Source organism: Flavobacterium sp. NRK F7 (assembly GCF_024054195.1).
Lineage (GTDB): Bacteria > Bacteroidota > Bacteroidia > Flavobacteriales > Flavobacteriaceae > Flavobacterium.
Genome location: NZ_JAMXLB010000001.1, coordinates 2,526,785 through 2,584,455, shown reverse-complemented (window position 1 = coordinate 2,584,455; position 57,671 = coordinate 2,526,785). Strand labels below are relative to the sequence as shown.

Below are 57,671 nucleotides of genomic sequence, written 5' to 3'. Positions count from 1 at the left end.
GCCAATAAAGACTTGCATATTGCTATTATAGAACGTAGTGCATCATTAGAAAACCCTTTTAAAATAGGAGAAACATTGCCGCCTCAAGCCTCAAAACAATTTCAAAATTTAGGGATTTGGGAGGCTTTCTTAGCTTGTAATTTTTCTTCTTCCTATGGAACGTCATCGGTTTGGGGTTCTCATACGGTTTATACCAATGAATATATTTTCTCTCCTTATGGTTATGGGTGGAATTTAGACCGAAATGCTTTCGATCAGTTTATGATAGCGCAAGCCAAAGAAAAAGGAGTTGAAATGTATTGGAATACGAGTTGTATCCATTCGCATTGGCAAAACGAACAATGGATATTGACGTGTGAACACTACCATGATAAACTACTTCTAAACGCTTCTTTTGTGGTAGATGCTACTGGTAAAAAAGCTGCTTTTTCTGCGCTACAAGGCACGGAAAAAATAAAAAAGGATAAACAGGTGGGTGTGTATCGCTTTTATGATTTAAAACAAGCGAATAGAGCCGAAATAAAAGAAGGTATTGTGGTAGAAACAGATGCGAATGGTTGGTGGTATAGTGCCACTTTACCCAACCAGAAATTAGTTTTGGGGTACCTAACCGATTCCGATATTGCTTCCCATTTGAAAATGAAAGACGATTCTCATTTTGAAGAACGACTACAACAAACGGCTATAACTGCGACAAGAGTAGCATTATTATCGGATACAACTGCTCCTTTTTTAGTGGCGGCTCATACCCAATATGTAAAATCATCAGTAGGAGAAGGTTGGTTAGCAGTAGGTGATGCCGCTTCCAGTTATGACCCTATTTCTTCTTTGGGAATATATAAAGCCTTAGTAATGAGTCAATGGGCGAGTTTTGCTATCCAAGATTTCTTAAAAAAAGACCGTATTGGTTTGCGAAAATATCAAAATCTAGTAGCCTATGATTTTGAATTATATGAAAAGAAAAGAAATGAATTTTACCAACAAGAAAAGCGCTTTTCCAATACTCTTTTTTGGAAAAGAAGACATGAAAAATAATTTTTAACTAAAACCAACTAGCATGAAACAACAAAAATTAGTAGCTAAGATTGCTCTCTTAGGTATGGTAAGTTTTTTCTTCTCCTGTGATAAAAAAGGAGATCATTATGAAAAAATAGAGCAACCATTTGAATTATCTGCCTCCATTCCAGTAGATGTAAATCCAGAATTGCAAGATAAACTAAAAAAAGAAGGTAATATTTACCAATTGAACGAAGCCTTTAATGAATTCAGTTGGAAAGCCATGGTCGCCATTTTTTGGCCTAGAGACAAAGAAGGTAAACCAATGCCAAATTTCACAGATGATGGAGAATCTACTTGGTTAGGTTGGAAAGAAGCGGCTCAAGTGTATCGAAAAGACGGAGGTGTACCAGCACCTTGGGAAAGTCCGAGAGTAAAAGCAGGTTATAATTTAAGTCCGACCATGTTAGAAGAAAATACAGTACGCGTCTTTTTATCTTCTGAAACACCAACAAAAAGAATACACTCTAAAAACGTTGCTGATGAAACCGATCAAGCCTTTGCGGGGCAGCTGTTTGATCAAAATGGGAATGTAGTGTATTATGAAGTTTTAATGAACAAAGAAGAATTTGATTATTTGGTTACTAATAAATTATACAATATCAATGGTCAAATTGATTTTTCAAAAAATGGGGCGATTGCTAATTTTCCAGCGGGTGATTATGCAACAACAAAGCTTGGAGCGGTTGAAATTAAGTTTGCTTGGAAAATATTAACTGACAGCGATCATAAAGAGCGCTACTATAGAAATTTTGGTTATGTTATTGATGAAAATGGCATCTTAGCGAAGAAAGAATTAGGAATGATAGGGTTTCACATCAGTCAAAAAACACCAACAGGCAAACAATGGGTTTGGTCTACTTTTGAACACATCGATAATTTAGATCAAAATGTGGTTGAAAAAGAAGGTAAAAGATCAGTTATTCATCCCTCTTTGACCAATCCAGAGTGTGAAATTTGCCCAGTGAATGTAGATGTTACTAGTGGAGGTACTACTTATACGCATCATACAGGTAATCATGGTGATTATTGGACAATTTCTGGAGATACTACCGATAGGTATTTTGCCAATAGTGATATAATGAAAACGCAAGCCAAAAGAATGGTTGATATTCCAATGCGTGTGCAACAAATCAATCAGAGAGTTCAAAAGTATTTTAAATCAATTAATAGTGTGTTTCAGTATTACCAACTTATCGATACACAATATCCTTTAAATCAAAATGTACCTCCTAGTTCACATACGGAAGACGGGTATAGATTGCCAGCATCAGTAACGAATAAACCAGGTGGCGAACCTAATATTGCCTTACTAACAAACATTACAATGGAAACCTTTTTTCAAGGCGGAAATCAGTCTGCTTCTAATTTAATGGAAGCCAATCCAGCTAGTGACATTACTATATTTGGAACTGAAAGTTGTATGGGTTGCCATTCCAGTGCAGGAATTTACAATAAAATTGAAAATGGAAAATTTAAGACAGGTGATCAATTATCAGGAGATTTTAGTTGGTTGTTGTCGCAAAGAGCACATTGGGATGAAAAAATACCAAGACCTTTAATACCAAGTAAATAATAACTTTAAATAAAAAAGTGAGCTTTTAAGCTCACTTTTTTATTTATTATTGCCCTTTTATAGACAATTGATGCAAAAATTTAATTACTTCAACCGAAGAATCGGAAGAAGCACCGTTTACAAATACTCCTTTTTTGCCATCTTTTGATTGAATTCCATACACCCAAGATTCATCATCAGGATTGGTATTTCCTTCGTAACGATAGACGTGATGAATTTCGAAATGATCTGGATTTCGTTCAATTTCTTGTTCATTGATATTGTAATCATAGTCGTATCCTTTTTCTTTCAATAATTCTAATGCTTCTGATACGGAAGCGTAATGATATCTTTCTGACATAGCGTTTGTTTTTTTTATAGTTTTCATAAAGTTATCAATTTTAAGCCCAATAACTTTTAAAGTAATGTTAAAGTAGGAAAGATTTTATTATTTTCAGAATTAAAATTATTGTAAGTTTGCACCGCAGACCGCCTTATCGTTCCTAATTTTAGGAGAGGAAAGTCCGGACACCAAAGAGTAGCATAATGGGTAACGCCCATCCACCGAGAGGTGAGGACAAGTGCAACAGAAAGTATGTACAGATAATGCTGTAGTGAAACCAGGTAAACTCTATGCGGTGAAATGCCAAGTATATCAACAACTCTAACTTCGGTTAGATAAGAGCTACTCGTTCGATGTTGAAGGGTAGGCAGCTTGAGCTAAACAGTAATGTTTAGTCTAGATAAATGATAAGGCTCCTTAGGGAGACAGAATCCGGCTTATAGGTCTGCTTTTTTCTAAACTTTACGACTTCTTAAAAATGTTATTTATACGTTAAATAACCGATTTTCATGGATTTAAAATATTTTTTTTAATTAAATTTATAGAACACTTATATAGAAAGCGTTTCTTTTTAGATAAGTGGTAAGTAAACTATAAAAAAATAAATCTTATGAAAACTGAAAATTTAAAAATTGACGTTATCAAGCGCATTCTCTCCATTGATGATGAAGCAATTCTGGAAAGTATTGCTTTATTTATAGAAGAAAAATTAGATAATAGTTATGACAAATTCTATTATGATGATGAAGATGAAACACAAAAAGGAATTGAAACTATTTTAAAAATGGTAAAAGAGTTTAAGTAATTAAAAATCTTCTTCGCTTTCTTCTTTTTCAATTTCCTCTTCGTCAAAATCAAATTCAAAAAAAGAAAAAACGGTACCACCGTAATTTTTAGAAAAAGAAAAATTAATTAGATGATCTAATTTGGTATGTTTAGAATGTTCAATTATAAGCATGCCTTCTTCATCTAATATTTTATTTTCAAATATTTGTAAAGCAATTTTTTCAAAATCTTCTTGTGATAAATCGTATGGAGGATCTGCAAAAATAATGTCATAACTTATATTACATCTTTCCAAATACTTGAAAGTATCCGATTTAATTGCTGAAATATCCAAGTCTAATTCAGCTGCAGTTTTTTTAATAAAAGCAACACAACCCATATCTGCATCTACAGCAACTACCGCATTACTACCTCTTGATGCAAATTCATAACCAATATTACCAGTACCAGCAAATAATTCTAGAATTTTTAAACCACTAAAGTTAAAATAATTATTCAAGATATTAAATAAAGCTTCTTTAGCCATATCTGTAGTAGGCCTAACTGGTAATTTTTTAGGAGCTTGGATTCTTTTTCCTTTATGTTTTCCTGAAATTATTCTCATGAATTAAAAAGTATGAAATTAGTACGAATTTCGCTTGCAGTTTGATCATAAATGCTGGTCCATTTAGTAGTGTCGAATAAACTACAGTTTCTTATAAATTTATAAGCCATTTTAAAATAATCATCTGTTTGTTCAATTGATCCTAATAGAAAGATTGGGGTAGCTTCAGGACTTATTTGTAATTGTTCGTAAGTAAAAAGAATATAATAGATAAAATCTTCTGGTGTAATATATTCAAAAGAATTAAAAAGCAATAATTGTTGGTTTTTAACCACTACAATTTCAAAATGTCCTTTTTGTATATGAACAAATACTTCTTTCTCTTGATTTCCAATAGAATGATCTAAAATTTTCTTTACTAATATCGAATTTACGTTTTTATAGTCAAAAGAATGGTATTGGTCTAATAAGAAATTGTTAATATTTACATACGGAACATATACATTCGAAATATCGTAGTTTTCAATTTTATCAAATGTAAAAAAGTCTGTATCAAAGACTTTTACATTATATTGTAAATAGCTTCCCATGAAATTAGTATCAAATAATACATCTGGAACCAATGTATTTAAACTATTATCGTGTAAGACCACAATTTCATCATAAGCGTTGGAAAGTATGGTATAATCCGTAAAAACTTTCCATAATTGTTCTTCGATTACATTACTTTTAATGTAATCCACATTCTGATAAGTGATTACCTTTTTTGTGATTAAATCAAAGACACAAAAAGAAAGTCCACTCAGAGAGACCTGAATGGACAACTTTTTATAATTTTTGGTTGTAATATCGTTAGTCGTTATTACCATATCTTTTTGGCCAGTTTCCAGATAGTGTTACATCCACTAAAGAACCTAGGATAATTTTATCTCCGTTAATTTCGTTAATATCTTCAACTTTATTTTCTTGAGCTAACAAATCTTGATCTAAGTCAGCTAATAATGCATTTTTATCGATAGTAGCTTCTAAAACAGGAAGTTTTGTTTCGTTTCTGTATACAAAACCAGTTTTCATTTCAACAGGAACTTCAATCTCATTAAATTTAACCGAATTTAAACGTTTGTAACGGTCATTTCCGCTAAATAAAGAATCTTTAACAGAAACAGTTCCGATTTTGTTGATAATTACAGTATCTTTAAAGAAACCACCTTCACCTCTTTCATTAACTGTTAAGTTAAAGGCTTTGTTTTTCTTACGGTCAATAATAGTGGTATCTTTTCTAGTGATGATATCAAATGTACCATTATCAATAAAAGCTACTAATTTATCAAATGAATCAGCATATTCACCATTTACTTTTTTGTACCCTAATTGTGCTTTTTTAAGATCAATTAAAGTTTGAACAGCAACTTTATAACGCTCGTTTTTTGCTTCATCAAAACGAATAGGCTTCATTACAGATTCATAAATAAGGTACGCTAAGAAAAAAGTAGCAACCCAAAGTAGTATAGAAACTACTGGACGAGCACCACTTGGCAGAAATTTATCAATCAACTTAACTAAGCCTAGTGCTACAAGGCATGTCAGAATTACGGAAATGATTAGTAACATTTATATTTAATTTTTTAGTTATATGGTACGCAAATCTACAATTTTTTTTTCTTCTCAAAAGAATTTCTTAAAAAAATCATCAGTATATTTGAAAAATTCTACAAGCCAATATTAAGAAATGATGAAATCTTCCCTGTTTTACAAAACGTTACGCGATAATTTTCCTTTTGAACCCACTCTAAAACAAGATATTTTTTTTCAAAAAATTGCTGATTTTGTTTTAAATGATAAAAATAATGAAATTTTTATATTAAAAGGTTATGCAGGAACTGGTAAAACAACCTTAATTTCTACTTTAGTTAATTATTTAAAAGAAGCCAATAAAAAATATGTTTTATTAGCACCAACAGGAAGAGCAGCTAAAGTAATTAGTAATTACTCCCAAAAGCCAGCTTTTACCATTCATAAGCGGATTTATTTTCCTAAAAAGAGTCAGTCAGGTGGCGTATCTTTTACGTTGCAACAAAATAAGTTTAAAAATACCATTTTTATAGTTGATGAATCTTCCATGATTTCAGATACTTCTCAAGAATCTAAATTGTATGAAAACGGGTCCTTATTAGATGATTTGATTTTTTATGTAGATCAAGGCACCAATTGTAAACTTGTATTTATTGGAGATACAGCGCAATTACCGCCTGTAAATTTAGAAGTTAGCCCCGCTTTAAATAGTGATACACTGAGCATTCATTTTGATAAAGAAATTCATCAAATAGAATTGGATGAAGTAATGCGACAAGCTGAGAAATCTGGTATTTTATTTAATGCTACTGCTTTAAGAGAAGAATTAAAATCGCATTTTATAGATGCTTTTAAATTTCAACTTAAAAGTTTTAAAGATATTATTCGTTTGCAAGACGGTTACGAAATTGAAGATGCTATTTATCAATCTTTTGAGAAAAACGGTTCGGAAGAAACCGCTTTTATCGTGCGATCTAACAAAAGAGCCAATCAATACAACCAACAAATTAGAGCAAAAATTTTAAATAGAGAAGGTGAGTTATCAACAGGTGACTTATTAATGGTGGTGAAAAACAATTATTTTTGGCTAAAAGAGAATTCAGATGCAGGTTTTATAGCCAATGGTGATATTATAGAAGTACTTAAAATTAATTCTATACAAGAATTGTATGGTTTTAAGTTTGCCAAAGTAACCATACGAATGATTGATTATCCGAACCAACCTTCTTTTGAAACCGTGTTACTATTGGACACCATTACTAGTGAATCACCCTCATTAACCTATGAAGAGTCTAATTTACTTTATCAAGAAGTAATGAAAGATTATGAAGAAGAAAGGCAACAGTATCGAAAATTTTTAAAAGTGAAAAACAATCCTCATTTTAATGCGCTTCAGGTTAAATTTTCGTATGCGATGACCTGTCATAAATCGCAAGGTGGGCAATGGAATACAGTTTTTGTAGAACAACCGTATTTGCCAAATGGAGTTGATAGAGATTATTTAAGATGGTTGTACACCGCGATTACAAGAGCCAAAGAAAAATTATATTTAATTGGTTTTAAAGAGGAAAGTTTTGAAAATTAACTCCAAATTAAATATTTGGTTATCCAAATTAAACTGTATTTTTGACCTACACATACATATTATATAGTATATGAAAATAATAGCTGTTATCCCTGCCCGTTACGCATCCACTCGTTTTCCTGCTAAATTAATGCAAGATTTAGGTGGAAAAACGGTCATTCTTAGAACGTATGAAGCCGCGTTGGCTACTGGATTGTTTGATGATGTGTTTGTAGTAACAGATTCAGAATTAATTCATAATGAGATAGTTATAAATAATGGAAAGGCCATTATGAGTGTTAAAGAACACGAAAGCGGAAGCGATAGAATTGCAGAAGCGGTTGAAAATATGGAGGTAGATATCGTAATTAATGTGCAAGGAGACGAACCTTTTATAGATGCTGAACCACTAAAAAAAGTGATCGAAGTATTTAAAAATGACACAAATAAGACGGTAGATTTAGCTTCTTTAATGTTTGAAATACATCAAAAAGAAGACATTGAAAATCCAAATAATGTAAAAGTAATTACCGATCAAAATGGATTTGCCTTGTATTTTTCTCGTTCGGTAATTCCCTATCCAAGGGAAATGAATGTTGGGGTTCGCTATATGAAACACATTGGGATTTACGCATTTAGAAAAGAAGCGTTACTCGATTTTTATCGTTTGCCAATGTTATCTTTAGAAGCTTCTGAAAAATTAGAGCAATTACGTTACCTAGAATATGGAAAACGAATCAAAATGGTAGAAACTGCACATGCTAGCATTGGAATAGATACAGCTGAAGATTTGGAAAAGGCGAGAATTATAGTAGCGGATAAAAAATGAAGAAAGAATTTTCATTAATTGGATTGGGTATCGCTAGTTGGCTTGGAATTATAAGTATAGCCTATACAATTCGAATCATCTTAGTAGATTTTTTTATTATTACGAATATAAAATTTCCATACATTCATTTGTCCTACGAACTTTTTTATAATTTTATATTTCTTATAGGTTTTTATTTATTTTTAAATATTCTGAAAACTAGGAAAGATTTAAATTATATTCTATTGGCAAGGAATTGGATCATAGTTTTTATTGTAATACAAATAATTCAATTTTTTTATACCTATTATATTTTTGATTTTATTATTGAAAATTATCATGATAATTGGAACAGTTTTTATGATTATGAAGCGGGTCAATTTGTTAAAAATTTAGCCTCTACAATAGGTGAAACACTGAGATATTTAGGTGTTGGACTTTTGATTTATAGATTTATAAAAGACTAAATTCTTTTTTCAATAATAATTAACTGATTATAGTATTCTACATTGGAAAAGGTTTTACAGTAGTATTTTTCATTATCAAATTGACGAATAAAAACATTATTTCTATCAATTTGTTTTTCGTTTAAAATCATGGTATTAAATAAAATAAATCCATTTTTTTGAAGTAATTGTTTACAATGTTCAACAAATTCTTTTTTAAACAAAAATAAAGGCATCGTTGTATCTTCAAAAATATCGATAATGATTAAATCGTATTTTCTTTCTGTTTTTTTTACAAATTCTTTGGCATCAGAGATTATAGTTTTATAATTTTTTATTTGGTTCAAACCAAAATATTGATGGGCAATTTCAATGCTATTTTCGTCAATTTCAATACCTGTAATATTTCCTTCAAATTTAATTTCGTCTACTAAAGTTCGAATTACACTTCCTCCAGCCACACCTAAAACAAGTATTTCTTGCATTGGTTTTATGGTGTCAAAACCAATAGCTATCAAGCCTTTACGAAGTACTTTTTGTAAACTTCCATAAGAATAATTGGTGTTTTTAGAATCTAAAACCAATTTTCCATTATTCCATGATACTTCTAAGGACTTACTAATTTTAGAGGGTTTTTCATAAATTTTGATAGGGATAATATAACTCAATAAGCGTTTAATCATATAAAAAGTTTCTAATTGTAAATATAATTTTAATTTTACATCAAATTAGCATCTATGAAGCAAAAAATATATCGATTTATTTTCACAACCCTTTTTGGGTGGCATGTAGAAGGTACCATTTCATCTGAAATAAAAAAATGTATTGTTATTGCTGTGCCACATACAAGTTGGTGGGATTTTATTATTGGTGTATTTGCCAGAGGAATCATTCATAAAGAAATTCATTTTTTAGCTAAAAAAGAACTTTTTGTTTTTCCCTTTCATTATTTTTTCAAATGGATGGGAGGTGCTCCTTTGAATAGAACCAAAAAAGAAAATAAAGTTGATGCAATAGCAAAGCTTTTTTCTGAAAAAGATATTTTTCGTTTGGCAATTGCTCCAGAAGGCACCCGTAAAAAAGTGGACGAGTGGAGAACTGGATTTTATTATATGGCTTTAAAAGCCAATGTGCCTATCATTCCTGGTGTTTTTGATTATGGAAATAAAAAAGTTATTTTCCATTCACCATTTTATCCTACTGGAGACATTACTCATGATTTAACTGTTTTACATTCCTATTATAAAGGCGTTAAAGGTAAATTTCCAGAAAAAAGTTTCGATCCAAAAGAAATTTAAAACCAAAACTGTTTTTTTTTCGTAAATCTTTTTTAAGTATCAACTTTAAAAGAATTTTTTTATGAAAAAAACAATCTTTCTTTCCGCCTTTGCGTCTTTATCGATACTTTCATGTAATGATGATGACAGCATGACAACTATGTCAGATTCAGAATTTAAGCTAGTAACTTCTAGCAACACTTCTGGGAAAATTTCTTTTACGGATTTATTACTGCTTAACCCAACCACTGTATCTCTTTCGGTTATCGGAACCGACAATGATGGAATTTATTATGATAGTAGTTCAGACGAAGTCATCTTAGCTTCTAGAACGAATAATCGAATTGAAAGGTATACGAACTTAAAAAACGCTGTTGAAGCAAAAACAGATAATTTAATGTTAGCGAATTTTAATTTAAATGCCGATTTTACAAATCCAAGAGAAATTGCAGTTTCTGAAGATAAAGTAATTGTAACTCAAGATCAAGCAGCCAGTAATGGTGATACAAATAAATTGTTAGTTTATCAAAAAACAGCAACTGGATTTACATTACTGAATGAATATACATTAGATTTTAAAGTTTGGGGAATTCATATTAACGGAAACGACTTATATGCTATTGCTGATTTAACAAGTGACTTAGTTGTGTTTAACAACTTTTTTTCGATGCCTTCTGGAAATATAACTGCTTCTAAAAGAGTTACTATAGAAGGATTGACACGAACACATGGAATAACCTACTCACCGGAAGATGATGTGATGATTTTGACGGATGTTGCTAGTGCTGCAGATGCTACGGACGGAGGCTTAGTCATTATTACTAATTTTACCAATGTATTTGGAACTACTTCCAATATGGGAACAATTGCTATGTCAAATCAAATTAGAATTTATGGTTCAAGTACTACTTTAGGTAATCCTGTCGATGTTGCTTATGATTATGTTTCTAACCGAATTTATGTAGCCGAACGAGCAAATGCAGGTGGCACCGTTTTAACTTTTGATTTCCCAACTGCTTCTGGAAATGTTGCACCTATTTCTACTCGTGCGGAAGCGGGTGTAGCAGCAATTTATTTATTTAGAAAATAAAATATGTGAAAATAGTTTTTTTGAATTAGTAGATTTTAGTTTGTATTTAAAGCGTTATTTCACCGAAATAACGCTTTTTATTTTTTATGATATTTTTTAAAAGTACCATTCTTATAAAAAATAACGATATAATCAACATCTTCGTCAAGGGTATTCAAATTTTCGATAGTTGATTTTTTTTCAAAATTATTTTCAATTACGGCATTATTTTCAGGGTAATCCATTTGAGTAAATAAATTACTTTCAGCAATAGATTCTTTTTTTACTTCTAAAAAAGAATTTGACAAAGTAGGAGTATCTGTTTTTTCTTCATATTTTTTTTCAGATTTAGGAAAATTTCCTTTTCCATTTAGAATCCAATATAAATCTACCTCAGGAAAAATTTCAATTACTTTTAAGATAAAATCTAAGCTTGGTTTGTTTCTACCAGATAGAAGATGAGAAATACTAGATCGTTGCACGTCGATACGATCTGCAAAAGCAGAAGCAGATAACCCATAATAATCAAGTATAATTTGGAGTCTTTTTATAAAATCATCAATGTTTACCATTGTAAATTAGATTAAGTAATTCAAGTGTTTACAAATGTAATAAAAAGAAAAATAATGAACAAATTAATGTTGGTTACAAATGTAAATCATTAAAAAAAGAATAAATTTTTACATTAAGTAAATAGCATTAAATAACTGATAATTAAATATATAATTGTTATTTGTTAAAATAGTTTAATTATGTAAACTGATTAGGTGTTATGAGGGTAAAATAAAGAAGCTAGTATGTTTACATAAGTATACAAAAACAAATTTTTTGATGTTTACAAATGTAAATGATATCTTGTTTACATTTGTAACTCAATAAAAAGTCATGGATAGTTTACAATTAGCAACAACCTTTTTAGAATCCGAATTACAAGGTAGATACATAACAAATGAACATATTGTTTCCTTACTAAACCATTTAAATAATCGATTTAAAATTTCTGTTGAAGGCAAATCAGTTTTAGATAGACCTATTTATAGTGTTCGATTTGGGGTTGGCAAAATAAAAATTTTAGCTTGGTCTCAGATGCATGGAAATGAATCAACAACTACAAAAGCATTATTTGATTTTTTTAATTATTTGTCATCAAATGAATCGATGGCTAACAATTGGTATACTGGCTTTACATTTTTAAGTATTCCTATATTAAATCCAGATGGAGCTGCTATCTATACTCGAGCAAATGCAAATGAAGTTGATTTAAATCGTGATTCTTTTAATATTACGCAGCCAGAAAGTAAGCTGTTGCGTCAATTATATGAAGAATTTGAACCAGATTATTGCTTTAATTTACATGATCAACGCACTATTTTTGGAACAGATGGGTTTAATTTACCAGCTTCAGTGTCTTTTTTGGCTCCCGCTTTTGATGAAAGTAGGACTTTTAATGAAACGAGATATAAGGCTGTAGCAGTAATAGAGGCAATGAATAGGAATTTACGTGCGATTATTCCAAATCAAATTGGTCGCTTTGATGATTCCTTTAATATTAATTGTATTGGAGATTATTTAACCTATCGAAATACACCAACAATTCTTTTTGAAGCGGGGCATTTTAAGGAAGATTACCAAAGAGAACAAGTTAGAAAATTTATTTTTTGTGCGCTTTGGAGTGGTTTTCAAGCTATTAACGAAAACGTTATAGTTTCTAATAATTTGGAGGATTACTTAAATATTTCTCAAAATTCTAAGTGTTTTTACGATTTTCTTTATAAAAATGTTAGAATTATTGATAATTCTCAAGAAAAATTAATTAACTTTGCTGCTCAATTTACTGAGATATTAAGAGAGGATAAGATTCATTTTGAAGCCTATATTGTTCAAATTGAAAATTTGGAAGGTTATGTAGGTCATTATGAGTTTGATGCAGAAGGAGCATTATTTAATGCGAGTTATGGAAACGAGCCAAAGATAGGTGAAAAAGCAAATTTTTCAATTGGTGACCGTATTAAATTTATTAATGGTATACAATATCAACAGCTATAAATCGTTTAAGTACAATAAATTTATATAATTCTCTTATGAGTAAGTTTCGTTTAGATGAAGTTGATCATCAAATTTTAGACATGTTGATTGACAATACAAGGGTTCCTTTTACAGATATTGCTAAAAAATTATTAATATCTGCTGGAACAGTGCACGTTAGGGTAAAAAAAATGGAAGATGCAGGAATTATTCAAGGTTCTTCATTGACTTTAGATTATGAAAAGTTAGGATATTCTTTTATTGCTTATGTAGGAGTGTTTTTACACAATACTTCACAGACTAAGTTTGTTTTAGAAAGAATTAATCAAATTCCTTATGTAACCGTTGCACATGTTACGACTGGTAAATTTAATATTTTTTGTAAAATTAGAGCAAGAGATACAAAACATGCTAAAGAGGTAATCTTTATGATTGATGATATTGAAGGTGTATACAGAACAGAGACTATGATTTCTTTAGAAGAAAGCATTAATGATAAAAAACGATTAATGCATACTATTTTTAAAGAACTTTAATATTAATTTGAATCCCGATTTATTCGGGATTTTTTTTATTCTTTTTTTATGATACACTTTAATGAAAATGAATTTGCTCCCTTTTATGCAAATTACATCACTAAATCTTTACAACATACGAATGTTGTTACAGGGTTGCAACAATTAAGAGATGAAAATATTACTTTTTTTAAAACCATTCCAGCAGATAAATTAGAATACCAATATGAAATAGGGAAGTGGACACCTAAAGATATACTTTTGCATTTAATTGATGCTGAACGTATCTTTACCTATAGAGCTTTACGTATTTCTAGAAACGATAGGACTCCTTTATCTGGTTTTGACGAAAATGAATATGTACCTTTTGCAAATGCCAATAATCGAACTATGGAGAGTTTGGTAGAAGAATATGTAGCGGTTAGAAATGCAACTATAACTTTATTTGATAATTTGACAGAAGAACAAATGTTACGTGTTGGTATTGCTTCAAATAGTACTGTTTCTGTTCGTGCTATTGGAAGCATCATTATTGGACATGAGTTGCATCATAAAAGTGTACTTCAAGAACGGTATCTATAAAAAAATAAGGCATGTAATTTACATGCCTTATTTTTTTATTAATCTTCGTCTGAATCGTCGTCTTCATCGTCAGCCTTGTCTTCCACATCATCAGTATCTGTATCATCGTCATCGTCATCATCATCATCTAAGTCGATACCTTTGATAGGATCTAATACAGGTACATCTATAGTATCATCAATATCATCATCCTCATCGAAGTTTTCAATTCGATCAGCTAGTTTTGTACTTACTTTTACAAGATAGATAGTATCTTCAGTACGTACTTCTACAGCTTCAATTGCTTCGTTTTTAGCGTTCTTAAAACGGATAATGTCTGACTCGTCATATCCTTCAGGAAATTTTTCAACTAATAAAGTTAAAATTTCGTTTGTCAATTTTGCGTAATCAACAATAACTCTTTTCATTGGGTTGTTTTTATTCATAGATATTTTTCAAAAGTAATATCCTAAATCAAATTATCAAACAATTTTTATAAAAAAAAAATAAAAAAAATTACTGGCCTAAAATATAGGCAAAAATTAAAGGCGCAACTATCGTAGCATCAGACTCTACAATGAATTTAGGTGTTGTGATGTCTAATTTTCCCCAAGTAATTTTTTCATTTGGAACTGCTCCAGAATACGAACCATAACTGGTAGTTGAATCTGAAATTTGGCAAAAATAACTCCAAAAAGGAATATCGTGCATCTCCATATCTTGATATAACATTGGGACTACACAAATTGGGAAATCTCCAGCAATTCCACCTCCAATTTGAAAGAAACCAACTCCTTTTCCACCTGAATTTTTAGGATACCAATCGGCTAACCACATCATGTATTCAATTCCACTTTTAGTAGTAGATGCTTTGAATTCACCTTTAATGCAATAAGAAGCGAAAATATTACCCATCGTACTGTCTTCCCATCCAGGAACTACAATTGGTAAATTTTTCTCAGCAGCAGCAACCATCCATGAGTCTTTTGGGTCGATTTCGTAATATTGCTCTAAAACTCCAGAATTGATCATTTGATACATGAATTCGTGAGGAAAATATCTTTCTCCTGCTTTATCTGCTTTATTCCAAATGTCATATAGATGTGATTGTAGTCTTCTGAAGGCTTCTTCTTCTGGGATACACGTATCTGTTACACGGTTGTAGTGGTTTTCTAATAAATCCCACTCTTCTTGAGGTGATAAATCTCTATAATTAGGTACTCTTTTATAGGAATTGTGAGCAACCAAATTCATAATGTCTTCTTCTAAGTTAGCGCCTGTACAAGAAATAATATGAATTTTATCTTGACGAATCATTTCTGCCAATGATTTACCTAACTCAGCGGTACTCATAGCACCCGCTAAAGTTACCATCATTTTCCCGTCTGCTAATAAATGTTCTTCATATCCTTTTGCAGCATCTACTAAGGCAGCAGCATTAAAATGAAGATAATTTTTCTCTATAAATTGACTAATTGGTCCTTTGCTCATTTTTCTTTTATTTATTTTTTATTATAACCTAAAATATTTAATACTTCTTCAGCATTTTGCTGTTCTGAGAACACTTCGGTTGCTATAATGCCGTTTTTGTCTCGATCAATTAATATGTGTTTGGGTTGTGGAATTAAACAGTGGTGTAATCCTCCAAAACCACCAATTGTTTCTTGGTAAGCACCTGTGTTAAAAAAACCAATGTATAAAGGTTTTTCTTTATTGTATTTTGGTAAATATACCGCATTCATATGTTGTTCCGAGTTGTAATAATCATCACTATCACAAGTCATTCCTCCTAATAAAACTCTTTCATAGGTGTCATTCCATCTATTTACGGCTAACATTACAAAGCGTTTATTGATAGCCCAAGTATCTGGTAATGTAGTAATGAAAGAGGAATCAATCATATTCCAATATTCTCTATCGTTTTGTTGCTTTTGATACAATACCTCGTAAATAGCTCCACCAGATTCACCTACAGTAAAGGAACCAAATTCTGTAAAAATATTAGGTACATCAATTTCCGCCTCATCACATGCAATTTTGATTTGATTTAAGATTTCATCAATCATATATTGATAGTCATATTCAAAAGCTAAGGAGTTTTTAATTGGGAAACCACCACCAATATTTAGACTATCCAAAGTAGGGCATTCTTTTTTAAGTGCGATGTAAACTTTCATACACTTTAAAAGTTCGTTCCAATAATAAGCCGTATCTCTAATTCCAGTATTGATAAAAAAGTGAAGCATTTTAAGCTCTAATTTTTTATTTTCCTGAATTTGTTTTCTGTAAAAAGGTAAAATATTTTTATATCCAATACCTAAACGAGAAGTATAAAACTCAAATTTTGGTTCTTCTTCAGCAGCAATACGAATACCAATCTTGATCTTACTTTTAATTTGTTCTTGTAAAAGATCTAATTCTTCATAATTGTCAATAATTGGAATGGTGTTTTTATGCCCTGTATTGATTAATCGTGCAATATTTTCAATGTATTGGTCTCTTTTAAAACCATTACAAATAACAAAAGTATTTTTGTTGATTTTACCTTCTTCAATTAATCTTTCAACGATATTAATATCGAAAGCCGATGAAGTTTCAATGTGAATATTATTTTTTAAAGCCTCATTTAATACAAATTCAAAATGAGAACTTTTGGTACAATAACAATAGTAGTATTTTGCATCATAATCATGCTTTTCCATAGCATTACGGAACCATGTTTTCGCTCTTTTGATGTTTTTTGATATTTTGGGTAAATACGTAAATTTTAATGGCGTACCATATTCTTCTACTAATTTCATTAAATCAATTCCGTGAAATTGAAGGGTATCTTTATTTAAAGTGAATTCTTCTTGAGGAAAATAAAAAGTTTGGTTAATTAAATCGTAATATTTAGTATTCATTTGAAAAATAAGATTTTAAAGTTTAAAAAAAAGAATTATTTCAGTTTGTTTCTTTTTTTATACTCTAATATTTGAAAATTGAATTAATAATTTCTCTCTAAAGGTTTTAGAGAAAATAAAAGCGTCAATAAAAGAAAAAGTAGCCCATAAAAAACATAAACTGATAGACAAATCAGTTATTGTATTTGCGCTACTGCATTTTGAAAAACGAGAAAATGGGTGTTCTTTCATTCCCACAAAGGTAAAAAAATATTATTATCAAATAATAATGATACAGGTAAAAATAATTAAGATTTATAATCTTCAAAAGCCTTGTAAATCAGTTCGTTTTCACAAGTTTCGTTAATTTTACAGTGACCTATTTTATCTAATAAGGCAAATTGTACCGTACCAAATTCATTTTTTTTGTCATAAATAAGCAAATCAATGCAATTTTTTATGTCGTTTTGATCAAAATTGACTTTGTCATAAATATCACTCAATATATATTTGATTTCATGATGTTCCTCTGAAGTAAGAAGTCCTTTTTCTTTAGAAATAAAACTTTCCAAAATCATTCCAATTGCAATAGCTTCCCCATGAAGTAAACTTTTTTTGCTTTCGTTTTCCAAAAAATAACTTTCAATAGCATGACCTAGAGTATGTCCAAAATTTAGCGCTTTCCGAATACCATTTTCAGTTAAATCTTGAGAAACGATTTGGTTTTTTATTTGAATAGATTGATAAATTAAATGGTCTAAATCGTCTGTGCTTAAGTTGGATAAGTTTTTTAAATTATCCCAATAGATTTTATCGAATATTAACCCATGTTTTAACATTTCTGCAAATCCAGAACGCATTTGTTCGCCAGGTAATGTTTCTAAAAAATGCGTATCAATGATAACTGCTTTAGGTTCTCTAATAATTCCTATTTGATTTTTCAAGTTGCCTAAATCCACACCATTTTTACCGCCAATTGATGCATCCACCATGGATAATAAAGTTGTAGGAATATTTATAAAGTCGATTCCTCTTTTAAAGGTACATGCAATAAAACCGCCTAAATCGGTAATTACACCACCTCCTAAATTTAAGATGATACTTTTACGATCACCACCCAATTCGGTTAATGAATGCCAAATTTGCAAGCAGGTTTCAATATTTTTATGTTCTTCACCAGCTTCTAGTTCAATAATTTCAATTTCCATTTCGGTAGCCAATTGCGCTAAGAAATTTGGTAAGCAATAATTTGAGGTGTTTTCATCAACTAGGATGAATAATTTAGAATATTTTTGTGGGAGTAAAATACTATTAAGGTATTCGTATCCTTTTTCATTAAATAAAACCTGATAATTATTGGCTTGAATGGTTTGCATGGTAATTAATTTCAATTTATTGCAAAATAAGGCAAATTTTATTTAAAATTACAATGGTGTAAAGTATATTTGCATCACTAAAATGAAGCCTAAGAATGGAAAAAATATTCAACAATACTCAAGTCGCTTTTTCACTGAAAAGTGATACTGAATTAGAAAGAGCCTATTTTTTATTTAAATTAATTGAAAGTCAACCACTTGTAAGAATTGGTACTGCTGTAACTAATTTTGCTTTAAAGGCCCATTTACCAGTGGAAGGATTGATTAGGAGTACTGTTTTTGATCATTTTTGTGGTGGTATAAATGAAAAAGATTGTCTTTCGGTAGTTGATAAGATGTTTACCAAAGGAGTTTCGTCTGTATTAGACTATTCTGTAGAAGGTAAAGAAGAAGAAAATCAGTTTGATGCTGCTTTAGAAATGACATTAAAAACGATTGAATTTGCTAAAGAACGTTTAGCAATTCCTTTTGCTGTTTTTAAACCGACAGGTTTAGGTCGTTTTGCACTATATCAGAAAATAGGTGAGGGCAAATCGTTTACTCCAGAAGAACAAGCAGAATGGAATAGAGTTGTAGCGCGTTTTGATACGGTTTGTAAAATGGCTCATGATAAAGATGTAGCTGTTTTAATTGATGGCGAAGAGAGTTGGATGCAAGATGCAGCAGATGATTTGGTTACTGAAATGATGCGCAAATACAATAAAGAGAAAGCGATTGTTTTCAATACCTTGCAATTGTACCGTTGGGATCGAATGGAATATTTGCGAAAATTAAACGCCATCGCCAAAGCGGAAGGGTTTTATGTAGGTATGAAATTAGTTCGTGGAGCATACATGGAAAAAGAAAATGCTAGAGCAGAGGAAAAAGGCTATACATCACCTATTTGTCATAGCAAACAAGCTACAGATGAAAATTATGATACAGCAGTAGCTTATATGTTAGATCATATTGATCATATGGCTATTTTTGCAGGAACACATAATGAGAATAGTTCGTACCGTTTAATGGAATTAATGGCAGAACGTAATATTGCTAAAAATGATCCAAGAATCTTTTTTGGTCAATTATATGGAATGAGTGATAATATCAGTTATAATTTGGCAGCCAATGGTTATAATGTGGCTAAATATTTACCATTTGGCCCTGTTCGTGATGTAATGCCATATTTAATACGAAGAGCAGAAGAAAATACTTCAGTTGCAGGACAAACGAGTAGAGAACTTGATTTGATAAAAAAAGAAAGAGCCAGAAGAAAATTATAAAATGAATCCCTTGAAAAAGGGATTTTTTATATTGTAAAATTATCGTTCATGAATTGTTTTTTGTATTTTTAGTTTACTAATAAACAACAGTTATGACAAGCACTACTTCAAAAGAACCCTTTATAATCGCAATTCCTGTATATGACGGCGTAGATTATATGGATATCGCTGCTCCAAGAGAAATATTTGGTTGGTTAGCAAAAGATCCTAGTTTTGAAAGAGAGGTTAAAATTTACTATGTATGTGGAAATCAACCCACTTTTACAACCATTAACGGAGTAAAAATAGCAGTTGAAGCCACTTTTGATGACGCCTTTGTACAAAAACCACATTTAATTTGGGTTCCTGGCGGAGATGCTGATGTATTAGCAGCTATCATTGCAGACAAAGAATCGTCATTTACAGCTTATGTAACCCAAGCAGGTTCTCAAGCAGAATGGGTATGTTCCGTTTGTGAAGGAGCCGTATTGCTTGCGAATACAGGTTTGTTAAACGGACATACGATTACAACACATTGGGCATTTGTGAATTGTTTTGGAAAATATCCCGAAGTAACAGTCGCTGAAGGACATCCTAGATATGTGAAATCGGGAAATAGAGTTACGGGTGGAGGAATTTCATCAGGATTAGATGAAGCATTGTATTTAGTGGAACTCATTGCAGGAAAAGAAAGTGCTATTTCGGTGCAAAGAACGTTGCAATATTATCCTAAACCACCAGTGCATAGTATGATACCTGAAGCAGGGAGTTGCCCTGTGTTTAATTTGGTGACTAACAAATAGATTTTAGCAATTCAATAAACAAGCACGAATTTTATTCGTGCTTGTTATTATGATTGAAATGATTATATACTTGTAATAACATCTCCTAATGCTCTTCTCGATTTGGGTTTTATTTGGGGTTGATTGGCATCTTCATTATCTCTATAACCAATAGCTACAGCCACTAAAGCATGATGGTGATTCGATTTTAAAATAGTATCATATTTTTCGGGTTCAATACCTTCCATAGGAGTAGAGTCGATATTCATTGCTGCACAAGCACTTAAGAAAACACCTAAAGCTAAATATACTTGTTTGTCAAACCACGCTTTTATTTCTGCTTCTGGTAAAGGTTTTATAAATTGGTTGTAATACCCTACAGCACCTTCTGGTAATGTCGCTTGAATCTGTTTTTCAAATTCTACAATACTATCAATTCGGCTAAAAACAACTAGCGTATCACAATTGATTACTTTGGTATCATTAAAAAAAGATGCTTTGGCTAATTCGTTTTTAGTTTTTTCGTCACTTACAAATGTAAATTTCCAAGGTTGACTGTTTATAGAAGACGGACTCAGTCTTACAATTTCTTTTAATTGTTCTAAAGTTTCTTTTTCAATTTTTTTAGAAGCATCGTATTTTTTTGTAGTGTAACGCTCTTGTATAGCTGTAATAAAACTCATATTTTTGTGATTTGATTTATACTATATTTTTTATAGTTACAAAAGTAAGTATAGTATTTTTGTTGTGCAATAACGGTCGAAAAGGATAGTTTAAATTTAATAAAAAATTAAAATATGTATACGGTAAAAGGTAAAGAATATCCTTGTTGTACGAGTGTTACGATGGGGATTATTGGAGGAAAGTGGAAATCGGTGATTTTATTTTATTTGATTAAAGAACCGTTGCGTTACAATGAGTTGCGAAAAAAAATGAAAGATGTTACCGAACGCACGTTGAGTTTGCAGTTAAAAGATTTAGAAGCAGATGGTGTGATTCAAAGGCATGTATATACTACAAAACCCCCTTTAAAAGTGGAATATTCCTTAACCGATTTTGGTAAAACACTTATTCCACTTTTGCAAGAAATGGCTAAGTGGGGTGATTATGTAGTAAAAAATGAATTGGAAACCACCATATAATTATTTTTTAGAACTCATTATGAAGGTTATTTTTCCGCCATTCATAATTTCATCGTGGGTAATGAAATAACGATTTAATGTTTTTCCATTCAAGATAATTCTTTTTACATATGGGTTAGTTTCTGACTGATTTTGTGTCGCAACTTCAAATGTGTTTCCATTTTCTAAATGAATAATAGCGTTTGTAATTAAGGGACTACCAATAGCATATTCTAAAGAACCTGGAGCCACTGGATAAAAACCCATGGCACTGAAAATATACCAAGCACTCATTTGACCGCAATCGTCATTTCCTCCTAAACCATCGGGTGTGGGTTTGTATTGCATTTTTAGTATTTGACGTACTCTTTCTTGTGTTTTCCAGGGTTGGTCTGCCCAATTATATAAATAAACAACATGATGCGCGGGTTCGTTACCATGGACATAACCACCTATAATTCCATCTCTAGTAATGTCTTCAGTTTCTGCAAAGAAATCATCTGATAAATGCATGTTAAAAAGGGTGTCTAATTTTTTACCGAATTGTTTTTTACCTCCCATTATAGTAACCAAAGCATTTGGGTTATGAGGTACAAAAAAACTGTAATTCCAACTATTACCTTCAATAAATCCTTGTCCATGCGTGCTATATGCATCAAAATCTTTTTTGAATTCGCCATTGGCTAATTTAGGTTCCATGAAACCTGAAACTAGATTAAAATTATTTCTCCAATTTTCTGAACGTTGTATAAATTCGTTGTAAATATCAGTTTTATTTAATTTTTTTGCTAATTGTGCAATAGCCCAGTCATCATAAGCATATTCCAAAGTATTGGAAACTGATATACCACTTTTTTCTGCTGGAATATATCCTTTGTCAATATAGTAACCTATACCTTCATAATTACGCTTTCTTGCTGTAGTAACACATGCATTTAAAGCAACTTCAGCATCACCCGTATACGTTCCTTTTAAGATAGCATCTGCAATTACGGATACACTGTGATAGCCACTCATACACCAATTATCATTAGCATGATGACTCCAAATAGGTAACATGTGTAGACTACTTTGGTCATAATGAGCTAACATAGAAGCCACCATATCTGCATTCCTTTTAGTTTGAAGTACATTAAATAAAGGATGTAAGGTTCTATAGGTATCCCAAAGTGAAAAAGTCGTATAATTGGTAAAACCATTCGCTTGATGTACATCTTGGTCTAAACCTTTATATTCGCCATTTCTGTCCTCATAAACAGTAGGTGTAATAAAAGTATGGTACATAGCAGTATAAAAGTTAGTCTTATCATCAGGAGTTGCATCAATCTGGATTTTATTTAATTCTTGATTCCAACTATCCTGAGTTTGTTTTTTGATTTTTTCAAAATCCCAATGCGGAATTTCTTCTATTAAATTTTGAAGTACATTCTTTTGACTTACTGGTGATAAAGCAAATTTTATTTTAATTTTTTCATTAGCTTCTGTATTAAAATCAAAAAACATTCTTATTTTTTTTCCTGCTATTTCTGGGAAATTATTTTCTTGATCAAATTTTCTCCAAAAACCGCGATATACTTGCTTTTCATCAAAGTTTTTCTGACCATAATTCTTAAAAGGCTTGGAGAAACTCATGGCAAAATAGATTGTTCTTGTTCTAGCCCAACCATTGGTTTGTTTATAACCCGTTATCAAAGTATCATTTACAACTCTAACGTAGGTCCAAACATTTTTTTCGTCATAATTATAAATTCCAGCCATTAAATCTAGAATGATATGTGCTTGATCCGTTTTTGGAAAGGTATATTGGTGCATACCTACACGAGTAGAAGCCGTTAGTTCAGCCGTTATATTGTAATTATCTAGTTTTACTTTGTAATATCCTGCTTCAGCAATTTCATTTTCATGAGAAAAAGTTGATCTAAACCCTTTTAAAGGTGCTGCAGCTGTTCCTGGGTTTAATTGTAAATTTCCAGTGGTTGGCATGATTAAGAAATCACCTAAATCGGAATGGCCTGTTCCACTGAAATGGGTATGGCTAAAACCAACTATAGTTTTGTCATCATATTGATAACCAGCGCAATATTTATATACATCAGGATTGTATTTTCCATTTACTGCATAAGGAATAGTGTCCGTATCTGGGCTCAATTGAACCATTCCAAAAGGAGCGGTAGCACCAGGATAAACATGGCCCATGCGTTGGGTTCCAATAATTGGTTTTACAAAAGGAAGTAAATTTTTTGAAGTTTGTTGACCAAAGAAAAGAAGTGTAAAAAAGCAGCTTATGGCAGAAAATAATGTTTTCATGATTTAATTATTAGTAGATAGTGAAAAAGGAAAAGTATCGGTTGTTGTTCCTCTTTTTGTATTGGGTGTATTGTTCATAATAAAATTAAAAGTACCGCCTTTTAAGATATCTTCATGCCCAATCCAATTGTTTTTATATTCTTTACCGTTTAATTTAACTTTGTCGACATATTTGTTTTCTGAATTAGAATTAGGAGCTTCAATCGTAAATGTTTTACCATTTTCAAGATGTAACGTTACTTTTTTAAATAAAGGAGAACCCAAAATGTATTGATTGGTAGCAGGACAAACAGGGTAGAATCCTAAAGCAGAAAAAACATACCAAGCAGAGGTTTGACCATTATCTTCGTCACCACAATAACCATCTGGAGTAGGTTTGTACATGCGTTCCATAACTTCTCTTACCCAATATTGGGTCTTCCAAGGTTTGCCAGCATAATTATATAAGTAAATCATGTGTTGAATGGGTTGGTTTCCATGTGCATATTGTCCCATATTTGCAATCTGCATTTCACGGATTTCATGAATTATCCCTCCGTAATAGCTGTCATCAAAAACAGGAGCCATTTTAAAAACAGAATCTAACATAGTGGTAAATTCTTCATGCCCGCCCATTAGTTGGGCTAATCCTTCAATATCATGAAAAACACTCCAAGTGTAGTGCCAACTATTACCTTCGGTAAAAGCATCACCCCATTTTAAAGGATTAAAAGGTTTTTGAAATTTTCCATCTTTATTTTTCCCACGCATTAATTTTGTTTCAGGATCAAAGAGGTGTTTGTAATTCATACTTCTATTTTCATATAACTCAATTTCTTTTTGCGGGCGATTTAATAATTTGGCCAATCGACTAATCGCAAAATCATCGTATGCATATTCTAATGTTCTTGCCGCACTTTCATTAATATCAACATTATAAGGAACATAACCCAATTCATTATAATACTGAACTCCTTTTCTTCCTGTAGCTTGTGGTCCTTCATTGTTAGCGCCATGCAGTAGTGCTTCATACAGTTTTTCAATATCATAACCGCGCAATCCTTTTACATAGGCATCTGCTACCACAGAAGCGGAATTATTACCAATCATAATATCACTATAGGATGGGCTGCTCCATTCGGGCAACCAGCCACCCTCTTTGTAATCGTTTAGTAATCCTTCTTGCATTTCTTTATTAATGGAAGGATACATTAAATTTAAAAAAGGATATAATGCTCGAAAGGTATCCCAAAAACCAGTTCCAGCAAAGCGATATCCTGGCATGGTTTTACCTGAATAAGGACTATAGTGAACGATATTTCCATTGGTATCAATTTCATACATTTTCATAGGGAAAAAGAGGGTGCGATACAGAGTAGAGTAGAAGGTTCTTATTTGATCAGTTGTGCCTCCTTCAATTTGTATTTTTTCTAAAATTGTATTCCATGTATTCTTGGCTTTTTGTGTAACAGTATCAAAATTATCGGAACCAATTTCTTTTAAATTTTGTTCTGCTTGTTCAAAACTGATAAAAGAAGAAGCAACTTTAGCTTGAATAACTGTGTTTTTGTTTTTTGTTATAAAATGAACAAGACTGCTTATATGAGAACCAGAAAGTTCGTTTATCTTGATTTTAGTTTTATCGTTCCAAAGAGAAGTAGTTGTAAAAGGAGTATCAAAAACAATAACAAAGTAATTTTTGAAATTATTTAATTTTCCTCTTGCATATCTAGAACTGTAACCTATAATTTTGTTTTCAGATGGAATTATTTTAATGTACGAACCTCTATCATAGGCATCAATAGCTACAAAGGCACTGTCTGTTTTAGGAAAAGTAAATCGGAAGGAAGCAGCTCTTTCAGTAGGTGTAATTTCTGTAGTTACATCATAATCTGCTAAATAAACGCTATAATAATAAGGTTTCGCAATTTCAGATTTATGACTGAACCAGCTGGCTCTTTCTTCTTCATCAATGGTACCTTTTCCAGTCATGGGCATTAAAGAAAAAGGACCGTAATCGTTCATCCATGGTGAAGGCTGGTGTGTTTGTTTGAATCCTCTGATTTTATTAGCGTCATAGGTGTATTGCCAACCGTTGCCATTGTTGCCAGTTTGTGGTGTCCAAGCATGCATTCCCCATGGTAATGCAATGGAAGGATAAGTATTTCCATTACTTAATTCATAACTACTATCTGTTCCCATTAATGGATTAATCCATTCTACTAAATCTGTTGGTTTTGCTATTTGTTGAGCATAAGAAAATAAAGTAATAAAAAATACTACTTTAACTAATTTAGTTACCATTGAAGAAAATTATTATTTATATTCTTCAAATATACTTAATTATCATCTTTAGTAAAAAATGTAGTTCAACAAGTTGAGTAGTTGTATAGTTAAAATAGACTATATTTTAACTTTATTTGAATTTTATTCATTTCTGATAAAATGAAATTGAGAATTTTGAGGCGTAGCTCTTTGGTGTTCATCAATATCCATTTCAATAAAGATTAATTCCTTCTTATTTAGAGAAGTAATACGAGCCGTTCTGTTGTTGGTTTTTAATTCGATGTATTTTCCTTGTTTGTTATACATCCATTTTCCTGGATTTTCAGGATTACTAACTAAAAAATAAGAATAATCATTGTTAAATTGAACCTTAAAATCTAAATCAATTTGAATGGGTTTGCCTTTAATAGAAGCAAAACTTAAACTCCAAGTATGGCATAAGGTTTTTAGAACTTCTTCTTCACTTAAATTGATGTTTTGTGCTTGAGTAGAATAAAATGGACTAATAAGCAATAAAATGAGTAGGTAGTTTTTTATCATTTATTTCGGTGTTAAGTTAAGTAATAGTTTCAGATTTGAGAAAAAGCGTGTTTTAAATATACGCATTTTTTGATTTAAAAGGAAATTTTTTAAAAAATACTAAATTTTAAATATATAATTTATTAAAAAAGGGTATCTATGATTAGATAACCCTTTTGTCTTTTTTTTAAATAAGCAATATAAAATCTAATGTTTATGTTTTTATGAATTTTTTTACTTCAATTTTTTTATCAGATATGATTTTCAAAATATACGTGCCATTTGATAAATTAGAAATATCGATTTTTTTATCACTTATTTGTATGGAATTTAGTTTTTTTCCTGTTAAATCATAAAATTCTAAATGGCTATTGATTTCTAAGTTTTCAATGATTATAAAATCAGTAGCTGGATTAGGTATTAGATTTACAGATTGATTATTTCCGAATTGATCATTTCCAAGTGTTGTGGTAGTAATTGTTAGCGCATCAACTCCAATCATGTCACCATTAGGAGCATTGGCACCAGCATTGGTTACATAATAACGAAATGCAATTTTACAATTGGTCGGTCCAGTAAGTCCACTAACAGTATAATTATAATTGGTCCATACATTTGGATAACCGTTACTAATTAAATCTGGATTAATGGTTAATGCTAATGTAGTAAAATCGCCAATAGAACTACTTGAAGTATTTGGTAATACTGATAAATCCCCGTTGTTACTAATTCTTAGTTCTAATCGATCCGCATAAGTACCATGATCCGATCTGGAATAAAAACTAATTATATCTCCATTTTTTAAATTAATTGTGGGAGTAATCAGCCAATTACTAATGGTGCCTATACTTCCAGTAGATTGATAATTTACTACTGCAAAAGAACGAGTTGCCCCATTATAGGGTGGAAAATGTGTTGTAGTTCCCCAAGAACTAGTGCCAACGGGCTCACTAGAATTTTGAATCATCCAACCATTTCCACCTAAAGCTCCGAAATTATCAAAATTTTCATTAAAAATAATTTGTGAATTAACTTTTATAATCATAAAAATTAATAGAAAAGTAAATTTGTTTTTCATGTTTTTAAAATATTTAATTGTTTTATGAATTTTTCATAAAATATCACAATCAAAATATGTGCCGTTTTGTAAGTGAAAATTTAACTTTTATGTTAAAATTAAACGAGCCAAAAAAACAAGTTTCCATAAACAAAAAAATCCTACATTTCTGTAGGATTTAAAATTTGTGGGCGATGAGGGGTTCGAACCCCCGACCCCCTCGGTGTAAACGAGGTGCTCTGAACCAGCTGAGCTAATCGCCCCAATAAATTGCAATCAATATTCCTATGTTAACTCACGTTACTTTATTTAATAAAGGTGTTCGCTGAACTTGTTTGCGAGTGCAAATATACAAGGTTTATTTATATCTGCAAGTGTTTTTAATAAAAAAATTATTTTTTTTCAATCTTTTCCAAAACCACTTTTGAGGGGTAATTAATCATAGTAATGTTAATTTCTTCATTTTGAGTAGTTTTGCCTTCTATAATATAAATTTTTCCATTATTGTAGGGTAGATTGCTTTTAGAAAAATCTACATCTCCATATTTTAAAGTGGCTTTTATATCTTCTAAAGTAATCCAATCTTCTGCTAAAATTGATTTTGTTTCAGGTGAAAAATCGAGTGGTTTGTTTCTTAATTCTTTTAATACTCTACAATTGGGTAAATAGCAAAATTCAACACCTTTGGCTTCAGCTTTTGCACCTAAGAATTTGATTACAAAAAAAAGACCTAATAATAATCCAAATAAGTAATAAGCTAATCTGTATTTAAGCTTCATATAATTTATTTTTTTTGCAAATATACTATTTTGGTTAGCATTAGCGATAGGAGTGACATCCTTTTATTTTATCCTTAGAGAAAATAAAAGATATAACGAATAGCGCGACCGAAGGGAATGCCCTAAAAAACAATTAGATTAATATCGCGATGTTCTAAATTGAACCAATCTGCAATGGATTTGTTTGTTAGTAAACCATGATAAAAGTAAATACCGTTTTTTAAGCCTCTATTACAGCGAATGGCACTTTCAATACCACCATCATCAGCAATTTGAAGTAGGAAAGGAGTGATAATATTGCTTATAGAAAGCGAAGCTGTTTTAGAATATCGAGAAGGTATATTGGGAACGCAATAGTGAATAACATTGTTTTTTATAAAAGTAGGTCTTTCGTGAGTCGTCACTTCTGAGGTTTCAAAGCAGCCTCCTGTATCGATACTGACATCTACAATTACGGCTCCTTTTTTCATATGTTCTACCATAGTTTCTGTTACTACAATAGGAGTTCGGTTTTTTCCGCGCATGGCACCAATAGCAACATCACATCTGCGTAAGGCTTTGAGTACCGATTTCTCTTGTATAGTTGAAGTAAAAATTCTTTGATTTAAGGTATTTTGTAAACGTCTTAATTTAGTAATAGAATTATCAAACACTTTTACACTAGCTCCAAGTCCTAAAGCGGTTCTTGCCGCATATTCTGCTACAGTTCCAGCACCTAAAATCACTACTTCTGTAGGTGGAACACCTGTAATGTTACCAAAAAGTAAGCCCTTTCCAATATTTTGGTTGATCATTAATTCGGCAGCAATATGTATCGAAGCAATTCCTGCTATTTCTGACAAAGATTTTACTGCTGGATACGAACCGTCTTCATCTTTTATAAATTCAAAAGCTAAAGCTGTGATTCTTTTAGTAGCCAAAGCTTCAAAATACGTTTTGCGTTGGGTTTTTAATTGTATGGCTGAAATAATGATGGTTTGTGGGTTCATCATTTCTATTTCAGGTAAAGTGGCCGGTTCCACTTTTAGTATAATTGGGCAACTAAATACTTTTTTTGGGTCATTCGTTACTTCAGCACCTGCATCTGAATATTCTTTATCGGAATAACTTGAACTTTCTCCAGCACCTGCTTCAATCATGACGCGATGTCCATGAGAAGTTAACGAGCTCACAGCATCTGGTGTTAAGCAAATACGTCTTTCTTGATAAGAGGTTTCTTTGGGAATACCTATAAATAATTCGCTTTTGTGCTTAGTAATTTCCAATTTCTCTTCTTGAGGAAGCAATTGCATTTTTGAAAACGGACTAAAAGTTGACATGTTGTTTTTTGTAAAGTTGAGCCAATTTAGGAATAATTTTAAAATTTAAAAAAAGAATATGAAAAAAGATTGTATAAAAAACAATGGCACAAATTTTCAGAAATTATCAATTGTTTAAAATTAATTCTCGAGCTCCATTTTTAGCGGTTTTCATATGAATGCTAGCATGGTCAATTGGAATAAGATTGGGTGTTTTTTCTGGCCATTCGATGAAACACCAATTCCCTGAATAAAAATATTCATCAATACCCATGTCATAAGCTTCTTCTTCGCTATTTAGACGGTATAAATCGAAATGATAAATAGTTTCTCCTTCTTTAGTTTGATACTCATTAACTAGTGAAAAAGTGGGACTACTTGAAGTGTCATTTACGCCTAATTGTTTTACTAATTCTTTAATAAGCGTTGTTTTTCCAACCCCCATAGTAGCATGAAAAGTAATTACTTTTTTAAGTCTTGGTGTAGCAAGAATTTGTTTGACAACCTCTTGAATTTCATCTAGAGTAAAGTTTATGATCATATAAAAAGGTTTATATTTTATAATTATTCCAAAGAGACTTACTGTAAGTCTCTTTGGAAAGGTTTTTATTTTGGCTCCAATACTAAAAACGGAATAATCATTTCTTCCAATGAAATACCTCCATGTTGATAGGTATTTCTATAATAACTAACATAGTGATTGAAGTTGTTAACATAGGCTAAAAACAAATCGTTTTTTGCAAAAATGAAAGAACTGCTCATATTTAAGGCTGGAAGTCCAATTTTTTTTGGGTCTTTTACGGCATACACATCTTTATCTTCATAAGTTAAACTTCTTCCTGTTTTATAGCGTAAATTTAAGCTGGTATTTTTATCTCCAATGACTTTTGAAGGATTTTTGCAATTTATAGTACCATGATCAGTAGTGATTATTAGTCTAAAACCTTGTTTTTGAGCTTGTTGTATCATGTCTAATAGAGGAGAGTTTTTAAACCAACTAACTGTTAGTGATCGATACGCTTTATCATCGGAAGCTAACTCTTTCACCACTTCCATTTCTGTTTTAGCATGAGAAAGCATATCCACAAAATTATATACGATAGTAGTTAAATCATTTCCTTTTAAGCCTTTGAAATTTTCCGCTAGTTTTTTACCATCTTTAAAATTAGTAATCTTATAATATTCTTGTTTGATATTAAGACCTAATCGTTTTAATTGTTCGGTAAGAAATTCTCCTTCATATAAGTTTTTACCACCATCATCAACATCATTTTTCCAATATTCTGGGAATTTTTTTTCCATTTCCAAAGGAGTCAATCCTGAGAAAATAGCATTTCTTGCATATTGTGTAGCTGTGGGTAAAATGGAAAAATAACTTACTTCTTTTTCTAACTTGTAATGATTATTAACTATGCTTTCAAAAGCTTTCCATTGATCATAACGTAAGTTGTCAATTACAATAAAAAGAATGGGTTTGTCTTTTTTTCTAATTTCAGGCGCTACAAGTTCTCCAAATAACTTATGAGAGAGAATTGGTTTATCTTCATTCTCATCAAACCAGTCTTCATAGGTACGTTCAATAAATTTCCCAAATTGAACATTAGCTTCTGTTTTTTGGCTTTCCAAAATTTCAACCATACCTTGATCCGATATGTTTTCGAGTTCCATTTCCCAATAAATGAGTCGTTTGTATAACTCAACCCAATCTTCAAAAGAACGTACCATAGCCATATCCATAGCTATTTTTCGAAATTCTTTTTGGTAATCTAAAGTCGTTTTTTCAGAAACCAAACGAGAATGGTCTAAATTCTTTTTTAAGCTAAGTAGAATTTGATTGGGGTTAACGGGTTTAATTAAATAATCAGCTATTTTGGAACCAATAGCTTCTTCCATGATATATTCTTCTTCACTTTTTGTAATCATAATTACAGGAACCGAAGATTTTTTTTCTTTAATTTCAGATAACGTTTCTAATCCACTCAATCCTGGCATATTTTCATCTAAGAAAACAATATCAAAATTATTCTCTTCAAAAGTATCTATAGCATCTTGACCGTTGTTACAAGTGGTTACTTCGTAGTTTTTCTTCTCTAAAAAAAGGATATGTGGCTTTAAAAGATCAATTTCATCATCGACCCATAGTATTTTTATTTTGTTCATTTATTTGAAATTTTATGCAATTTAATACTTAATAAACGAGTATTGTATTAAAAATTGTATAAAAATAACACTTTTAGGAAAATTTAACTACTTGTTATAAAATTCACTGTTCCAATTGTATTCACTCACATTATTTCCTGTTTTTATGATACTATAAAAAACAATTGCAATAACCGATTTCCAAGTGAACAGAAAAACGATTATTTGGTAGCTAGTTGCTAAAGATTCGGTTTTAAAAAGCTGTATGAAATAGGTGAGAAGTATACTTATAACTACTGTAAAAAGAGTTAAATTGAATAGGTTTTTTAGTGGTAAAGCTTTTATTTTTCGGGTCCAATGTAAATCATTTCCCCAATAATCTAAAAGATAATAATAGTCGTTTCCTAAACTCATAAATAGTAGTGGATCATCATAATTATGTAGTTTAAAATTGCTTTTTGGTGCTACAATTTTAAAATGATGCAGTTCTGTTTGATGTAGTTCTTCAAATTCTTTAATACTTTGAATAACAGCTTCTGGATACTCATTTTTATAAAATCGGGTGTCTAAAAAACGAAGTCTATTGGCCAAACAAATTTTTTTAATAGCTGATAAGGAATAAATTCGGTCTGATTCCAATTGGTTAAAATCAAATGTATTTTGAATACTTCCATTCGATTTGTTCAAACGTTCTTTTATACTTGTCGATTTTTCAATTCTAATCGTTTGAAATTTAAAATCATTAGAATTCAAAGTAATGCTTTCTTGAATGGAGTCTAATTCTATTTTTAAAGAGAAAGTAGTTTTCATTTTAAAATATTGATTGTAATACAGTTACAAAAATAAAGCTTTTATTGCCGCCATAAAATAAACAAGCGTTAAAATTGAGCTACTAAAAGTATTGTATTACAAAATGGAATAATGTCTCTAAGTGGGTTATATAGTTTTTTATAAAACTGTATCTTTGTTATAAAATTTGTACTACGTGAACGCTACTAATAAGCTTAAAATATTTAATGATCCCATCTACGGATTTATTACAATACCTAATTCTTTAATTTACGATTTAATTCAACATCCTTATTTTCAAAGATTAAGAAGGATTTCTCAAATGGGAATGACTTATTTAGTCTATCCTGGAGCCCATCATACTCGTTTCCATCATGCGTTAGGTTGTTTGCACATTATGCAAAAGGCTGTACAAACTTTAACATTCAAAGGAGTTGCTATTTCCGAAGAAGAAGAGAATGCTTTGTACATTGCAATTTTATTGCATGATATTGGACATGGACCTTTTAGTCATGCCATGGAGCACAGTATTGTAGAAGATGTGCATCACGAGCAGTTGTCATTGTTATTTATGGAGCAATTAAATAAAGATTTTAAAGGTAAATTGTCTTTAGCGATTCAGATTTTTAAAGGGGAGTATCACCGAAAATTTATGTTGCAACTTATTTCGAGTCAATTAGATATGGATCGAATGGATTATTTGCGTAGAGATAGTTTTTACAGTGGAGTTGCTGAAGGAAATATCAACAGTGAGCGTTTGATTCAAATGATGAACGTTCAAGATGATTATTTAGTCATAGAAGAAAAAGGAATTTATTCCGTTGAAAAGTTTTTAGTCGCGCGAAGATTAATGTATTGGCAAGCCTATCTACATAAAACTTCGGTTGTTGCTGAATTAATTTTAACCAAAATTTTAAAAAGAGCCAAAGAATTAACCCATGGAGGAATTTTATTAGAATGCAGTAAACCTTTGCAATTCTTTTTGCAGCATAAGGTTGAATTAACTCATTTTACTAAAGAAATTTTGGATATGTTTTCCTATTTAGATGATTATGATGTATTAAGTGCAATTAAAACGTGGCAATTTAATGATGATTTTGTACTTTCTAGTCTGTGTAAAATGATTATTAATCGTGATTTACTAAAGATTAGAATGCTAGAAGAAAAACCTCATAAAGATATTTTAAATCCCTATAAAGAAGCATTTATGAAATTACATGAGGTATCTGAAAAAGACATTGACTATTTTGTATTCAAAGGAAAAATTAAAAACCAAGCCTACAGTAAAGAAAGTGAGCCAATTAGAATTCTTAAAAAGGACAAAACAATAGAAGATGTTGTGCAAGCTTCAGATCAATTAAATTTAAAGGCTTTGTCTAAACCCGTAACTAAATATTTTATATGTTTTCCAAAAGTAACATTAGAAGCATAAGTATTTAATTTAATTTTATATTTTTGTCAAGATGTTATGGAGTCAAAAAAAGACCTAAAAGAAAAACAATTTCTTTTACGTTTTGGATAATTTAAAATAACTGAATGAAATTTACAGCGGAACAAATAGCGGGTATTTTAGAAGGTGAAGTAGTAGGAAATCCTAATGCAGAAGTTTCAAAGCTTGCCAAAATTGAAGAAGGTATTGAAGGTTCTTTAACTTTCCTTGCCAATCCAAAATATATAAGTCACATATATACTACAAAAGCAACGATAACTATTGTTAATAAAAGTTTTATACCAGAACAAGCTTTAACCACTACCTTAATCAAGGTTGAAGATGCTTATAAATCTTTTTCGAAACTTTTAGAATATTACAATCAAGTTAAATTAATGAAATCGGGTATCGAACAGCCTTCTTTTATTTCCGATGAAGTGGTGTATGGAGAAGGATTGTATTTAGGAAGCTTTTGTTATATTGGTAAAAATGTAACAATTGGTAAAAACGTTAAGATTTATCCGAATAGTTTTATTGGAGACAATGTTACAATTGGTGATCATTGTGTGTTTTTTGCAGGTGTACGTATTTATTCAGAAACAACTATAGGAAATAATTGTACCATTCATTCTGGAACCATTATTGGTTCGGATGGTTTTGGTTTTGCACCACAAGAAGATGGCACCTACCAAAAAGTACCTCAGATAGGAAATGTAATTATCGAAGATAATGTTGAAATAGGAGCTTGTACTACGATTGATAGAGCAACATTAGGGTCTACTATTATACGAAAAGGAGTTAAGTTGGACAATCAAATACAAATTGCTCATAATGTAGAAATTGGTGAAAATACTGTAATTGCTTCACAAACTGGTGTTGCTGGATCAACTAAAATTGGAAAAAATTGTATGATTGGCGGACAAGTTGGTATTGTTGGCCATATTACTATAGGAGATAATGTTAAAGTTCAAGCGCAATCAGGAATTGGAAAAAGCTTACAAGATGGTGAAGTGGTTCAAGGTACTCCAGCTTTTAATTATTCTGATTTTACAAAATCCTATGTACATTTTAAAAATCTTCCAAAGATTGTAGCAGACATAGACAAAATAAAGAAAAACAATTAATTTTAAAAAATCATGGTTAAACAAAAGACCATTGCGAACGATGTTTCATTAAAAGGAGTAGGGTTACACACTGGGCAATTAGTTGAAATGACTTTTAAGCCAGCCCCTGTAAATAATGGCTTCACTTTTATACGTGTTGATTTAGAAGGTCAGCCTATAATCGAAGCAGATGCAAACTATGTGGTAAATACACAAAGAGGAACAAACCTTGAGAAAAGAGGTGTTATGATTCAAACTCCAGAACATGTGTTGGCAGCACTTGTGGGTTGTGATCTAGATAATGTTATTATCGAATTAAATGCTTCTGAACTTCCCATTATGGATGGTTCATCAAAATATTTTGTAGAAGCTATTGAAAAGGCAGGTGTTGTTGAACAGGAAGCTGAAAGAAAAGTATATGTAGTAAAAGAAGTGATTTCCTATTTAGACGAAGCTTCTGGAAGTGAAATTACAGTTATACCTAGTGATACCTATACGATTACTACAATGGTTGATTTTGGAACTAAAGTTTTAGGTACCCAAAATGCAACATTAAAAAGTATTGATGATTTTAAATCTGAAATTGCAGACTGTAGAACTTTTAGCTTTTTACACGAACTAGAATCTTTATTGAATAATGGTTTAATTAAAGGTGGTGATTTAAATAATGCGATTGTTTATGTAGATAAAGAAATTTCTTCAGAGACTATGGAGAATTTGAAAAAAGCGTTTAATAAAGAATCCATTTCGGTTAATCCAAATGGAATTTTAGACAACTTAACGTTGCATTATCCAAATGAAGCTGCAAGACATAAATTACTCGATATTGTAGGAGATTTGGCCTTAATTGGAAAAAGAATTCAAGGTAAAATTATTGCAACTAAACCAGGTCATTTTGTCAATACACAATTCGCAAAAAAACTATCCAAAATTATCAAAATAGAAGAAAGAAATCAGGTTCCTGTTTATGATTTGCATAAAGAACCGTTGATGGATATTCATCAGATTATGAAAATGTTGCCTCATAGGCCTCCTTTTCTTTTAATTGATAAAATTTTGGAATTAACAGATTCTCATGTAGTTGGATTGAAAAATGTAACTATGAATGAGCCTTTCTTTGTAGGACATTTTCCAGATGCGCCTGTAATGCCAGGAGTTTTAATTGTAGAAGCGATGGCTCAAACGGGAGGGATTTTAGTATTAAGTACAGTACCGGATCCTGAAAATTATTTAACGTATTTTATGAAAATAGATAATGTTAAGTTTAAGCAAAAAGTATTACCAGGAGATACATTAGTATTTAAGTGCGATTTAATTGCTCCCATTAGAAGGGGTATTTGCCACATGCAAGCGAATGCATATGCTAATGGAAAATTAGTTGCTGAAGCGGAGCTTATGGCTCAAATTGCAAAAAAACAATAAAAATATTTTAAATTAAAAAAAGATGAATCAACCCTTAGCATATGTACATCCAGGAGCTAAAATTGCACGCAATGTAGTTATTGATCCTTTTACTACGATTCATAATAATGTTGTAATTGGTGAAGGAACTTGGATAGGTTCTAATGTTACAATTATGGAAGGAGCAAGAATAGGTAAAAATTGTAATATTTTTCCAGGAGCAATCATTTCAGCCGTTCCTCAAGATTTAAAATTTGGAGGAGAGGATTCTCTAGTGATTATTGGAGACAATACCACTATTAGAGAATGTGTAACCATTAATAGAGGGACTATTGCTTCAGGTCAAACTAAAATCGGTGACAATTGTTTAATTATGGCTACAGCTCATATTGCGCATGATTGTCATATTGGTAATAATGCTATTATCGTTAATGGTGTAGCTTTAGCAGGACACGTAACAATAGGGGATTTTGCTATTATTGGTGGTTTAGCTGCGATTCATCAATTTATCTCAGTGGGAGAGCATGCTATGGTGTCTGGTGGTTCTTTAGTTCGAAAAGATGTTCCACCATATACAAAAGCCGCAAAAGAACCCTTATCATATGTTGGTATTAATTCAGTAGGATTAAGAAGAAGAGGTTTTTCAACTGAAAAAATAAGAGAAATACAAGATATATACCGAATTCTATATCAAAAGAATTTCAATACAACACAAGCTTTGAGTATTATTGAAGCAGAAATGGAAGCAACTCCAGAAAGAGATGACATCATTCAGTTTATCAGAAATTCTTCTAGAGGAATTATGAAAGGGTATACTGGAAGTACAATTTAAAAAATTATCAAAATAAATATATAAAAATGGCAAGTACAGCAGATATTAGAAATGGACTTTGTATTAAGTACAATCATGATATTTATAAAATTATCGAGTTCTTACACGTGAAACCAGGTAAAGGTCCAGCTTTTGTTAGAACCAAATTGAAATCATTGACAAATGGGAAAGTATTAGATAATACTTTTTCTGCAGGTCATAAAATTGATGTGGTGCGAGTAGAAACCCATACTTTCCAATATTTGTATGCTGAAGGGAATGACTTTCACTTTATGAATAATGAAACGTTTGAACAAATTACTTTAAATAGAGATGTATTAGATGCTCCTGATTTATTAAAAGAAGGAGAAAATGTAATGGTTCAGATTAATACAGAAACGGATATGCCTTTATCAGTAGATATGGCTGCTTCGGTTGTTTTAGAAGTTACGTATACAGAGCCAGGAGTAAAGGGGAATACGGCTACAAATGCTACAAAACCGGCAACTGTAGAAACGGGTGCAACGGTTAACGTACCTCTTTTTATTAATGAAGGAGATAAAATTAAAATTGATACGGCTTCTGGTAAATACATGGAGCGTGTATAAAAATAGTAATTAGTAATTAGTGAATAGTACTTAGTACATACTATTCACTATTCACTTTTAAACTAATCACTACAAATGAAATTCCAAAAAAAGCATACACTTAAAGAAATTGCAACGATTATTAATTGCAATTTTATTGGTCCTGAAGATTTTCCTGTTTTAGGAATGAATGAAATTCATGTTGTTGAAAAAGGAGATATTGTTTTTGTGGATCACCCAAAATACTATGATAAAGCACTCGAATCGGCTGCCACTATCGTTTTAATCAATAAAGAAGTAACATGTCCTGATGGGAAAGCGTTGTTAATTTCTGATGATCCATTTCGAGATTTCAATACTTTATCCAAACATTTTAGACCTTTTACAAATGCTTCAGTATCCATTTCAAATTCAGCGACTATAGGTGAAGGAAGTATTCTTCAACCGAATTGTTTTGTTGGGCATAATGTTTCTATCGGAAAAAATTGTATCATTCATTCTAATGTTTCAATTTACGATAATTCAGTTATTGGTGATAATGTCATTATTCATGCTGGAACAATTATTGGAGCCGATGCATTTTATTATAAAAAAAGACCAGAAGGTTTTGACCAATTGTTATCTTGCGGTAGAGTAGTGATAGAAAATAATGTAGGCATAGGTGCTTTATGTACTATAGATAAAGGTGTTACTGGAGACACTACAATAGGTGAAGGAACTAAAATTGATAATCAAGTACATGTGGGGCATGATACTGTAATTGGTAAAAAATGTTTAATAGCTGCACAAACGGGTATTGCGGGTTGTGTTGTAGTTGAAGATGAAGTAACTTTATGGGGTCAAGTAGGTACTACTAGCGGTATCACAATTGGTTCTAAAGCAGTCGTTATGGGACAAACTGGTGTTACCAAATCAATAGAGGGGGGGAAAACGTATTTTGGTACTCCTATTGAAGAATCTCGTGAGAAATTAAAGCAATTGGCTAATATTAAAAAGATCCCTCAAATTATAGATAAATTAAAAGAAAATGACAAATAAAGCGCAAATTCAGAAATTTTATCTTGAAGATGGAATTAGAGATGCTTCGGCATTGAAAGACTTGCTTCACGATGATGTACTTTTAGAATGGTCGAGTTCAGATGGTTTATTATCACTTAATAAACAAGCGATTTTAGATTTGGCAAACGAATTGAAACAAAATTATACCAATTCTATCGTTGAAATAACACATTTAATAGCAGAAGAGAATAAAGTTGTAATTAAATACAATCATAAAGTTGCTACTTTTGAAAATCCATCTGAAATAATTCCGATTGCAAGATTTATTGTTATTTGGGAATTTTTGGGTGATAAATTGTACAAAGGGTATCAAATTAGCCAACCAGCATAAATTAATAAAAATAAAACTTAAAAAGTTCCTGTTTTTTTTACAAAAAACTTACTTTTGCAACACAATTTAAAAATTATAATATAATAATCATATCATGAGTGTTTTAGTAAATAAAGATTCAAAAATAATTGTTCAAGGTTTCACAGGTAGTGAAGGAACCTTCCATGCTTCTCAAATGATAGAATACGGTACTAATGTAGTTGGTGGAGTAACACCTGGAAAAGGAGGAACTACTCACTTAGACAAACCTGTATTTAATACGGTTCAAGAAGCTGTAGAGAAAGCTGGAGCAAACACATCGATTATTTTTGTACCACCAGCATTTGCTGCTGATGCTATTATGGAAGCTGCTGATGCAGGTATTAAAGTTATCATTTGTATTACAGAAGGTATTCCTGTTGCTGATATGATTAAAGCATATGATTATATAAAATCAAGAGACTGTCGTTTAGTTGGTCCTAACTGTCCAGGAGTAATCACTCCAGAAGAAGCGAAAGTAGGTATTATGCCAGGTTTTGTATTCAAAAAAGGAAAAGTAGGTATCGTTTCTAAATCAGGTACTTTAACATATGAAGCAGCTGATCAAGTGGTTAAACAAGGTTTAGGAATTACAACTGCAATTGGAATTGGTGGTGATCCAATTATTGGAACAACTACTAAAGAAGCTGTTGAATTATTGATGAATGATCCAGAAACAGAATGTATCATCATGATTGGTGAAATTGGAGGTCAATTAGAAGCTGATGCTGCACGTTGGGTAAAAGCAGATGGAAACCGCAAACCAGTTGTTGGTTTTATTGCTGGTGAGACTGCGCCTAAAGGAAGAACAATGGGGCATGCTGGTGCAATTGTAGGAGGAGCTGATGATACTGCTGAAGCTAAAAAACGTATCATGAGAGAAAATGGTATCCATGTTGTAGATTCTCCTGCTGAAATTGGTAAAAAAGTAAAAGAAGTTTTAGGATAAAATCCTTTCAGATAAGTAAAAGAGTCCCGAAAAATCGGGACTTTTTTTATGCTATTATTCTTCAAAAGGGGAACTCCATTTTGAATCGACATACACATTGGATCCCGCTAATGTTACTAGAAATGATTGTAAGGCATTCATTTCAGCACCCGTCATGTTTAATTGCTGTCCGTTACCACCGGGTCGTAATCTTGGATCTAAGTTAGTGTTTCCAGGTGCTATAGCAATTGTATTGTAATGTCCAATTGCAGCTTGTAAAGTAGTAATGTTACCAGTATGCATTAAGGTCGAATTAATCATACCATTTTGTTTAACCAAATCTCGTAAAGAAGGCGCACGAGTATTCGTGATATCAATTCCAGTATTATTTAGGGTTCCAATGATGCCATTATTAAGTGAATTAGGATCAATATCAAATTCAGGTGCTCTATGACATCCTGCACAACCTACACCACCACCAATACGAGAGCCATTTCCATCAAATTGTGGTGGTGTCAAAAATAAATTTTTGCCCATATTCTCTGTTTGAGTAAAATTGGGAAAAGGTTGGTTGTCATTAGTAACTAATGCTCTTCCGGAATCATATTTAGAATCGAAAGATTGGATACTTCTAATAAACTGAGCTAAAGCATTTTGTATTTTTGATTCTGTGATTTCTTCATTTCCATATACAAAAGTAAAGAGTTCTTTATAGTATTCAATACCTTCCAATCTCGTAATCAAATCATCAAAAGATAAATCACCATTGGTGCCACTAAAACCCATTTCCGCATGATCTTTAATGGGCATTGTAGTTTGAATTTCTAGACTTGCTGCTCTTTCGTCCCAGAAAAAATTAGTTTCTGTAGCAAATCGAGTGTTAACTAAACGCATCGAATGTCTACCTGTAGTTCCATTCACACCATTGCTGGCCATAAGTGCATTATCTCCAAATGCATTTTCTTGTTTATGACAACTTGCACATGCAATGGTATGATTTACAGATAAGTTTGTGTCATAAAATAAAACTCTTCCTAAAGTAGCTCCTTTATTAGTGATTGGATTTAGATTGCTATTATCTTTGGTTATATAAGATGGAACCAATTGATTGTCATAGTTTTCCAAATTATTCAAATCAATAGTATTTCCAAAAGTAGCTTTTACATTTGGATAGTCTGGAATTGATTCATACGTATCATTTGTATCTTTGGAACAAGATATAAATAAGCAACTTAATAAAAAAAATAAAATTGTAATAGCTCTCATATTTTGTAAGGTTAAATAGGTTTGTATATGTATGACTTTATTTTTTCAAAAAAGTTTAATTCATAAAGTGATAACAATTTTTAATTGTTCTTTTTTAAACTTTAAATTATTAATATATTTGACTTCAAATTTTAAGAAACAAAGATGAAATTATTAGAAGGTAAAGTAGCAATTATAACTGGTGCTAGTCGTGGTATTGGTAAAGGAATTGCTGAAGTATTTGCAAAAAATGGTGCAAATGTAGCTTTTACATATAGTTCTTCAGCTTCATCAGCTCAAGAATTAGAAAACGAATTAATAGCTTTAGGAGTTAAGGCAAAAGGATATCAATCCAATGCTGCAGATTTTGATGAATCACAGCAATTAGTTGAAAATGTATTGGCTGATTTTGGTACTATTGATATTTTAATCAATAATGCTGGTATTACAAAAGATAATTTGTTAATGCGAATGAGTGAGGAAGATTTTGACAAAGTTGTTGAAATTAACTTAAAATCGGTCTTCAACATGACAAAAGCAGTTCAAAAAACAATGCTTAAAAACCGTAATGGTTCTATTATTAACATGAGTAGTGTAGTAGGAGTAAAAGGAAATGCAGGACAAGCAAATTATGCAGCATCTAAAGCAGGTATGATTGGTTTTACTAAATCGATAGCTTTAGAATTAGGTTCTAGAAATATTCGTTGTAATGCAATTGCACCAGGATTTATTGAAACTGAAATGACAGCTAAATTAAATGAAGATGTTGTGAAAGGTTGGAGAGAAGCTATACCTTTGAAAAGAGGTGGTTCTCCTGAAGATGTAGCCAATGTATGTGTATTTTTAGCTTCAGATATGAGTGCTTATGTTACAGGTCAGGTAATCAATGTTGATGGAGGTATGCTAACCTAGACAGTTCAAAAATTAGTGTGTAATTTGCTTTTTAAGAAACACTAAAAAACTGAGAACTGAACTCTAAAACATTTGTATGACAACAAGTACTATTTTACTTCTTATTTTATCAGTATTTATAGCTACTGGTTTATCATATTATCAATATTATTATAAGGCTAAGAATAAACTTAAAGTAAATTTATTCTTAGCCTTTATACGTTTTCTAGTTTGGTTTGGTGTGTTTTTATTATTGCTAAATCCAATTTTTTCAAGCAAATCGTACGAAATTGTAAAAACACCATTACCTATTGTAATAGATAACTCTGAATCTATTAAAAATTTATCGGGTGATTTAAATAATGACGTGTACAATCAATTTATTCAAAATCAAAAATTAAATGAAAAATATGATGTGCAACTGTATTCATTTGATAAAGACTTTACAGCAAATGGAACCATTGATTATTCTGGAAAACAATCTTTAATCGATAACGTTGCCAAAAATTTAAAACAATTATATCGAAATACTACTTATCCTGTAGTACTCTTTACCGATGGAAATCAGACACAAGGAAATGATTATGTGTTTAGTTTTCAAGAAAATAGTAAAATTTATCCAATCGTTTTAGGTGATACTACAACTGTTTTTGATTTAAAAATAGATCAAATCAACACCAATAAATATACTTTTCTTAAAAATAAATTTCCTGTAGAAGTTTTTCTTCAGTATACGGGAAATGAACCTGTAAATTCAATATTTACTATTAAAAATCAAAATCAGGTTGTTTTAAAAAAAAATGTTTTCTTTTCCAGTCAAAATAAAGCACAATCTTTTTCTTTGCTTTTAGATGCAACAAAAATTGGTATTCAAAAGTATACAGCTTCAATTAGTTCTTTAAAAGATGAAAAAAACAGGACCAACAATTATAAGAATTTTATTATTGAAGTTATTGATCAACGAACAGAAATTGCGTTACTTTCAGATATTATTCATCCTGATTTAAGTGCTTTGAAACGTAGTATTGAAGCGAATGAACAACGAAAAGTCAGTATTCTAAAGCCTACTGAAATTAAAGATTTACAGAAATATAATGTATTGATTTTTTATCAACCAAATGCTTCTTTTAAAACCGTTTTTGAAGCCAATAAAAAAGCTAAAGTCAATACATTAACTATTACAGGGCTGCATACTGATTTTGCTTTTTTAGGGCAATATCAAGAAGATTTTTCTTTTAAAATGGCATCTCAAAAAGAAGACTATTTTGCATCTTATACTTCTGGTTTTAACTTGTTTGCCCAAGAAAATATTGGTTTTGAAAACTTTTCTTCATTAGAAAACAAATTTGGAACGATAACTAGTAAAGGAAATACTGCTACACTTTTAGAAGCTACTATTCGAAATATGCCATCAGGTAATCCTTTGCTAACATTTGTAGAAAATGGAAAACAAAGAAACGGCTACCTTTTTGGTGAGAATATTTGGAAATGGAGATTAGAAACGCATTTAAAAAAGAATTCATTTGATGATTTTGATTTTTTTACCGACAAATGGGTGCAATATTTAACCTCTAATACAGCAAAAAAGAATCTAGAAGTAGCGTATAAAAACTATTATAATGAAGGGGAAACCTTTCAAATAACTGCTCAATATTTTGATAAAAATTATGAATTGGATGAAAATGCACAATTGAGTATTCTTTTGACTAATAAAGATACCAATGAAAAAAAAACATATAATTTTCTAAAATCCAACATTGATTATAAAGTTGAATTTGATAATCTTAAAAAAGGGAACTATCATTTTGTTGTTACCGAAAAAGATTCTAAAAATACATTTTCAGGAAATTTTGAAATTTTAGAATTTGATATTGAAAAACAATTTGTCAATCCAGACCGTTTGCGTTTAGAACAATTAGCGAACCATTCATCTGGAAAATTATTTTACCCAAATCAATCGCAAGATTTAATTCAGTCTTTACTAAAGGATTCGAATTATCTTCCCATACAAAAAGAAGTCCTTAAAAAATCACCTTTAATAGATTGGAAACTGCTATTAATTTTAATTTGCACTTTATTAGCAACAGAATGGTTTGTTAGAAAATATAATGGTTTACTCTAAGCGTTGGTATTTCTTGTTTTTTAACAAATAACTAGCGGTTTGGTAATATGCTATTGCTTCTTCAACAAGTGCTTCATCAATAACTTTTTTAAATGTTTCATCATAATAGATTTGAAAATTAGGATCTATAAAATCATTTTCATGTATTTGTAAATCAAATTGTTTGGTTTTTTTTACAGGTGAAAGAATTGTTAGTATATTATTTTTAATCAATCCTAAATCTTCATAAGTTGCAATAAACGCTCGAGGTTTATAATTAGGTTGCAAAACATCTTGACCATAAAATTCGCTTTGGTATTTAAAATGTAATAACCCAAATAGTGTAGGCATTATATCAATTTGTGACATTAATTGATTTACCATTTTGGGTTGGATTGTATTTGGTGCATATATCATTGCAGGTATTCTATATTTATCCATAGGTAATTCAGTTTTCCCTGAACTCGAGGCGCAATGATCGGCAACAATTACAAATACGGTTTCATTGAACCACGGTTGTTTTTGAGCCATGGCAAAGAATTGCTTTAACGCATAATCTGTGTATTTGACGCCACCTTCTCTCGATTTTGTATCGTTTGGAATATCAATTTTGCCATCAGGATAGGTAAATGGTCTGTGATTACTTACGGTCATCCAATGATTAAAAAAGGGTTTTCCTTTTTGCGCTTCCGTATTCATAATTTCGATTGCTTTTTTGGCCATATCTTCATCGCAAACGCCCCAAACATTTGAAAAAGTAATTTCTTCAGATTTAAAGCTACTTTTGTCAATTACATCATATCCATTTCCGCTAAAAAAATCTTGCATATTATCAAAAAAAGCGTCTCCACCATATAAATATTTTACATCATATCCTTTGGATTTAAATAAATTACCCGTAGTAAATTTGGCTTTATTGTCTTCTCTTTTTACGACACTTTCTCCAGGAGTAGGAGGAATACACAAGGTAACAGCTTCTAAACCTCTTACTGTTCTGTTTCCAGTAGCATATAAATTAGTAAAAGTCAAACTTTGTAAAGCTAGTGAGTCTAAAAAGGGGGTTATTTCTCTAGTATTTCCATAGAGTTGCATAAATTCGGCACTTAAACTTTCTATAGTAATTAGTACCACATTTTTTTTTATTTCTACACTATCATTGTCAATCCAACGAATGGTAGTGGTATTAGTAATGTTAGGTAATTGTTTTTTTAATAGAGCGAAAGCCTTTTCATCTGAGGTAGTTTTATAAAACGTATTATAATCCAACTCGCTATTTACAAAAGCCAAATAAAACTTGTAAATCCCATTGGCTTGAAGTTCGTTAGTAAATACATTTTTTGAATTTTCAAGTTTTGTTAATTGAACTATACCTAATATTGAAATAAGAAAAACGGATAGATAGATTCCTGAAAGTTGTACTTTTTTTCTTAAAGTTGGTAATGCTTCTACATATATTTTAGAGTGTTTTGTTATATAATAGGTGATTAGCAATGTTACGATTCCTAAAACGGTAAATAAAGGAACAACAGGGTAAGATTCCATGATATTTCCAATGACGGTATTGGTATAAACCAAATAATCAACAGCAATAAAATTATATCGAACTCCAAATTCATTCCAAAAGAAAAATTCACTTACAGCATTTAATAAAATGAGAAGTACGAAAAGAAATAATGTAAAAGAAAAAACTACATATCGAATAGTTTTTCGATAACGAGGTAGGAAAAGCAATAGTCCAAATAATAATGTTTTCAACCCTACAAATAGAATTCCTAATTCGGGTAAAACTCCACCATATTCATGTAAGATCGATTTACCCGAAAGTATATACAGCAATAAAACTACATAACAGCTAAATATAATATAACCCCATGGCTTTTTAAATTTTGAATTGGATAGAAATAGTAAATACATCCATAAGAAAATACTTGCAATTATAAACACAAGGACATCGGATATTGTTCCAAAAAAGAATATCTTTAGTAGTGATAAAAAGCTAAAACGGGATTGTGTTATCGGATGGAAGAGTAATATAATTCTAACAAGAAAATTTAAAATTATATAAAAGAATAGTAGATTTTTGAAAGGGGCAAGGTATTTGTTCATATCTATAATATTATAAATCAAAAGTAGTTTTTGCAGCATCAGATTGGCTTAAGTTTTACTTAAAACATTCTTAAGTTTCACTTAATTAAAAAAGAGACAGCAACAAGAATTTTAAAAAATCGTTTAATTTGTATTAAAATAATTTAGAAATGAAAAAAATTGTAACCGTATTGTTTTTGTTTATTACAAGTATGAGCTTTTCGCAAGATTGGAAATACAATTTTGATGAAGCCAAAGAATTAGCAAAAAAAGAAAATAAAGATATTGTTCTTATTTTTTCAGGTTCCGATTGGTGTGCTCCTTGTATCAGATTAGATAAAAATATTTGGCAATCGGAAGCTTTTCAAAATGAAGCGGCATCGCAATGGATATTAGTAAAAGCAAATTTTCCACGAAAAAAAGGAAATCAATTATCTGAAGCTCAAACAGAACATAATAGAAACTTAGCAGAAAAATATAATATAGAAGGAAATTTTCCTTTGGTAGTTTTGCTCGATAATACAGGTAAAGTTTTAGGCAAGATGGGATTTAAAAATGTTTCTCCAGAAGAATATATTAAAATGATTCATTCCTTAAAAAAATAATGAAAAATTTAATCTTAGCTTTTTGTATTTCAACTATTTGTTCTTTTGGACAGCAACTCCATAAGAAAAAGGCTTCTTTGTTAGGAAGTCCATTTGAAATTACTGTGGTGGCGACTGATTCGATAAAAGGTGAACAATTTTGTAATTTGGCAATAAGTGAAGTAAAAAGAATAGAACATTTAATTTCGGATTGGATTCCTTCTTCACAAATTTCAAAAGTCAATCAAAATGCAGGTGTGAAAGCAGTTGTGGTAGATGAAGAAGTATTTAATTTGGTAGAACGAGCGATTAAAGTTTCACAACTTACCAATGGAGCATTTGATATTAGCTATGCTTCTATGGATCGAATTTGGAAATTTGACGGTTCTATGAAACAGATGCCAACAGAAACTGAAATTAAGAAATCTGTGGAACGAGTTGGATACCAAAAAATAATCTTAAACACGGAACAAAAATCGATTTTCTTGAAAGAAAAAGGAATGAAGTTAGGTTTAGGAGGCATTGGACAAGGTTATATAGCAGATAAAATTAAAGCCTTGTTAATTAGTAATGGTTGTACATCTGGTATTGTCAATGTCTCTGGAGATATTAATACATGGGGCTTTCAAATAAATGGAGAACCATGGACCGTTGCCATTGTAAATCCCTTAAATAAAGAAAAAGTTTTTGCTACTTTTCCCTTGATAGATAGCGCAGTAGAAACTTCAGGTAACTATGAAAAATATGTTACCTTTAATGGAAAAAGATATTCTCATATTATAGATCCTAGAAGCGGTTATCCAGCTTCAGGTATTATTAGTGTTTCTGTTTTTGCTAAACAAACTGAAATCGCTGATGCTATTGCTACTGGTGTTTTTGTATTAGGTGTTGATGTGGGAATGAATTTAATCAATCAAATTAACGGAATCGAATGTATCATTATTGATGATAAAGGCGGTGTACATTATTCAAAAAATATTGATTTACAATCAAAATAAATTTAAAATAAGAAGGTATCATATGAGAAAATTAGGAATAATATTGGTTTTTGCAAGTTTAGGAATCTCTTGTAATACGGTTAAAGAGTACGATAAACAATATATTAACGATCCTGATATGAAATTAGCAGCTCGCTTAAGTGAACGATTTGAGACTAATTTTCAAGTATATAGAGAAGCTGCAGCAGGAGCCAATGGAGGAAAAACTGGTGGAGGTTGTGGTTGTAATTAAAAAACAAGTATGAAACATAGAATAGTAATCGCCTTACTCTTAACGAGTAGCTTGTCTTTTTCACAAGAAAAAGATTCCACAAATGTATCCTACAAAAAGAGAGTTTTGGAGAGTGTTGAAGTGGACTTTTTAGCTAGTTATTACAAACAAGATGGAATTCATTCCGCTGTTTCTGGTGGAAAAGGAACGGAAGACCTAACAGATGTGACTCCCACAATTGTTGTTGCAGTTCCGTTAAACGATGATGATATCTTAACCGTAGATGCTGGAATTTCTGCCTATTCATCTGCTTCGTCTAGTAATATTAACCCTTTTGATACGAATAATCCTAGCCCTTGGCAAGCTTCATCAGGTGCTTCACAGTCGGATGCCTTAACGAGCTTAGTTGTAAATTATAGTCATAGTTCCGATGATCGAAATACAGTTTGGAACGCACATCTTTCTGGTTCAGTAGAATACGACTATTCTTCTTTAGGTTTTGGAGGTGGTTTGACCAAATTGTTTAATGATAAAAACTCCGAATTCAATATTTCAGCCAATGTTTATTTGGATACATGGAGTCCTATTTATCCAAAAGAATTACAAGATTATAAATCCAATGGAAATAATTTGAACGGTGGTATTTTTAATAATTATGCCATTGTAGGAAATACGGCTTATAATCCTACGAAGTTTTCTTTTCATGAAAATAAAAATAGAAACTCTTTCGCATTATCATTAAGCTTTTCGCAAATTGTAACGAGAAAGCTACAATTTTCTGTTTTTTTAGATGTGTTGCAACAACAAGGTTTATTATCGACTCCTTATCAAAGGGTTTATTTTTCAGATGTTGCGGATTCATTTATTAATGAATTTCAATTAGCGGATGACATTGAACGTCTTCCTGATACCCGTTTTAAATTGCCAATTGGAGCACGGTTCAATTACTATGTCAACGAAAGATTGGTTGTTCGAACGTATTATAGGTATTACATGGATAATTGGGATATATCTTCACATACCATGAATATTGAATTGCCTGTAAAATTATCGGATAAGTTTACGGTTTTTCCAATGTATCGTTATTATACCCAACAACAATCGAAGTATTTTGCACCTTATGAACAACATGTTTCTACAGAAGAATATTATACTTCAGATTATGATTTATCTACTTTTAATGCCAACCAAATTGGTTTTGGATTGAATTATACTGATATTTTTACCAATGCCAAAGTTTGGAAATTTGGTTTAAAAAATATAGATGTACGATATAATTATTACAAAAGAAGTGATGGTTTAGATGCTAATATTGTATCCTTAGGAGTGAAATTTGTTCAACAATAATACTTTACAGATGCACATTCTTATAATCGAAGATGAAAAAGGAATTATTGATTTTCTAAAACAAGGTTTAGAAGAAGAGGGGTACTCCATTTCATATGCTATTAATGGAAAAGAAGGACTTGAAAAGGCGATGCAGCATTCTGTAGATTTAGTACTTTTAGATTGGATGTTACCTGGAATGAGTGGCGTAGAGGTTTGTAAAGCCATACGCAAAGTAAGACAAACGGTTCCGATTATCTTTTTAACAGCTAAAGATACCGTTCAAGAAACCATAGAAGGTTTAAAATCGGGAGCGAATGATTATATCAAAAAACCATTTAGCTTTGAAGAATTATTGGAACGCATAAAAGTACATTTTCGTTCCAGTCAATCCAATGAAAAATTAACATTAGGAAATATTACAGTAGATAAAAATAAATTTCAAGTTTTTGTTGATAAAAAAGAGGTATCATTAACGCAAAGAGAATTTGAACTATTAGCTTATCTTATTGGTAACAAAGGAAAAGTTTGTACTAGAAATAAAATTATCGAAGATGTTTGGGACATCCATTTTGATTACGATACAGGAGTAATCGATGTTTTTATGAATGCCATTCGAAAAAAACTAAACCTATCTAAAGACGAAGAATTAATTAAAACAATTAGAGGTGTTGGATACATAGCAAATGACTAATTTTTTATCCTTTTCATTTAAAAACAGAATTGCATTTAACTACATTCTTAGTAGTTCAATCCTAATTGCTATTGTGTTTATCTTTATCTACGGAATCGTCAATTATAGTGTCAACCAACACGTAAATAGTGAAATTTCAAATGAATTATTGAAACACCTTGATGATGTAACTACCGATAGTAATGATACTTACTTAATTCAGGTGGATCAATGGAGAGCAAGAGAACATAATTCAATTAAAGTAAATCCTGTTTTTGTCGAATTTTACGACAATAACAAACAACTTATTGATAAATCACCAAATCTTAATGATGCTCATTTGCAATTATTTGATGAAAATTGTAATGAAAAATTCATCAATTCATCTCTCAATAACATACCACTTCGACAAACGCAAACTTCAATTCTTAATAAAGGAAAAGTTGTAGGGTATTTAGTAGTTGCAATGTCTTTAGAAGATTTTGAAATTGTAAAAATTTTGAAGGAAATTCTTCTCATCACTTTTCCGATAATTTTAATCATACTGTTTCTAATTGCACGTTTCTTTGCTGGAAGAAGTATTAAACCTGTAAGTACGATTATTGAAACTTCAAGTAAAATTACTAAAGATAACCTGCAAACCCGAATTCCTTTACCTAATAACAAAGACGAATTGTTTACACTTTCTGAAAACATTAATAATTTATTAGATAGAATCGAAAATACAATAGAAAGAGAGAAACAGTTTACTTCTGATGCATCACATGAACTGCGAACACCCTTAGCGGTGATTAAAGGAACCATGGAGGTTTTAATACGAAAATCGAGAAGTCAAGAAGAATATGAGTCAAAAATTAATTTTTGCATTTCTGAAGTGAATCGATTGAATCATATGGTAGATCAGCTATTATTATTAGCACGTTTTGAAAACCAAAAACAGAATAGTAAAGAAGAAACGATTTATTTAAACGCTATAATATTAGATTGTTTAGCTCGTTTTTCTGAAAAAATTGAAACCAAAAAAATTCAGATTAAGACCTTGTTTTCTGATGATTTTTATTATTTATCGGATCACTATTTGGTGTCGATAATTATCAGTAATTTAATCTCCAATGCCGTTAAATATACTAACGAAAAAGGCAATATTTTTCTTTCATTAACGCAACAAAAAAATCAAATCATTTTCAGTATTCAAGATAATGGAATAGGTATTTCTAATGAAAATGTAGATAAAATTTTCAACTCTTTTTATCGCTCCGATGTTTCGGATCATCCAGAAATAAAAGGTACAGGTTTAGGTTTATCTATAGTAAAACGGCTGTGCGATTTATTAAAAATAGAAATTACAGTACACAGTGTTCTAAATGAAGGGACAGAAATTAAATTACGTTTTTCTTCTGAAAATCCTAAGTAGAACTTAAGATTCAAATCCTATTTAATCTGTATTTTTGTAAGTAGTTATTTGAATCCAAATATATTTTATTTGGTTTTAAAAAGAATTCATTTTTTCAATTTTATGTTATGAAAAGAATAATTGTCCTATGGTTAGCTTCACTATTTTTGTGTGCCAACACATCAATAGGACAATTATTCAAATTTCCCAATCTTATTGCTCATTATGAAGAGCATCAAAATGAAAAAGAAGAGTCTACCATTACTTTTTTTGATTTTATCAAAGAGCATTATACCAAAAATGCTACCTCTGATACAGAAGAGCATCAAGATTTACCCTTTAAAACCTTTGATACTACAACAAATATTCTAATTATTTTTCCTTTGGTGTCTTTTCAATTACTTTTAAAAGATGTCTTTTTTAAAGGGAGTAAACTATTTTTTTATCCTTCTTTTTTTAAATCCAATTTGACCTTTTCAATTTGGTTACCTCCTAAAATAAACTAACATTTAGTAATAGAAATTTTAGTATTTATCTTTTTAATAGGTAATTATCTTATTTGATAATTGCTTTTTATTCCTTTCAATCTATTTTACATGTTAGAAAAAATAATTGTATTCAGTTTAAAAAATAAATTAATCATCATACTGTTAACCTTAGGAATTGTGGGTTTTGGATTATTTTCATTAACTCAAATTTCAATTGGAGCTGTTCCTGATGTAACCAATAATCAAGTTCAAGTGATAACCACTTCTCAAAATCTATCTACACAAGATATTGAGCAGTTTATAACGTATCCAATAGAACTGGAAATGGCAAATTTGCCAGGTGTTGTAGAAATTCGTTCGGTTTCAAAATTCGGTATTTCTGTTGTTACTATTGTTTTTGAGGATGCCATGGGTACTTATTTGCCGAGACAATTAATCGCTGAAAAGATTAAATCAGCTTCAGAAAAAATACCAAATGGATTTGGCACACCAGAAATGGGGCCAATTACAACTGGTCTAGGTGAAATTTATCAATATACTTTGGAAGTAAAACCAGAATATGCCGACTTATACACCATTACCGATTTAAGAACCATACAAGATTGGACAGTTAAACGTAATTTATCTGGAATAAGTGGTGTTGTAGAAATTAATACTTGGGGAGGTTATTTAAAACAATATGAAGTTGCCGTGAATTCCTCAACTTTAAAAGCAATGAATATAAAGGTAGCGGAATTATTTTCAGCTCTAGAAAAAAACAATAGTATTACTGGCGGTGGATACATTGAGAAAGAAAATGAAAGCTATTTTATTCGAGGAGAAGGAAAAGTTCAAAATTTGGAAGACATTACTAATATTGTTGTTAAAACTACAAATGGAATTCCTATTTATATAAAAGATGTTGCAGAAGTAAAATATGGGCATGCCAATCGTTTTGGGGCTATTACAGGTAATGGAAGAGGGGAGAAAGTAATGGGGCAAATTATGATGCTTAAAAATGCGAATTCCAAACAAGTTTTAATAGATATTAAACAAAGAGTTGCCGAATTGCAAAAAAAATTACCACAAGGTGTTTATATCAATCCTTTTTTAGAAAGAGGAGAATTAGTTAACAAGACCACTTTTACCGTCGCTGAAAATTTAATATTAGGCTGTTTAATCGTAATTTTTGTTGTGGTATTATTGTTAGGTAATTGGCGCTCAGGTTTAGTTGTGGCTTCTGTAATTCCCTTGTGTTTACTATTTGCTATATCTTTTATGAATGTTTTTGGAATTGATGCTAATTTGATGAGTTTAGGAGCTATCGATTTTGGAATTATTATTGATGGAGCAGTTATTATAGTTGAATTTATTGCATTCCAAATTACACAAAAATCAGGTGTTTTAAATCAGTTAAATACAGAAGTGAAACAAGCTGAAATAGATAAAATAACATTTACCAGTGCTACAAAAATGATGAATTCGGCCATATTTGGGCAATTAATTATCTTAATAGTATTTATTCCTATTTTATCTTTATCTGGTATCGAAGGAAAAATGTTTAAACCTATGGCAATGACGTTTAGTTTTGCCTTAATAGGCGCAATGGTATTCTGTTTGACTTACGTTCCAGTTATTTCATCAATTTTCTTAAAACCTAAAGAAGAAAAAGAAAATTCATTATCAAATAGATTAATTAATAAATTGAATTTATGGTATTTACCTGTAATTCATTGGGGTTTAAAAAATACTAAAAAAGTTCTAGTAAGTGCTTTTAGTTTATTAGTGGGAACCATAATTTTATTTACAACAATGGGTGGTGAATTTATCCCAACATTAGATGAAGGTGATTTTGTAATCCAACCAGTTTTAAAAACAGGAACTTCTTTAAGTAAAACGATTGAAACGACAACCTTACTAGAAAAAATAATTTTAGATACTTTTCCTGAAGTAGAACAAGTTGTCAGTAGAATTGGTGCGGCAGAGGTACCAACCGATCCCATGAGTATGGAAGAAAGTGATGTTATTGTGAAGTTGAAACCTAAAAGTGATTGGGTCTCTGCTGACTCTAAAGATGAACTAGCCGATAAAATTAAAGAAGCTATCGAGAAAAAAATTCCAAACATGGAAATTGAGTTTACCCAACCTATTGAAATGCGTTTTAACGAATTAATCTCTGGAACTCGTTCTGATATTGCAATTAAATTGTTTGGAGAAGATTTAGATATTTTGGCCCAAAAAGCAACCGAAATAGAAAAGGCAATTCAAAATATTAATGGAGCTTCAGACATCATAGTGGAAAAGACGGAAGGTTTACCACAAATGTCAGTTCGTTATAACAGAACTAAAATTGCACGTTATGGTTTAAATATTTCAGATTTAAATAACTTCATTGCTCTAGGATTTGCTGGACAATCTACGGGACAAGTCTTTGAAGGTGAAAAACGATTTGATTTAGTGGTTCGTTTAGATGAAAATAAGCGTACTACCATCGATGATTTACGTAATTTATTTGTCTCATTACCCAATGGAGAACAAATTCCGTTACATGAATTAGCATCCATTCAATACAGTAAAGGTCCAGCTAAAATTTCTCGAGATGATACTAAAAGAAGAGTGGTAGTGGGCGTAAATGTTAGAAATAGAGACTTACAAAGTGTTGTTAATGATATAAAAAGTAATATTAACAGTAAAATGGTTTTACCAGAAGGCTATTATATTGAATATGGAGGACAGTTTAAAAACTTAGAGAGTGCAAAAGAACGTCTACTAATTGCTGTTCCAATTGCTTTAGTACTGATTTTTATTTTATTATATTTTGCCTTTGGTTCCATAAAAGAAGCGGCAATGGTGTATTCTGCCATCCCTCTTTCAGCAGTTGGAGGAATTTTATTCTTATGGCTTCGTGATTTACCATTTAGTATTTCGGCTGGAGTTGGTTTTATTGCACTTTTTGGTATAGCAGTTTTAAATGGAATTGTGTTAATAGAGCATTTTAAAGAATTAAAGCAACATCAAGGAAATATGAGTTTGGATGAATTAATTATAAAGGGAACAACCGATAGATTACGCCCAGTTTTATTAACGGCTTCGGCAGCTGCTTTAGGATTTTTGCCAATGGCTATTTCAAGTTCCGCTGGAGCTGAAGTCCAAAAACCGTTAGCAACTGTAGTTATCGGAGGATTAATTACTGCTACTTTGCTAACCATGATTGTGTTGCCCGTTTTATTCAAATTATTGGATAATAAAGATTCAAATCTGCTTAAATTCAAGAAAATAAAGGCAACTACTTTAATCTTAGTATTCCTATTTTTTGGAATCACTGCCCAAAGTCAGGAAAAAAAGGATGAATTATCGAATTTAATTCAAAAAGCCCATCAAAATAATAAAGAAATTAAAGCTTTAGAATTAAAACTAGAACAAGGAAAAGTGAATGCAACTACGGCTTTTACATTGGATAAAACCACAGTTTATTATAGTTACGATCAAAATAATCTAGCGGTTAATAACCAACCTTTGCGGGTTTTTGGTGTGCAACAAAATTTTGATTTTCCAACTCTTTATGCTGTCAAAAAGAAGCAATTACAATCGGATTATGAAGTTGAAAGTAATCTTTTAGAAATTGAAAAAAATAAATTAAACCATAAAGTTTCCAAAAGTTATTATCAAATAGTGTATTGGCAAAATCGAGAGCAATTGTATCAGTATTTAGATAGTTTGTACCAAAGTTTCTCAAAAGCAAGCAATAGACGATTTGAATTAGGTGAAACCAATTATTTAGAGAAAATTACAGCACAAGCAAAATCACAAAAAATTGCAGCTGAATTAGTAAAAATTGAAAAAGAAAAAGCAGCTTCTTATCATACTTTACTAGCACTATTGCAAACAGATTCGTTAGTTACTATTCAAGAAAATAAACTGCATTTAAATTCAATTAAAAGTTTAGATAATACTATTTATGATTCTTATTATGAAAGTATTGCTAGTAATTATAATTATCAATTAAAATTACAAAAGCAAGCTTGGTTTCCTTCCATTTCAACCGAATATTTTCAAGGTAAAAATACAGGTTTATCAAGTTCACTTTACGGTTTTCAAATAGGATTAAATCTTCCGTTATTCTTTTCTGGAAATACTAAAAAAATACAAATGTTGCAATTAGAAAAGCAGAGTTGGAATCAACAAAAAGAAGCAGAATTAATTAAAATTAATCAATTTGTAGCCCAAAAAAAGAATCAGTTAGTAGGAATAAAGACTACGATTGATTATTACAATACTTCGGGTAAAAAACTTTCCGATGAAATTTTGAAAGTAGCCAATATGAGTTATAAACACGGAGAAATTGATTTCTTTCAATACATTCAAAGTTTAGAAAATGCATTGCAAATAAGAATAGATTATTTAGATGCCGTTTTAGAATATAATAACATCACTTTAGACATAGAATTTATTAATTACCAGTAGATTATGAACAAAATACGATATACATTTTTAGCTATAATTGCATTGCTTTCTTGTAAGGAAAAAAATATAAATGAACCCCAAGACGAAGTATCAAACAAAATTATTCTTTCAAAAGAACAATTTGAAACCTCAAAAATGGAAATAATTTCGCCTAAAGAACATGTTTTTGATGCCGTTTTACAAGTTTCTGGTAAAATTGATGTTCCTGCAAAAGATAAAGCTAAAATTACAGCAGTTTTAGGTGGTTATATTAAAACTTCCAATATTATTATTGGTCAAAAAGTTTCAAAAGGTCAGGCTATTGCTATAATAGAAAATACTGAATTTATTGATATTCAAAGAGATTACTTAGAAGTTTCGGAGCAATTAACCTATTTAAAATCAGAATATTTGCGCCAAAAAGCATTATTCGAAGAAAATATTACGTCTCAAAAAAATTATTTAAAAGCAGAAAGTGATTATCTACAAGCAGTAAGTAGTTACAATTCTTTACGTGAGAAATTACAATTAATTAATATCAATCCAAATGCAATAAGTCGATCGAAATTGAGCTCTCAAGTTACAATTTACTCGCCAATTAATGGAGTAGTGGTTACCACAAATGCTAATATTGGCGCTTATATTGCTCCAGAAAATACAATTGTTGAAGTAGTAAATGATGCTAATTTAATGTTATGTGTATCGGTATTTGAAAAAGATATTTTAAAACTTTCTGAAAACCAAGAAATTCAATTTACTATTAGTGAAAACTTAGGAACAGTTTATAAGTCAAAGATTAAAACAATTGGTAGAGCCATCAATGAAATGGATCGATCTATTCCTGTTTTTGGAGATTTAGATGAAGAATTAAAGAAAAAATTAGTTGTAGGAATGTTTACAGATGCCAAAAT

56 protein-coding genes, 1 tRNA gene and 1 other RNA gene (2 of these 58 running past the window's edge) are annotated in these 57,671 nt (G+C 30.9%); 34 read left to right on the top strand and 24 right to left on the bottom strand.

Features of this window, described 5'->3' with window-relative positions; translation table 11 throughout:
- Both NHF47_RS11705 and NHF47_RS11700 read left to right on the top strand, forming a co-directional pair.
- Positions 1-1,035 carry the 3' portion of an NAD(P)/FAD-dependent oxidoreductase gene (locus tag NHF47_RS11705; RefSeq protein WP_252765094.1) on the top strand. It extends 69 nt beyond the left edge of the window, so the window shows 1,035 of its 1,104 coding nt (coding positions 70-1,104); the start codon falls outside the window, past its left edge; its stop codon occupies positions 1,033-1,035.
- Between the two features lie 22 nt (positions 1,036-1,057).
- On the top strand, positions 1,058-2,632 hold the full coding sequence (locus NHF47_RS11700; RefSeq protein ID WP_252765093.1) for a hypothetical protein: 1,575 nt from the start codon (positions 1,058-1,060) through the stop codon (positions 2,630-2,632).
- A gap of 46 nt (positions 2,633-2,678) precedes the next feature.
- Here NHF47_RS11700 and NHF47_RS11695 read toward each other — a convergent pair whose 3' ends face one another.
- Positions 2,679-2,999 carry a hypothetical protein gene (locus NHF47_RS11695; protein WP_308219268.1) on the bottom strand — a complete coding sequence of 107 codons (321 nt, stop codon included), beginning with the start codon at positions 2,997-2,999 and terminating at the stop codon, positions 2,679-2,681.
- Between the two features lie 93 nt (positions 3,000-3,092).
- Between NHF47_RS11695 and rnpB the strand changes: the two genes are divergently transcribed.
- Both rnpB and NHF47_RS11685 read left to right on the top strand, forming a co-directional pair.
- Positions 3,093-3,410, top strand: an RNA gene (gene rnpB / locus NHF47_RS11690) — RNase P RNA component class A.
- A 154-nt stretch (positions 3,411-3,564) separates the two neighbouring features.
- Complete coding sequence (locus NHF47_RS11685; RefSeq protein ID WP_140996750.1) at positions 3,565-3,759, top strand: hypothetical protein; 195 nt, start codon at positions 3,565-3,567, stop codon at positions 3,757-3,759.
- Here the strand turns inward: NHF47_RS11685 and NHF47_RS11680 are convergent, their stop codons facing one another.
- Genes NHF47_RS11680 through NHF47_RS11670 form a run of 3 tightly spaced genes read right to left on the bottom strand, consistent with a single transcriptional unit; the run spans position 3,760 to position 5,895 of the window.
- The gene (locus tag NHF47_RS11680) at positions 3,760-4,344 is read right to left on the bottom strand and encodes an RsmD family RNA methyltransferase (protein WP_252765092.1); all 585 of its coding nucleotides are present in this window, start codon (positions 4,342-4,344) and stop codon (positions 3,760-3,762) included.
- The gene (locus NHF47_RS11675) at positions 4,341-5,153 is read right to left on the bottom strand and encodes a DUF3822 family protein (protein WP_252765091.1); all 813 of its coding nucleotides are present in this window, start codon (positions 5,151-5,153) and stop codon (positions 4,341-4,343) included. The genes NHF47_RS11680 and NHF47_RS11675 overlap by 4 nt, the downstream gene beginning before the upstream one ends.
- The gene (locus NHF47_RS11670; RefSeq protein WP_252765090.1) at positions 5,137-5,895 is read right to left on the bottom strand and encodes a hypothetical protein; all 759 of its coding nucleotides are present in this window, start codon (positions 5,893-5,895) and stop codon (positions 5,137-5,139) included. The genes NHF47_RS11675 and NHF47_RS11670 overlap by 17 nt, the downstream gene beginning before the upstream one ends.
- A gap of 121 nt (positions 5,896-6,016) precedes the next feature.
- Here NHF47_RS11670 and NHF47_RS11665 point away from each other — a divergent pair, with 121 nt between their 5' ends.
- From NHF47_RS11665 to NHF47_RS11655, 3 genes are all read left to right on the top strand, one after another.
- The gene (locus tag NHF47_RS11665) at positions 6,017-7,441 is read left to right on the top strand and encodes an ATP-dependent RecD-like DNA helicase (RefSeq protein ID WP_252766096.1); all 1,425 of its coding nucleotides are present in this window, start codon (positions 6,017-6,019) and stop codon (positions 7,439-7,441) included.
- A 70-nt stretch (positions 7,442-7,511) separates the two neighbouring features.
- Entirely contained in the window at positions 7,512-8,249 is a 738-nt protein-coding gene (gene kdsB, locus NHF47_RS11660) for a 3-deoxy-manno-octulosonate cytidylyltransferase (protein ID WP_252765089.1), read from the top strand.
- Entirely contained in the window at positions 8,246-8,695 is a 450-nt protein-coding gene (locus tag NHF47_RS11655; protein WP_252765088.1) for a hypothetical protein, read from the top strand. Before kdsB ends, NHF47_RS11655 begins: the two co-directional genes overlap by 4 nt.
- Here the strand turns inward: NHF47_RS11655 and NHF47_RS11650 are convergent.
- Positions 8,692-9,357, bottom strand: coding sequence for a spermidine synthase (locus NHF47_RS11650; RefSeq protein ID WP_252765087.1), 666 nt, complete (start codon positions 9,355-9,357; stop codon positions 8,692-8,694). The two genes, NHF47_RS11655 and NHF47_RS11650, sit on opposite strands and share 4 nt — an antisense overlap.
- Before the next feature lie 54 nt (positions 9,358-9,411).
- Between NHF47_RS11650 and NHF47_RS11645 the strand changes: the two genes are divergently transcribed.
- Positions 9,412-9,972, top strand: a complete 561-nt coding sequence (locus NHF47_RS11645; protein ID WP_252765086.1) for a 1-acyl-sn-glycerol-3-phosphate acyltransferase — start codon at positions 9,412-9,414, stop codon at positions 9,970-9,972.
- 61 nt (positions 9,973-10,033) lie between these two features.
- Positions 10,034-11,041: a hypothetical protein gene (locus NHF47_RS11640; protein ID WP_252765085.1), complete on the top strand. Its 1,008-nt coding sequence runs from the start codon at positions 10,034-10,036 to the stop codon at positions 11,039-11,041.
- Between the two features lie 77 nt (positions 11,042-11,118).
- Here the strand turns inward: NHF47_RS11640 and NHF47_RS11635 are convergent, their stop codons facing one another.
- Positions 11,119-11,592, bottom strand: coding sequence for a helix-turn-helix domain-containing protein (locus NHF47_RS11635; RefSeq protein ID WP_252765084.1), 474 nt, complete (start codon positions 11,590-11,592; stop codon positions 11,119-11,121).
- Positions 11,593-11,905: 313 nt separating this feature from the next.
- On the opposite strand from NHF47_RS11635, the gene NHF47_RS11630 reads away from it, so the two are divergent.
- The 3 genes from NHF47_RS11630 to NHF47_RS11620 are packed head-to-tail and all read left to right on the top strand — an operon-like array spanning position 11,906 to position 14,142.
- The gene (locus tag NHF47_RS11630) at positions 11,906-13,066 is read left to right on the top strand and encodes a M14 family zinc carboxypeptidase (protein WP_252765083.1); all 1,161 of its coding nucleotides are present in this window, start codon (positions 11,906-11,908) and stop codon (positions 13,064-13,066) included.
- 35 nt (positions 13,067-13,101) lie between these two features.
- Positions 13,102-13,581, top strand: coding sequence for an Lrp/AsnC family transcriptional regulator (locus NHF47_RS11625; protein WP_140996739.1), 480 nt, complete (start codon positions 13,102-13,104; stop codon positions 13,579-13,581).
- Positions 13,582-13,629: 48 nt separating this feature from the next.
- The gene (locus NHF47_RS11620) at positions 13,630-14,142 is read left to right on the top strand and encodes a DinB family protein (RefSeq protein ID WP_252765082.1); all 513 of its coding nucleotides are present in this window, start codon (positions 13,630-13,632) and stop codon (positions 14,140-14,142) included.
- A gap of 38 nt (positions 14,143-14,180) precedes the next feature.
- Here the strand turns inward: NHF47_RS11620 and NHF47_RS11615 are convergent, their stop codons facing one another.
- From NHF47_RS11615 to aroB, 5 genes are all read right to left on the bottom strand, one after another.
- A complete protein-coding gene (locus NHF47_RS11615) occupies positions 14,181-14,549 on the bottom strand; it encodes a DNA primase (protein ID WP_252766095.1) in 369 nt (122 codons plus the stop codon).
- Between the two features lie 88 nt (positions 14,550-14,637).
- Positions 14,638-15,612, bottom strand: a complete 975-nt coding sequence (locus NHF47_RS11610; RefSeq protein ID WP_252765081.1) for a deoxyhypusine synthase family protein — start codon at positions 15,610-15,612, stop codon at positions 14,638-14,640.
- A gap of 11 nt (positions 15,613-15,623) precedes the next feature.
- Positions 15,624-17,024, bottom strand: coding sequence for an arginine decarboxylase (locus tag NHF47_RS11605; RefSeq protein WP_252765080.1), 1,401 nt, complete (start codon positions 17,022-17,024; stop codon positions 15,624-15,626).
- Positions 17,025-17,081: 57 nt separating this feature from the next.
- Positions 17,082-17,255 (bottom strand): hypothetical protein, encoded by a 174-nt coding sequence (locus NHF47_RS11600; protein WP_252765079.1) that lies wholly within the window; start codon positions 17,253-17,255, stop codon positions 17,082-17,084.
- A 56-nt stretch (positions 17,256-17,311) separates the two neighbouring features.
- Entirely contained in the window at positions 17,312-18,379 is a 1,068-nt protein-coding gene (aroB, locus tag NHF47_RS11595; protein WP_252766094.1) for a 3-dehydroquinate synthase, read from the bottom strand.
- A 95-nt stretch (positions 18,380-18,474) separates the two neighbouring features.
- Between aroB and NHF47_RS11590 the strand changes: the two genes are divergently transcribed.
- Positions 18,475-19,641, top strand: a complete 1,167-nt coding sequence (locus NHF47_RS11590; protein WP_252765078.1) for a proline dehydrogenase family protein — start codon at positions 18,475-18,477, stop codon at positions 19,639-19,641.
- A 92-nt stretch (positions 19,642-19,733) separates the two neighbouring features.
- Complete coding sequence (locus tag NHF47_RS11585) at positions 19,734-20,423, top strand: DJ-1/PfpI family protein (protein ID WP_252765077.1); 690 nt, start codon at positions 19,734-19,736, stop codon at positions 20,421-20,423.
- A gap of 62 nt (positions 20,424-20,485) precedes the next feature.
- Here NHF47_RS11585 and NHF47_RS11580 read toward each other — a convergent pair whose 3' ends face one another.
- Complete coding sequence (locus NHF47_RS11580) at positions 20,486-21,085, bottom strand: NAD(P)H-dependent oxidoreductase (protein WP_252765076.1); 600 nt, start codon at positions 21,083-21,085, stop codon at positions 20,486-20,488.
- 114 nt (positions 21,086-21,199) lie between these two features.
- Here NHF47_RS11580 and NHF47_RS11575 point away from each other — a divergent pair, with 114 nt between their 5' ends.
- The gene (locus tag NHF47_RS11575) at positions 21,200-21,544 is read left to right on the top strand and encodes a helix-turn-helix domain-containing protein (protein ID WP_252765075.1); all 345 of its coding nucleotides are present in this window, start codon (positions 21,200-21,202) and stop codon (positions 21,542-21,544) included.
- On the opposite strand, the gene NHF47_RS11570 is transcribed toward NHF47_RS11575, so the two are convergent.
- The 10 genes from NHF47_RS11570 to NHF47_RS11525 form a co-directional block, all read right to left on the bottom strand.
- Entirely contained in the window at positions 21,545-23,830 is a 2,286-nt protein-coding gene (locus tag NHF47_RS11570; RefSeq protein WP_256477028.1) for a GH92 family glycosyl hydrolase, read from the bottom strand. It lies immediately after the preceding gene.
- Positions 23,831-23,833: 3 nt separating this feature from the next.
- Positions 23,834-26,113 carry a GH92 family glycosyl hydrolase gene (locus NHF47_RS11565; protein WP_252765074.1) on the bottom strand — a complete coding sequence of 760 codons (2,280 nt, stop codon included), beginning with the start codon at positions 26,111-26,113 and terminating at the stop codon, positions 23,834-23,836.
- 123 nt (positions 26,114-26,236) lie between these two features.
- Positions 26,237-26,635 (bottom strand): hypothetical protein, encoded by a 399-nt coding sequence (locus NHF47_RS11560; RefSeq protein ID WP_252765073.1) that lies wholly within the window; start codon positions 26,633-26,635, stop codon positions 26,237-26,239.
- A gap of 193 nt (positions 26,636-26,828) precedes the next feature.
- Positions 26,829-27,692, bottom strand: coding sequence for a T9SS-dependent choice-of-anchor J family protein (locus tag NHF47_RS11555; protein ID WP_252765072.1), 864 nt, complete (start codon positions 27,690-27,692; stop codon positions 26,829-26,831).
- A gap of 167 nt (positions 27,693-27,859) precedes the next feature.
- A tRNA-Val gene (locus NHF47_RS11550) sits at positions 27,860-27,934 on the bottom strand.
- Positions 27,935-28,063: 129 nt separating this feature from the next.
- Complete coding sequence (locus NHF47_RS11545) at positions 28,064-28,450, bottom strand: DUF4258 domain-containing protein (RefSeq protein ID WP_252765071.1); 387 nt, start codon at positions 28,448-28,450, stop codon at positions 28,064-28,066.
- 122 nt (positions 28,451-28,572) lie between these two features.
- Positions 28,573-29,769: an alanine dehydrogenase gene (locus tag NHF47_RS11540; RefSeq protein ID WP_140996724.1), complete on the bottom strand. Its 1,197-nt coding sequence runs from the start codon at positions 29,767-29,769 to the stop codon at positions 28,573-28,575.
- Positions 29,770-29,875: 106 nt separating this feature from the next.
- Positions 29,876-30,289: a tRNA (adenosine(37)-N6)-threonylcarbamoyltransferase complex ATPase subunit type 1 TsaE gene (gene tsaE / locus NHF47_RS11535; protein WP_252765070.1), complete on the bottom strand. Its 414-nt coding sequence runs from the start codon at positions 30,287-30,289 to the stop codon at positions 29,876-29,878.
- A 65-nt stretch (positions 30,290-30,354) separates the two neighbouring features.
- A complete protein-coding gene (locus tag NHF47_RS11530) occupies positions 30,355-31,908 on the bottom strand; it encodes a PglZ domain-containing protein (RefSeq protein ID WP_252765069.1) in 1,554 nt (517 codons plus the stop codon).
- Between the two features lie 87 nt (positions 31,909-31,995).
- Entirely contained in the window at positions 31,996-32,697 is a 702-nt protein-coding gene (locus tag NHF47_RS11525; protein ID WP_252765068.1) for a hypothetical protein, read from the bottom strand.
- Positions 32,698-32,872: 175 nt separating this feature from the next.
- Here NHF47_RS11525 and NHF47_RS11520 point away from each other — a divergent pair, with 175 nt between their 5' ends.
- The 8 genes from NHF47_RS11520 (at position 32,873) to sucD (ending at position 40,364) form a co-directional block, all read left to right on the top strand.
- On the top strand, positions 32,873-34,108 hold the full coding sequence (locus NHF47_RS11520) for an HD domain-containing protein (protein WP_252765067.1): 1,236 nt from the start codon (positions 32,873-32,875) through the stop codon (positions 34,106-34,108).
- Positions 34,109-34,212: 104 nt separating this feature from the next.
- Positions 34,213-35,229 (top strand): UDP-3-O-(3-hydroxymyristoyl)glucosamine N-acyltransferase, encoded by a 1,017-nt coding sequence (gene lpxD / locus NHF47_RS11515; RefSeq protein ID WP_252765066.1) that lies wholly within the window; start codon positions 34,213-34,215, stop codon positions 35,227-35,229.
- 12 nt (positions 35,230-35,241) lie between these two features.
- On the top strand, positions 35,242-36,630 hold the full coding sequence (locus tag NHF47_RS11510; RefSeq protein ID WP_252765065.1) for a bifunctional UDP-3-O-[3-hydroxymyristoyl] N-acetylglucosamine deacetylase/3-hydroxyacyl-ACP dehydratase: 1,389 nt from the start codon (positions 35,242-35,244) through the stop codon (positions 36,628-36,630).
- Positions 36,631-36,652: 22 nt separating this feature from the next.
- Entirely contained in the window at positions 36,653-37,441 is a 789-nt protein-coding gene (gene lpxA / locus NHF47_RS11505) for an acyl-ACP--UDP-N-acetylglucosamine O-acyltransferase (RefSeq protein WP_140996717.1), read from the top strand.
- A 26-nt stretch (positions 37,442-37,467) separates the two neighbouring features.
- Positions 37,468-38,028, top strand: coding sequence for an elongation factor P (gene efp / locus NHF47_RS11500; protein ID WP_252765064.1), 561 nt, complete (start codon positions 37,468-37,470; stop codon positions 38,026-38,028).
- A gap of 75 nt (positions 38,029-38,103) precedes the next feature.
- Positions 38,104-39,045 (top strand): UDP-3-O-(3-hydroxymyristoyl)glucosamine N-acyltransferase, encoded by a 942-nt coding sequence (locus NHF47_RS11495; protein WP_252765063.1) that lies wholly within the window; start codon positions 38,104-38,106, stop codon positions 39,043-39,045.
- Positions 39,035-39,397, top strand: a complete 363-nt coding sequence (locus tag NHF47_RS11490; RefSeq protein ID WP_252765062.1) for a nuclear transport factor 2 family protein — start codon at positions 39,035-39,037, stop codon at positions 39,395-39,397. The genes NHF47_RS11495 and NHF47_RS11490 overlap by 11 nt, the downstream gene beginning before the upstream one ends.
- Before the next feature lie 94 nt (positions 39,398-39,491).
- Positions 39,492-40,364, top strand: coding sequence for a succinate--CoA ligase subunit alpha (gene sucD, locus NHF47_RS11485; protein ID WP_252765061.1), 873 nt, complete (start codon positions 39,492-39,494; stop codon positions 40,362-40,364).
- A 54-nt stretch (positions 40,365-40,418) separates the two neighbouring features.
- On the opposite strand, the gene NHF47_RS11480 is transcribed toward sucD, so the two are convergent.
- Positions 40,419-41,609, bottom strand: coding sequence for a cytochrome-c peroxidase (locus tag NHF47_RS11480; protein ID WP_252765060.1), 1,191 nt, complete (start codon positions 41,607-41,609; stop codon positions 40,419-40,421).
- Positions 41,610-41,753: 144 nt separating this feature from the next.
- On the opposite strand from NHF47_RS11480, the gene fabG reads away from it, so the two are divergent.
- Together fabG and NHF47_RS11470 are read left to right on the top strand one after the other, a co-directional pair.
- Complete coding sequence (gene fabG / locus NHF47_RS11475; protein ID WP_252765059.1) at positions 41,754-42,500, top strand: 3-oxoacyl-[acyl-carrier-protein] reductase; 747 nt, start codon at positions 41,754-41,756, stop codon at positions 42,498-42,500.
- Between the two features lie 76 nt (positions 42,501-42,576).
- Positions 42,577-44,601 (top strand): hypothetical protein, encoded by a 2,025-nt coding sequence (locus tag NHF47_RS11470; RefSeq protein ID WP_252765058.1) that lies wholly within the window; start codon positions 42,577-42,579, stop codon positions 44,599-44,601.
- Here NHF47_RS11470 and NHF47_RS11465 read toward each other — a convergent pair.
- A complete protein-coding gene (locus NHF47_RS11465) occupies positions 44,593-46,686 on the bottom strand; it encodes an LTA synthase family protein (RefSeq protein ID WP_252765057.1) in 2,094 nt (697 codons plus the stop codon). The two genes, NHF47_RS11470 and NHF47_RS11465, sit on opposite strands and share 9 nt — an antisense overlap.
- Before the next feature lie 149 nt (positions 46,687-46,835).
- Here NHF47_RS11465 and NHF47_RS11460 point away from each other — a divergent pair, with 149 nt between their 5' ends.
- From NHF47_RS11460 to NHF47_RS11420, 9 genes are all read left to right on the top strand, one after another.
- Complete coding sequence (locus NHF47_RS11460) at positions 46,836-47,270, top strand: thioredoxin family protein (RefSeq protein WP_252765056.1); 435 nt, start codon at positions 46,836-46,838, stop codon at positions 47,268-47,270.
- A complete protein-coding gene (locus NHF47_RS11455; RefSeq protein WP_252765055.1) occupies positions 47,270-48,247 on the top strand; it encodes an FAD:protein FMN transferase in 978 nt (325 codons plus the stop codon). The genes NHF47_RS11460 and NHF47_RS11455 overlap by 1 nt, the downstream gene beginning before the upstream one ends.
- A gap of 22 nt (positions 48,248-48,269) precedes the next feature.
- The gene (locus tag NHF47_RS11450; protein ID WP_252765054.1) at positions 48,270-48,479 is read left to right on the top strand and encodes a DUF4266 domain-containing protein; all 210 of its coding nucleotides are present in this window, start codon (positions 48,270-48,272) and stop codon (positions 48,477-48,479) included.
- Between the two features lie 9 nt (positions 48,480-48,488).
- A complete protein-coding gene (locus NHF47_RS11445; RefSeq protein WP_252765053.1) occupies positions 48,489-49,805 on the top strand; it encodes a DUF3570 domain-containing protein in 1,317 nt (438 codons plus the stop codon).
- Between the two features lie 10 nt (positions 49,806-49,815).
- A complete protein-coding gene (locus tag NHF47_RS11440; RefSeq protein ID WP_252765052.1) occupies positions 49,816-50,478 on the top strand; it encodes a response regulator transcription factor in 663 nt (220 codons plus the stop codon).
- Positions 50,471-51,871, top strand: coding sequence for a cell wall metabolism sensor histidine kinase WalK (locus tag NHF47_RS11435; protein ID WP_252765051.1), 1,401 nt, complete (start codon positions 50,471-50,473; stop codon positions 51,869-51,871). Before NHF47_RS11440 ends, NHF47_RS11435 begins: the two co-directional genes overlap by 8 nt.
- Positions 51,872-51,978: 107 nt before the next feature.
- Positions 51,979-52,356, top strand: coding sequence for a hypothetical protein (locus NHF47_RS11430; protein ID WP_252765050.1), 378 nt, complete (start codon positions 51,979-51,981; stop codon positions 52,354-52,356).
- Between the two features lie 90 nt (positions 52,357-52,446).
- Positions 52,447-56,781: a CusA/CzcA family heavy metal efflux RND transporter gene (locus NHF47_RS11425; protein WP_252765049.1), complete on the top strand. Its 4,335-nt coding sequence runs from the start codon at positions 52,447-52,449 to the stop codon at positions 56,779-56,781.
- A 3-nt stretch (positions 56,782-56,784) separates the two neighbouring features.
- Positions 56,785-57,671, top strand: partial view of an efflux RND transporter periplasmic adaptor subunit gene (locus NHF47_RS11420; protein ID WP_252765048.1) — the 5' portion only. The gene runs 220 nt beyond the window's last position; only the first 887 of its 1,107 coding nucleotides appear in the window; the start codon lies at positions 56,785-56,787; its stop codon lies beyond the right edge, outside the window.

What these genes read in the sequence shown, in the direction of transcription:
- NHF47_RS11700 (WP_252765093.1), top strand. Translation starts at nt 1,058, where the DNA reads ATGAAACAACAAAAATTAGTAGCTAAGATTGCTCTCTTAGGTATGGTA.
- NHF47_RS11695 (WP_308219268.1), bottom strand. Translation starts at nt 2,999, where the DNA reads ATGAAAACTATAAAAAAAACAAACGCTATGTCAGAAAGATATCATTAC.
- NHF47_RS11685 (WP_140996750.1), top strand. Translation starts at nt 3,565, where the DNA reads ATGAAAACTGAAAATTTAAAAATTGACGTTATCAAGCGCATTCTCTCC.
- NHF47_RS11680 (WP_252765092.1), bottom strand. Translation starts at nt 4,344, where the DNA reads ATGAGAATAATTTCAGGAAAACATAAAGGAAAAAGAATCCAAGCTCCT.
- NHF47_RS11675 (WP_252765091.1), bottom strand. Translation starts at nt 5,153, where the DNA reads ATGGTAATAACGACTAACGATATTACAACCAAAAATTATAAAAAGTTG.
- NHF47_RS11670 (WP_252765090.1), bottom strand. Translation starts at nt 5,895, where the DNA reads ATGTTACTAATCATTTCCGTAATTCTGACATGCCTTGTAGCACTAGGC.
- NHF47_RS11665 (WP_252766096.1), top strand. Translation starts at nt 6,017, where the DNA reads ATGAAATCTTCCCTGTTTTACAAAACGTTACGCGATAATTTTCCTTTT.
- kdsB (WP_252765089.1), top strand. Translation starts at nt 7,512, where the DNA reads ATGAAAATAATAGCTGTTATCCCTGCCCGTTACGCATCCACTCGTTTT.
- NHF47_RS11655 (WP_252765088.1), top strand. Translation starts at nt 8,246, where the DNA reads ATGAAGAAAGAATTTTCATTAATTGGATTGGGTATCGCTAGTTGGCTT.
- NHF47_RS11650 (WP_252765087.1), bottom strand. Translation starts at nt 9,357, where the DNA reads ATGATTAAACGCTTATTGAGTTATATTATCCCTATCAAAATTTATGAA.
- NHF47_RS11645 (WP_252765086.1), top strand. Translation starts at nt 9,412, where the DNA reads ATGAAGCAAAAAATATATCGATTTATTTTCACAACCCTTTTTGGGTGG.
- NHF47_RS11640 (WP_252765085.1), top strand. Translation starts at nt 10,034, where the DNA reads ATGAAAAAAACAATCTTTCTTTCCGCCTTTGCGTCTTTATCGATACTT.
- NHF47_RS11635 (WP_252765084.1), bottom strand. Translation starts at nt 11,592, where the DNA reads ATGGTAAACATTGATGATTTTATAAAAAGACTCCAAATTATACTTGAT.
- NHF47_RS11630 (WP_252765083.1), top strand. Translation starts at nt 11,906, where the DNA reads ATGGATAGTTTACAATTAGCAACAACCTTTTTAGAATCCGAATTACAA.
- NHF47_RS11625 (WP_140996739.1), top strand. Translation starts at nt 13,102, where the DNA reads ATGAGTAAGTTTCGTTTAGATGAAGTTGATCATCAAATTTTAGACATG.
- NHF47_RS11620 (WP_252765082.1), top strand. Translation starts at nt 13,630, where the DNA reads ATGATACACTTTAATGAAAATGAATTTGCTCCCTTTTATGCAAATTAC.
- NHF47_RS11615 (WP_252766095.1), bottom strand. Translation starts at nt 14,549, where the DNA reads ATGAAAAGAGTTATTGTTGATTACGCAAAATTGACAAACGAAATTTTA.
- NHF47_RS11610 (WP_252765081.1), bottom strand. Translation starts at nt 15,612, where the DNA reads ATGAGCAAAGGACCAATTAGTCAATTTATAGAGAAAAATTATCTTCAT.
- NHF47_RS11605 (WP_252765080.1), bottom strand. Translation starts at nt 17,024, where the DNA reads ATGAATACTAAATATTACGATTTAATTAACCAAACTTTTTATTTTCCT.
- NHF47_RS11600 (WP_252765079.1), bottom strand. Translation starts at nt 17,255, where the DNA reads ATGAAAGAACACCCATTTTCTCGTTTTTCAAAATGCAGTAGCGCAAAT.
- aroB (WP_252766094.1), bottom strand. Translation starts at nt 18,379, where the DNA reads ATGCAAACCATTCAAGCCAATAATTATCAGGTTTTATTTAATGAAAAA.
- NHF47_RS11590 (WP_252765078.1), top strand. Translation starts at nt 18,475, where the DNA reads ATGGAAAAAATATTCAACAATACTCAAGTCGCTTTTTCACTGAAAAGT.
- NHF47_RS11585 (WP_252765077.1), top strand. Translation starts at nt 19,734, where the DNA reads ATGACAAGCACTACTTCAAAAGAACCCTTTATAATCGCAATTCCTGTA.
- NHF47_RS11580 (WP_252765076.1), bottom strand. Translation starts at nt 21,085, where the DNA reads ATGAGTTTTATTACAGCTATACAAGAGCGTTACACTACAAAAAAATAC.
- NHF47_RS11575 (WP_252765075.1), top strand. Translation starts at nt 21,200, where the DNA reads ATGTATACGGTAAAAGGTAAAGAATATCCTTGTTGTACGAGTGTTACG.
- NHF47_RS11570 (WP_256477028.1), bottom strand. Translation starts at nt 23,830, where the DNA reads ATGAAAACATTATTTTCTGCCATAAGCTGCTTTTTTACACTTCTTTTC.
- NHF47_RS11565 (WP_252765074.1), bottom strand. Translation starts at nt 26,113, where the DNA reads ATGGTAACTAAATTAGTTAAAGTAGTATTTTTTATTACTTTATTTTCT.
- NHF47_RS11560 (WP_252765073.1), bottom strand. Translation starts at nt 26,635, where the DNA reads ATGATAAAAAACTACCTACTCATTTTATTGCTTATTAGTCCATTTTAT.
- NHF47_RS11555 (WP_252765072.1), bottom strand. Translation starts at nt 27,692, where the DNA reads ATGAAAAACAAATTTACTTTTCTATTAATTTTTATGATTATAAAAGTT.
- NHF47_RS11545 (WP_252765071.1), bottom strand. Translation starts at nt 28,450, where the DNA reads ATGAAGCTTAAATACAGATTAGCTTATTACTTATTTGGATTATTATTA.
- NHF47_RS11540 (WP_140996724.1), bottom strand. Translation starts at nt 29,769, where the DNA reads ATGTCAACTTTTAGTCCGTTTTCAAAAATGCAATTGCTTCCTCAAGAA.
- tsaE (WP_252765070.1), bottom strand. Translation starts at nt 30,289, where the DNA reads ATGATCATAAACTTTACTCTAGATGAAATTCAAGAGGTTGTCAAACAA.
- NHF47_RS11530 (WP_252765069.1), bottom strand. Translation starts at nt 31,908, where the DNA reads ATGAACAAAATAAAAATACTATGGGTCGATGATGAAATTGATCTTTTA.
- NHF47_RS11525 (WP_252765068.1), bottom strand. Translation starts at nt 32,697, where the DNA reads ATGAAAACTACTTTCTCTTTAAAAATAGAATTAGACTCCATTCAAGAA.
- lpxD (WP_252765066.1), top strand. Translation starts at nt 34,213, where the DNA reads ATGAAATTTACAGCGGAACAAATAGCGGGTATTTTAGAAGGTGAAGTA.
- NHF47_RS11510 (WP_252765065.1), top strand. Translation starts at nt 35,242, where the DNA reads ATGGTTAAACAAAAGACCATTGCGAACGATGTTTCATTAAAAGGAGTA.
- lpxA (WP_140996717.1), top strand. Translation starts at nt 36,653, where the DNA reads ATGAATCAACCCTTAGCATATGTACATCCAGGAGCTAAAATTGCACGC.
- efp (WP_252765064.1), top strand. Translation starts at nt 37,468, where the DNA reads ATGGCAAGTACAGCAGATATTAGAAATGGACTTTGTATTAAGTACAAT.
- NHF47_RS11495 (WP_252765063.1), top strand. Translation starts at nt 38,104, where the DNA reads ATGAAATTCCAAAAAAAGCATACACTTAAAGAAATTGCAACGATTATT.
- NHF47_RS11490 (WP_252765062.1), top strand. Translation starts at nt 39,035, where the DNA reads ATGACAAATAAAGCGCAAATTCAGAAATTTTATCTTGAAGATGGAATT.
- sucD (WP_252765061.1), top strand. Translation starts at nt 39,492, where the DNA reads ATGAGTGTTTTAGTAAATAAAGATTCAAAAATAATTGTTCAAGGTTTC.
- NHF47_RS11480 (WP_252765060.1), bottom strand. Translation starts at nt 41,609, where the DNA reads ATGAGAGCTATTACAATTTTATTTTTTTTATTAAGTTGCTTATTTATA.
- fabG (WP_252765059.1), top strand. Translation starts at nt 41,754, where the DNA reads ATGAAATTATTAGAAGGTAAAGTAGCAATTATAACTGGTGCTAGTCGT.
- NHF47_RS11470 (WP_252765058.1), top strand. Translation starts at nt 42,577, where the DNA reads ATGACAACAAGTACTATTTTACTTCTTATTTTATCAGTATTTATAGCT.
- NHF47_RS11465 (WP_252765057.1), bottom strand. Translation starts at nt 46,686, where the DNA reads ATGAACAAATACCTTGCCCCTTTCAAAAATCTACTATTCTTTTATATA.
- NHF47_RS11460 (WP_252765056.1), top strand. Translation starts at nt 46,836, where the DNA reads ATGAAAAAAATTGTAACCGTATTGTTTTTGTTTATTACAAGTATGAGC.
- NHF47_RS11455 (WP_252765055.1), top strand. Translation starts at nt 47,270, where the DNA reads ATGAAAAATTTAATCTTAGCTTTTTGTATTTCAACTATTTGTTCTTTT.
- NHF47_RS11450 (WP_252765054.1), top strand. Translation starts at nt 48,270, where the DNA reads ATGAGAAAATTAGGAATAATATTGGTTTTTGCAAGTTTAGGAATCTCT.
- NHF47_RS11445 (WP_252765053.1), top strand. Translation starts at nt 48,489, where the DNA reads ATGAAACATAGAATAGTAATCGCCTTACTCTTAACGAGTAGCTTGTCT.
- NHF47_RS11440 (WP_252765052.1), top strand. Translation starts at nt 49,816, where the DNA reads ATGCACATTCTTATAATCGAAGATGAAAAAGGAATTATTGATTTTCTA.
- NHF47_RS11435 (WP_252765051.1), top strand. Translation starts at nt 50,471, where the DNA reads ATGACTAATTTTTTATCCTTTTCATTTAAAAACAGAATTGCATTTAAC.
- NHF47_RS11430 (WP_252765050.1), top strand. Translation starts at nt 51,979, where the DNA reads ATGAAAAGAATAATTGTCCTATGGTTAGCTTCACTATTTTTGTGTGCC.
- NHF47_RS11425 (WP_252765049.1), top strand. Translation starts at nt 52,447, where the DNA reads ATGTTAGAAAAAATAATTGTATTCAGTTTAAAAAATAAATTAATCATC.